The organism is Klebsiella spallanzanii, assembly GCF_902158555.1.
GTDB lineage: Bacteria > Pseudomonadota > Gammaproteobacteria > Enterobacterales > Enterobacteriaceae > Klebsiella > Klebsiella spallanzanii.
Map to the genome: position 1 here is coordinate 1 of NZ_CABGGS010000012.1, position 57,671 is coordinate 57,671.

The 57,671-nt window shown below is 56.1% G+C and carries 49 protein-coding genes, 4 tRNA genes and 1 pseudogene (1 of these 54 running past the window's edge); 17 read left to right on the forward strand and 37 right to left on the reverse strand.

Features of this window, described 5'->3' with window-relative positions; genetic code table 11:
- Nucleotides 1-91 precede the first annotated feature (91 nt).
- The 6 genes from FN082_RS11185 to metE all read right to left on the reverse strand — a co-directional run bounded on the left by FN082_RS11185 (nt 92) and on the right by metE (nt 9,082).
- Complete coding sequence (locus FN082_RS11185; RefSeq protein ID WP_142463032.1) at nt 92-1,174, reverse strand: LacI family DNA-binding transcriptional regulator; 1,083 nt, start codon at nt 1,172-1,174, stop codon at nt 92-94.
- Between the two features lie 123 nt (nt 1,175-1,297).
- Nucleotides 1,298-2,596 carry an anaerobic sulfatase maturase gene (locus FN082_RS11190; protein WP_142981581.1) on the reverse strand — a complete coding sequence of 433 codons (1,299 nt, stop codon included), beginning with the start codon at nt 2,594-2,596 and terminating at the stop codon, nt 1,298-1,300.
- 40 nt (nt 2,597-2,636) lie between these two features.
- Entirely contained in the window at nt 2,637-3,359 is a 723-nt protein-coding gene (locus FN082_RS11195) for a GntR family transcriptional regulator (protein ID WP_139537396.1), read from the reverse strand.
- A gap of 43 nt (nt 3,360-3,402) precedes the next feature.
- On the reverse strand, nt 3,403-5,148 hold the full coding sequence (locus FN082_RS11200) for a sulfatase (protein ID WP_142981582.1): 1,746 nt from the start codon (nt 5,146-5,148) through the stop codon (nt 3,403-3,405).
- Nucleotides 5,149-5,170: 22 nt separating this feature from the next.
- A complete protein-coding gene (locus FN082_RS11205) occupies nt 5,171-6,586 on the reverse strand; it encodes a PTS transporter subunit EIIC (RefSeq protein ID WP_142981583.1) in 1,416 nt (471 codons plus the stop codon).
- Nucleotides 6,587-6,820: 234 nt separating this feature from the next.
- Nucleotides 6,821-9,082, reverse strand: coding sequence for a 5-methyltetrahydropteroyltriglutamate--homocysteine S-methyltransferase (gene metE / locus FN082_RS11210; RefSeq protein WP_142981584.1), 2,262 nt, complete (start codon nt 9,080-9,082; stop codon nt 6,821-6,823).
- A 117-nt stretch (nt 9,083-9,199) separates the two neighbouring features.
- On the opposite strand from metE, the gene metR reads away from it, so the two are divergent.
- The gene (gene metR, locus FN082_RS11215; protein WP_139537394.1) at nt 9,200-10,156 is read left to right on the forward strand and encodes an HTH-type transcriptional regulator MetR; all 957 of its coding nucleotides are present in this window, start codon (nt 9,200-9,202) and stop codon (nt 10,154-10,156) included.
- Here metR and FN082_RS11220 read toward each other — a convergent pair.
- From FN082_RS11220 to pldB, 3 genes are all read right to left on the reverse strand, one after another.
- Nucleotides 10,041-10,940, reverse strand: coding sequence for a carboxylate/amino acid/amine transporter (locus FN082_RS11220; RefSeq protein ID WP_142981585.1), 900 nt, complete (start codon nt 10,938-10,940; stop codon nt 10,041-10,043). The genes metR and FN082_RS11220 overlap by 116 nt on opposite strands.
- Nucleotides 10,941-11,028: 88 nt before the next feature.
- Nucleotides 11,029-11,829, reverse strand: coding sequence for a sugar/pyridoxal phosphate phosphatase YigL (gene yigL / locus FN082_RS11225; protein WP_139537392.1), 801 nt, complete (start codon nt 11,827-11,829; stop codon nt 11,029-11,031).
- A gap of 43 nt (nt 11,830-11,872) precedes the next feature.
- A complete protein-coding gene (gene pldB / locus FN082_RS11230) occupies nt 11,873-12,865 on the reverse strand; it encodes a lysophospholipase L2 (RefSeq protein WP_142981586.1) in 993 nt (330 codons plus the stop codon).
- 109 nt (nt 12,866-12,974) lie between these two features.
- Between pldB and rhtB the strand changes: the two genes are divergently transcribed.
- Together rhtB and FN082_RS11240 are read left to right on the forward strand one after the other, a co-directional pair.
- Entirely contained in the window at nt 12,975-13,595 is a 621-nt protein-coding gene (gene rhtB, locus FN082_RS11235; RefSeq protein WP_139537390.1) for a homoserine/homoserine lactone efflux protein, read from the forward strand.
- A gap of 161 nt (nt 13,596-13,756) precedes the next feature.
- A pseudogene (locus FN082_RS11240) lies at nt 13,757-14,630 on the forward strand (Rpn family recombination-promoting nuclease/putative transposase).
- 42 nt (nt 14,631-14,672) lie between these two features.
- Here the strand turns inward: FN082_RS11240 and rhtC are convergent.
- The 3 genes from rhtC to pldA form a co-directional block, all read right to left on the reverse strand.
- Nucleotides 14,673-15,293, reverse strand: coding sequence for a threonine export protein RhtC (gene rhtC, locus FN082_RS11245; RefSeq protein WP_142981587.1), 621 nt, complete (start codon nt 15,291-15,293; stop codon nt 14,673-14,675).
- 61 nt (nt 15,294-15,354) lie between these two features.
- Complete coding sequence (gene recQ, locus FN082_RS11250) at nt 15,355-17,181, reverse strand: ATP-dependent DNA helicase RecQ (protein ID WP_142981588.1); 1,827 nt, start codon at nt 17,179-17,181, stop codon at nt 15,355-15,357.
- A gap of 67 nt (nt 17,182-17,248) precedes the next feature.
- A complete protein-coding gene (pldA, locus tag FN082_RS11255; protein WP_139537388.1) occupies nt 17,249-18,121 on the reverse strand; it encodes a phospholipase A in 873 nt (290 codons plus the stop codon).
- Nucleotides 18,122-18,275: 154 nt separating this feature from the next.
- Between pldA and yigI the strand changes: the two genes are divergently transcribed.
- Nucleotides 18,276-18,740, forward strand: a complete 465-nt coding sequence (gene yigI / locus FN082_RS11260; RefSeq protein ID WP_004097567.1) for an acyl-CoA thioesterase YigI — start codon at nt 18,276-18,278, stop codon at nt 18,738-18,740.
- A 49-nt stretch (nt 18,741-18,789) separates the two neighbouring features.
- Complete coding sequence (gene rarD, locus FN082_RS11265) at nt 18,790-19,683, forward strand: EamA family transporter RarD (protein WP_139537387.1); 894 nt, start codon at nt 18,790-18,792, stop codon at nt 19,681-19,683.
- Nucleotides 19,684-19,710: 27 nt separating this feature from the next.
- On the opposite strand, the gene corA is transcribed toward rarD, so the two are convergent.
- The 8 genes from corA to lptM all read right to left on the reverse strand — a co-directional run bounded on the left by corA (nt 19,711) and on the right by lptM (nt 26,629).
- Nucleotides 19,711-20,661, reverse strand: coding sequence for a magnesium/cobalt transporter CorA (gene corA / locus FN082_RS11270; RefSeq protein WP_139537386.1), 951 nt, complete (start codon nt 20,659-20,661; stop codon nt 19,711-19,713).
- 150 nt (nt 20,662-20,811) lie between these two features.
- Nucleotides 20,812-20,868: a YsgD/CorL family protein gene (gene ysgD, locus FN082_RS30475; protein WP_350494802.1), complete on the reverse strand. Its 57-nt coding sequence runs from the start codon at nt 20,866-20,868 to the stop codon at nt 20,812-20,814.
- A 148-nt stretch (nt 20,869-21,016) separates the two neighbouring features.
- Nucleotides 21,017-23,179, reverse strand: a complete 2,163-nt coding sequence (uvrD, locus tag FN082_RS11275) for a DNA helicase II (RefSeq protein ID WP_142463020.1) — start codon at nt 23,177-23,179, stop codon at nt 21,017-21,019.
- Nucleotides 23,180-23,256: 77 nt separating this feature from the next.
- Nucleotides 23,257-23,973 carry a 5-amino-6-(5-phospho-D-ribitylamino)uracil phosphatase YigB gene (gene yigB / locus FN082_RS11280; RefSeq protein WP_139537384.1) on the reverse strand — a complete coding sequence of 239 codons (717 nt, stop codon included), beginning with the start codon at nt 23,971-23,973 and terminating at the stop codon, nt 23,257-23,259.
- Complete coding sequence (xerC, locus tag FN082_RS11285) at nt 23,973-24,875, reverse strand: tyrosine recombinase XerC (protein ID WP_139537383.1); 903 nt, start codon at nt 24,873-24,875, stop codon at nt 23,973-23,975. Before xerC ends, yigB begins: the two co-directional genes overlap by 1 nt.
- Nucleotides 24,872-25,579, reverse strand: coding sequence for a DUF484 domain-containing protein (locus FN082_RS11290; protein WP_139537382.1), 708 nt, complete (start codon nt 25,577-25,579; stop codon nt 24,872-24,874). The genes xerC and FN082_RS11290 overlap by 4 nt, the downstream gene beginning before the upstream one ends.
- Nucleotides 25,576-26,400, reverse strand: a complete 825-nt coding sequence (gene dapF, locus FN082_RS11295; protein WP_139537381.1) for a diaminopimelate epimerase — start codon at nt 26,398-26,400, stop codon at nt 25,576-25,578. Before dapF ends, FN082_RS11290 begins: the two co-directional genes overlap by 4 nt.
- 25 nt (nt 26,401-26,425) lie before the next feature.
- A complete protein-coding gene (gene lptM / locus FN082_RS11300) occupies nt 26,426-26,629 on the reverse strand; it encodes an LPS translocon maturation chaperone LptM (RefSeq protein ID WP_142463019.1) in 204 nt (67 codons plus the stop codon).
- A gap of 183 nt (nt 26,630-26,812) precedes the next feature.
- On the opposite strand from lptM, the gene FN082_RS11305 reads away from it, so the two are divergent.
- From FN082_RS11305 to FN082_RS11315, 3 genes are read left to right on the forward strand one after another with little or no spacing between them, the layout of a single operon-like run.
- Nucleotides 26,813-28,300, forward strand: a complete 1,488-nt coding sequence (locus FN082_RS11305) for a DKNYY family protein (protein ID WP_407929260.1) — start codon at nt 26,813-26,815, stop codon at nt 28,298-28,300.
- Between the two features lie 4 nt (nt 28,301-28,304).
- On the forward strand, nt 28,305-29,564 hold the full coding sequence (locus FN082_RS11310) for a DKNYY family protein (RefSeq protein WP_142981590.1): 1,260 nt from the start codon (nt 28,305-28,307) through the stop codon (nt 29,562-29,564).
- The gene (locus FN082_RS11315; RefSeq protein WP_142981591.1) at nt 29,542-30,135 is read left to right on the forward strand and encodes a hypothetical protein; all 594 of its coding nucleotides are present in this window, start codon (nt 29,542-29,544) and stop codon (nt 30,133-30,135) included. Before FN082_RS11310 ends, FN082_RS11315 begins: the two co-directional genes overlap by 23 nt.
- A 117-nt stretch (nt 30,136-30,252) precedes the next feature.
- On the opposite strand, the gene pdxR is transcribed toward FN082_RS11315, so the two are convergent.
- Nucleotides 30,253-31,713 carry a MocR-like pyridoxine biosynthesis transcription factor PdxR gene (gene pdxR / locus FN082_RS11320; RefSeq protein WP_139537375.1) on the reverse strand — a complete coding sequence of 487 codons (1,461 nt, stop codon included), beginning with the start codon at nt 31,711-31,713 and terminating at the stop codon, nt 30,253-30,255.
- A gap of 132 nt (nt 31,714-31,845) precedes the next feature.
- Between pdxR and FN082_RS11325 the strand changes: the two genes are divergently transcribed.
- From FN082_RS11325 to cyaY, 5 genes are all read left to right on the forward strand, one after another.
- Nucleotides 31,846-33,492, forward strand: coding sequence for an amidohydrolase (locus tag FN082_RS11325; protein ID WP_142981592.1), 1,647 nt, complete (start codon nt 31,846-31,848; stop codon nt 33,490-33,492).
- Between the two features lie 78 nt (nt 33,493-33,570).
- Entirely contained in the window at nt 33,571-35,247 is a 1,677-nt protein-coding gene (locus FN082_RS11330; RefSeq protein WP_142981593.1) for an MFS transporter, read from the forward strand.
- A gap of 86 nt (nt 35,248-35,333) precedes the next feature.
- Nucleotides 35,334-35,645 (forward strand): MFS transporter, encoded by a 312-nt coding sequence (locus FN082_RS30180; protein WP_235892123.1) that lies wholly within the window; start codon nt 35,334-35,336, stop codon nt 35,643-35,645.
- A gap of 9 nt (nt 35,646-35,654) precedes the next feature.
- Complete coding sequence (locus tag FN082_RS11335) at nt 35,655-36,917, forward strand: MFS transporter (protein ID WP_268887525.1); 1,263 nt, start codon at nt 35,655-35,657, stop codon at nt 36,915-36,917.
- Nucleotides 36,918-36,961: 44 nt separating this feature from the next.
- Complete coding sequence (gene cyaY, locus FN082_RS11340; protein WP_139537372.1) at nt 36,962-37,282, forward strand: iron donor protein CyaY; 321 nt, start codon at nt 36,962-36,964, stop codon at nt 37,280-37,282.
- Between the two features lie 150 nt (nt 37,283-37,432).
- Here cyaY and cyaA read toward each other — a convergent pair whose 3' ends face one another.
- Nucleotides 37,433-39,979, reverse strand: coding sequence for a class I adenylate cyclase (cyaA, locus tag FN082_RS11345; protein WP_139537371.1), 2,547 nt, complete (start codon nt 39,977-39,979; stop codon nt 37,433-37,435).
- 347 nt (nt 39,980-40,326) lie between these two features.
- Here cyaA and hemC point away from each other — a divergent pair, with 347 nt between their 5' ends.
- From hemC to hemY, 4 genes are read left to right on the forward strand one after another with little or no spacing between them, the layout of a single operon-like run.
- On the forward strand, nt 40,327-41,268 hold the full coding sequence (gene hemC, locus FN082_RS11350) for a hydroxymethylbilane synthase (protein WP_142463014.1): 942 nt from the start codon (nt 40,327-40,329) through the stop codon (nt 41,266-41,268).
- Nucleotides 41,265-42,005, forward strand: coding sequence for a uroporphyrinogen-III synthase (gene hemD / locus FN082_RS11355; protein ID WP_139537369.1), 741 nt, complete (start codon nt 41,265-41,267; stop codon nt 42,003-42,005). The genes hemC and hemD overlap by 4 nt, the downstream gene beginning before the upstream one ends.
- A 21-nt stretch (nt 42,006-42,026) precedes the next feature.
- A complete protein-coding gene (hemX, locus tag FN082_RS11360) occupies nt 42,027-43,223 on the forward strand; it encodes a uroporphyrinogen-III C-methyltransferase (RefSeq protein WP_139537368.1) in 1,197 nt (398 codons plus the stop codon).
- A gap of 3 nt (nt 43,224-43,226) precedes the next feature.
- Nucleotides 43,227-44,423 (forward strand): protoheme IX biogenesis protein HemY, encoded by a 1,197-nt coding sequence (gene hemY / locus FN082_RS11365; RefSeq protein ID WP_142981594.1) that lies wholly within the window; start codon nt 43,227-43,229, stop codon nt 44,421-44,423.
- Nucleotides 44,424-45,008: 585 nt separating this feature from the next.
- Here hemY and FN082_RS11370 read toward each other — a convergent pair.
- The 15 genes from FN082_RS11370 to wecB all read right to left on the reverse strand — a co-directional run.
- A tRNA-Pro gene (locus FN082_RS11370) sits at nt 45,009-45,085 on the reverse strand.
- A 45-nt stretch (nt 45,086-45,130) separates the two neighbouring features.
- Nucleotides 45,131-45,217 (reverse strand) — tRNA-Leu (locus FN082_RS11375).
- A gap of 22 nt (nt 45,218-45,239) precedes the next feature.
- Nucleotides 45,240-45,315, reverse strand: a tRNA-His gene (locus FN082_RS11380).
- Nucleotides 45,316-45,371: 56 nt separating this feature from the next.
- Nucleotides 45,372-45,448, reverse strand: a tRNA-Arg gene (locus tag FN082_RS11385).
- 102 nt (nt 45,449-45,550) lie between these two features.
- On the reverse strand, nt 45,551-46,936 hold the full coding sequence (gene thrP / locus FN082_RS11390; RefSeq protein ID WP_139537366.1) for a bifunctional threonine/serine APC transporter ThrP: 1,386 nt from the start codon (nt 46,934-46,936) through the stop codon (nt 45,551-45,553).
- Nucleotides 46,937-47,177: 241 nt separating this feature from the next.
- A complete protein-coding gene (gene wecG / locus FN082_RS11395; protein WP_142981595.1) occupies nt 47,178-47,918 on the reverse strand; it encodes a lipopolysaccharide N-acetylmannosaminouronosyltransferase in 741 nt (246 codons plus the stop codon).
- 11 nt (nt 47,919-47,929) lie between these two features.
- On the reverse strand, nt 47,930-49,276 hold the full coding sequence (gene wzyE, locus FN082_RS11400; protein ID WP_139537364.1) for an ECA oligosaccharide polymerase: 1,347 nt from the start codon (nt 49,274-49,276) through the stop codon (nt 47,930-47,932).
- Complete coding sequence (locus FN082_RS11405) at nt 49,273-50,352, reverse strand: TDP-N-acetylfucosamine:lipid II N-acetylfucosaminyltransferase (RefSeq protein WP_142981596.1); 1,080 nt, start codon at nt 50,350-50,352, stop codon at nt 49,273-49,275. Before FN082_RS11405 ends, wzyE begins: the two co-directional genes overlap by 4 nt.
- Nucleotides 50,349-51,599 (reverse strand): lipid III flippase WzxE, encoded by a 1,251-nt coding sequence (gene wzxE / locus FN082_RS11410; protein WP_139537362.1) that lies wholly within the window; start codon nt 51,597-51,599, stop codon nt 50,349-50,351. The genes FN082_RS11405 and wzxE overlap by 4 nt, the downstream gene beginning before the upstream one ends.
- A gap of 1 nt (nt 51,600) precedes the next feature.
- On the reverse strand, nt 51,601-52,731 hold the full coding sequence (rffA, locus tag FN082_RS11415) for a dTDP-4-amino-4,6-dideoxygalactose transaminase (protein WP_139537428.1): 1,131 nt from the start codon (nt 52,729-52,731) through the stop codon (nt 51,601-51,603).
- A gap of 4 nt (nt 52,732-52,735) precedes the next feature.
- Nucleotides 52,736-53,410 carry a dTDP-4-amino-4,6-dideoxy-D-galactose acyltransferase gene (gene rffC, locus FN082_RS11420; protein ID WP_139537361.1) on the reverse strand — a complete coding sequence of 225 codons (675 nt, stop codon included), beginning with the start codon at nt 53,408-53,410 and terminating at the stop codon, nt 52,736-52,738.
- The gene (rfbA, locus tag FN082_RS11425) at nt 53,388-54,269 is read right to left on the reverse strand and encodes a glucose-1-phosphate thymidylyltransferase RfbA (RefSeq protein ID WP_139537360.1); all 882 of its coding nucleotides are present in this window, start codon (nt 54,267-54,269) and stop codon (nt 53,388-53,390) included. The genes rffC and rfbA overlap by 23 nt, the downstream gene beginning before the upstream one ends.
- A gap of 17 nt (nt 54,270-54,286) precedes the next feature.
- Entirely contained in the window at nt 54,287-55,354 is a 1,068-nt protein-coding gene (gene rffG / locus FN082_RS11430; RefSeq protein WP_142465195.1) for a dTDP-glucose 4,6-dehydratase, read from the reverse strand.
- Nucleotides 55,351-56,613: a UDP-N-acetyl-D-mannosamine dehydrogenase gene (gene wecC / locus FN082_RS11435; protein WP_139537358.1), complete on the reverse strand. Its 1,263-nt coding sequence runs from the start codon at nt 56,611-56,613 to the stop codon at nt 55,351-55,353. Before wecC ends, rffG begins: the two co-directional genes overlap by 4 nt.
- Nucleotides 56,610-57,671: the 3' portion of a non-hydrolyzing UDP-N-acetylglucosamine 2-epimerase gene (gene wecB, locus FN082_RS11440; RefSeq protein ID WP_139537357.1), read on the reverse strand. Its footprint extends 69 nt past the window's final position; only the last 1,062 of its 1,131 coding nucleotides appear in the window; the start codon falls outside the window, past its right edge — the gene reads right to left on this strand; it ends in the stop codon at nt 56,610-56,612. The genes wecC and wecB overlap by 4 nt, the downstream gene beginning before the upstream one ends.

Below are 57,671 nucleotides of genomic sequence, written 5' to 3' on the forward strand. Positions count from 1 at the left end.
CTCACAATTTAAATCAAAATAGAGGTATAACGTTATCTCTGTAAAGGATGAGATGAGCAATGAGTGAACTCACTCACACAATTTCACCCGTTCATATTTTGGGCGATAGCTGGGAAATCTGACGTGCGAGCTGGATGAGTGAATCAGCGAGGACCTCAGGGGAGGTCGTGTGGTTGTTGGGAGGCTGAACGGTCTTACGTTGAATCAATGACACGGGCAGTAGCTGGTTGTTAGTCGCGGGTTCTCCGCCAGAGAGTTGCAGGAGTTTGTCTACACTCGTTTTGCCGAGCAGCGAAAAATCCTGTCTGATGGTGGTCAGCGGCGGAATATAGCAGGCGCTATCCTCAGTATCGTCATAACCAATAACGGAAATGTCGCTTGCCACGCGTAGACCAAATTCGCTAATCGCCCGCATCGCGCCCAGAGCCATCTGATCGTTAGCCACCAAAATAGCGGTAGGAATCGTCCCGTCATTAAGCATTTGCAGGGTTTGCTGAAAACCGGACATCGCACCCCAGTCGCCTTCTGTTTCAGCAATCGGCTGTAGCTGGTAGTGCGCCAGATATTTATGCCAGCCTGCGAGTCTCAGCCGCGCGGAAACCGAAGAATGCGGCCCGGCCAGTAGCGCAATGCGCTGATGCCCATGCTCTACCAGATGTTCAACACCCAGACGCGCGCCGTCATCGTGAGAAAAAATAATGCTGTTAATGGGGGACTGGTCGGAAACGTCGAGAAAGAGTACCGGCACGTTGCCGCAGCTTGCCGCCACCGCAATAGCGTCGTTTTCATCGAGCGGATAGTTAACGATCAAACCGGTTACCCGTTGCGTCAGCAGGTTATGTACCGCCGCTTTGCAGGCTTCAACACCGTTGCGCTCCACCATGGCTATCACGACGCTGGCGCCTGACTTATCAGCGCGAGATTTAATGGCCGCGACAATCTGTGACGGCGCATGCAGCGCGAGGTTGGCAGTCGCTACGCCAATAAGCGGCGTCTGTTTTCCCGCCAGCTGCTGCGCAACGCGATTGGGAATGTAATTCAGCTCCGCCATCGCGGCTTCAACTTTTTCACGGGTTTTGGCGGAAACATGGTCAGCCTGATTCACCACACGGGAAACGGTCTGGTAGGAGACCCCCGCGTGATCTGCGACATCGTATAGCGTTACCTGTTTCACATTCATCACCCTGATTTTACTGTTGTCTGCACGCTATGATGCCATACTCCACCAGGCTTTCACTATGTCGCAGGCGAGTGAATTGCATGGTACATAGGGGTTTCTATAGACCTTCTGGCAACCTCAATGCTGCGCTCCGCAGCATTTTTTATATTTACGCCCGCTGCCGCACGGACAAGGGTCGTTGCGGGTAGCCGATTTCGGCTGCTGTTGCTGCGCCTCTTGCGCCAGCCATTGCATAATCGCCGGAAGCGGATAGCCATTGTCCAGAAGCTGCCGCCAGACGTTCATATAAGGCGTCACGTGCTTGAAAAAGTGCTTATAGCCCGTACACAGGTAATTGTGGCCGGGGCGACCGCTCGGGGAAACGGCGAAGCGATGTTTCGGACAACCGCCGTGGCAAACAAAACGAAACTCGCAGCTGCGGCAATCCGCCGTCAGCGTCTCTTTTTTGGCCTGACCAAAGGTGATGGCCTGTTCGCTATTGTTTAGCTCACGAATGCTCTGCTGGTGAATATTGCCCAGCTTATGCTCCGGGTAGACATAGTGATCGCAGTTATACAGATCGCCGTTCGATTCCAGCGCAAAAGCGTGGCCGCAGGTTTCGGAATGCACGCACAGTACCGGCGGCTGACCGGTCCACGCCGCCAGGGCAACGTCAAACATCTGCACGTAGACGCTATCGACGTCGCGGCGCACCCAGATATCAAAAATTTGGTTGAGAAACTCGCCAAACTGCCAGGAGGGCACCGTCCAGGGCGCAAGCCGCGCTGCGCTCTCTCCAGGCAGTACCAGCTGTAGCGGCGACGAGGCGTCGCTGCTCATCCGTTCGACCAGCGGAATAAACTGCATATAGCGCGAACCCGCCGCCAGCAGGAAATCATACACTTCGCGGGCGTGTTCAACGTTATGCTTGCCGACAACGGTCAGAGTATTGAACTCGACGTTATGCGCCTTCAGCAGCGCCATTGCCGCCACGACCTTATCGTGGGTTCCCTTTCCGGCGCGGTTGACGCGGTACTGGTTATGCAGATGCGCCGGGCCGTCTATCGACAAGCCCACCAGAAAACGCTGCTCGGCAAAAAATTGCGCCCACTCATCATCCACCAGCACGCCGTTGGTTTGCAGGGCATGATCGATCTTTTTGCCGTTGGCGTATTTCTCACAAAGCTCAACGACGCGGCGAAAGAACGCCAGCCCCATCATCGTCGGTTCGCCGCCCTGCCAGGCAAAGGTCACTGCATCACCAGACTGCGCTTCGATATGCTGGCGAATATAGTTTTCCAGCGTCTCGTCGGACATGCGCCAGTTTTTATTACGCTCGGGGTAAAGCGCTTCTTTTTCCAGATAAAAGCAGTAGGTGCAATCGATGTTACACACCGATCCGCTCGGTTTTGCCATCACGTGGCAGCCATTGATCATGCTGATTTTCCCTGATTCGATGGCCCGGTAAACCTTGCCATTAACTGTTCTCGACAATGTACTGATAGCAGCTGGCGATATGGCGAGCGATGGTGTATTCCACCAGCTCGCCGCGATCGTTAAAGCCCTGACGGGTCTTCACCAGCAGCGGTTCGCCTGCAGCAACCTGCAAAATATCGCAGTCCTGCTCCGTGGGCAGTTCGGCGGTAATGGTATCTTTATAGCCGTCGATATTCTCACCGCGCTGTTCCAGGGCGCTGTACAAACCTTCTTTAAACGCCTCTAGCGTCAGCTCACCCAGACGCGGCGTTAGCCAGATGTAGTTTACCTGCGCGGGGAGTTCATTTTGCCGATAAATCGTGCGGGTGAGACGCTGAATTTTCTGCTCCGCCGGGAGAGCGAACGCCTGCGCCACTTCCGGCGGCGGCAAGAGTTGCTCGAGTGTCAGATTATGTCGCGAAATAGAGTGCTGCTGCTGACCGTCGACCAGCCGGATGCGGGTCTTTACTCCCTGTTTCTCGGAGGTGCTGATGACCATCGTGCCGATACCGGCCTGGCGTTTTACCAGCCCTTTGGCAGCCAGTTCGGCCAGCGCGCGCCGCGCCGTAATGCGGCTGACGCCAAAAAGCTCTTCAAACTCGGCTTCGGTAGGCAGGACATCATTCTTTTTGTAGGCCCCGGTTCTTAGCTTTTCCAGCAAGATGTCGTATAGCTGAGCGTATAAAGGTTTTGCGCCGCGAGAATAATCCAGTTCTTCTTTCATTAACTTCGCACTCCTGTTCCCCGGCCGTAGCCGGGGGTACCCCTTAATCAAGTCGCATTTCTAACGCCATCTTATAGTACACGCTCTGATGCTGCTCCTGCGGAACCTCATTCTGCACGAAAGCCCACAAATTTTCCCGATCCCAGGCGGGCTCGCTGGCGGCCCGCAGCTTGTCAGCCAAAATAGTCTGTCCGCTACCTTCCAGATGCTGCAACAGCGCAAACAGGCCGTAGCGCACCTGCGGCGCAAAGGCAGCCAGCTCCGGCAGCAGATGCGGATCCAGCCCCAGCAGCGGACTTTGCGCATCATCCAGGCCATAGCGCGCGTACAGCTCAGCGGGCGCATCGTTTTCCTGCATCATGCGAATCATCTGCTCCACTAACCGCCGCGCGACCTGTTCATCACGGCACTGGGTTTGCTGCGTCGGGTCAGCCGCCAAATCATACAGGCGATGGCCAAAGCGATCGGCACCGCGGGTCATCACTGACTCTGCGGGGATTTTCATCACCGGGCAGCCTTTGGTAAAGCGAAACGGCGGATGCAGCGTCGTTTCGCGCAGCTCCTGCGGCGTAAAACGGCGATTAATGCGCGTCGGCATCAGGGTGTATTCGTACAGGCCATCGATGCCTTGTTCAACGGGCGAGCGCATATAAACATAGCGACCATCGGTAATATTGATATGGCAGCCGTGATAGCCAAACAGCGCATAGTCGCGCACTGGCGTATCGTCGCGCAGCGCGGGCAGCAGCGACACGCCCTGCATATCCGCCGGTTTATCCAGACCGAAGCAGTCCAGCAGCGTCGCCGGGATATCAATTGTTTGCGCCAGCGCCTGGCGGGATTCGCCCGCACCGCCGTACTGCGGGTGCCAGATAAATAAAGGAATATTCGCCACTTCGTTATACAGCGGCATAATATTTTTCCCCCACCACTCATGCTCGCCAAGCAGAAAACCGTGGTCGGTGTTGACAATCAACATCGTGTCGCGCCACAGATCGTAACGATCCATATAGTCCAGCACCTTGCCAACATACGCATCAACCATGGTCAGCAGCGCCATATAGTACTTCTGGATCAGGCTTTTGCGTTCGGCGGTTTCGGTGACGAAGTAGTACGGCGGCCAGCCGTCGAACTGCGCGGGATCGTCGATGCCGTACATCTTCAGGTACTTTTCCGGCACGAAGAACGGTTCATGCGGATCGAAACACTCCAGTTGTAAAAACCAGTTGTCGCTGGCGTGGTTGGTATCGATGAACTCCAGCCCTTTGCCGATCGTCCGCGCCAGATGGTGATCTTCTTCGTTGTGCATAAACTGCACGTTGATCTGATGCTGAACCCGGCTGGCGATCCGCCGCTGTTTGATCTCCTCCGGCTCGCCGGATTCGTAGCGATATTCAGGCTTATCCACCACCCCTTTCCAGGCATCGCCCTCCTGTCCGCGCACAAATTCGTAGGTACTGTAGCGCGAATGATAGGTCGCCCCGCCGTCGCGCCAGTAGTGCTTGTGGTCCGTCACCAGATGGGTGTGAATGCCGTTCTTCTTCAGCAGCTCCGGAACCGAATCATCGAACGGCTCGATTGGCGACCAGCCGCGGTGTAAAAAATTATAGCGTCCGGTATGCAGCTCCCGGCGGGCGGGCATACAGGGCATGCTGCCAACGTAGCCGTTATCGAAACGGACCGTGCGCTCCTTCAGCCGCTGAAAATTCGGCGTGATCGCCTTGTCGCTACCGTAGGCCGACAGCAGGCGCTTATTCAGCGAATCAAACATCAACATAATCGCTTTCATGCTTTACTCCTTAATTCTTCCTTCACGCCGTTTCTTTATCGTAACCGCGCATTTTGCCAACGATATAGGTCAGCACGAAGGCTGCGGCGCAGCCGGTTAACCAGGAAATGATGTACTGCAAATATTTACCGTCGGCGATAAGCGGCAGCGCGGAGAGCCCGGCTGCGCCGACACCGTTGGTCGAGACGCCCAGCAGCACCACCATCATTCCGCCAAAGCCTGCGCCGATAGAGCCGGTAATAAAGGCAAATCCGGCCGGGATATTGACGCCGAAGATGGTCGGTTCGCCCACCGCCAGGATGGAAGTCGGGATCGCCCCTTTGGCGATTTTCTTCATCATCGGGTCGCGGGTCAGCAGCAGTACCGCCGTCGCCGCGCCGACCATTCCGGCGTTGGACATAATCTGGATGGCGAACAGCGGCGCGTGGCCGGTGGCGTTGATCATCTCAAGGTGAATAGGAAACAAGCCGTGGTGCAGGCCGAGCGAAATCAGGAACGGGAACAGCGCCGAGAGCACAAAGCCCGCTGCGATGCCGCCGGTAGAAAGCAGGCCGTTCAGCCCGTGCAGAATGCCGTTAGAAACCACGCCCGCCACGGGCATAATCACCAGCAGCAGCGCCGCCGCCATCACCACCAGCACAATAGTCGGCGTCACCACCACATCCACAATATCCGGCACAAAGCGCCGAACCTGTTTTTCCAGCAGGCACATTAGCCATGCGCAGAGAATGACGCCAATCAGCCCGCCCTGCCCCGGGATCAGCCCCAGCGCGGTAATCTGCGGCACAATAGTGATCGCCCCCAGCAGGCCACCCATCACCGCGTTGCCGTCAAACTCCTTCGCCGCCGTCACCCCGGTATAGATAGCGAGGAAACCGAACAGCGCCTTCGAGACGATATCGAGAAACTGGCTCACACCCAGCATGTGCCGCTGGTCGAGTACTACCTGAGTCGGCGACAGATCCCCCAGCGCCGCCACATGATGCGCCAGCGCCCAGGAAGCAGCGGAGTTCACCAGCACGTTGTTAATGCCCATCAAGATACCGGCGGCAATCAATGACGGCAGGATCGGCACAAAGATATTGGCGATATGTTTGAGAATGACTTTGGTACGGGTCTGTTTTTTCGCTTTCTCCCGCGCAAGCTTTGCTTTTTGCTCGACAGCGCTCAAGGGTGTGTCACTTGCGGGCAGGCCCTTAAGCAGATCGTTAATCACGTTTGCGACCTTTGACGATTTACCCGGCCCGACGATCACCTGCAGGGTGTCGTCCTCCACCACGCCGAGTACGCCTTCAATACTTTTGAGCGCGGCGATATCGACCTGTGATTGCTCACCGATGGTCATCCGCACACGGGTCATACAGTTGGTAACATGCAGCAAATTAGATAAGCCGCCACAGTGCTTCACAATCGCGTTGCCCACCTGGTTGTAGTCCATACAGAGGTTCCTTTATTATTTTGGTGGTAATTGTTATAACAATATAATGTTATCATGTTTGTGAAGGCGATCATAAAGGCGGATTAACGATCGTTTTTGGCGGGGGAATAATGAGAACAGGAGGCCGAAGCCTCCCACAGTTTGATTTATAGCGTGTGCCGCATTTTGTCGGGTGGCGGCTAGCGCCTTTTACCCGACGGGTTCACCATCGTCTGCGAGCCGGGTAATTCTGCATTATCCCTGGCGCAGGTTCTGCGCGGCTTTGACCATGTTAGCCAGCGCGGCACGGGTTTCCGGCCAGCCGCGGGTTTTCAGGCCGCAGTCCGGGTTCACCCACAGGCGCTCTGCCGGGATACGCTGCGCAGCCTTCTTCAGCAGGGCTTCGATCCACTCCACGCTTGGGACGTTCGGCGAGTGAATATCGTAGACGCCCGGCCCGATTTCGTTCGGATAGTCGAACTCTTCGAACGACTCCAGCAGCTCCATATCAGAACGCGAGGTTTCGATAGTGATCACGTCGGCATCCAGCGCGGCAATGGAATCCATAATGTCGTTAAACTCGCAATAACACATATGGGTGTGGATCTGGGTGTCATCTTTCGCCACCGCCGCGTTGATGCGGAAAGCCTCCACGCCCCATGCCAGGTAGGCATCCCAGTCGCTGCGCTTCAGCGGCAGACCTTCGCGCAGCGCCGGTTCGTCAATCTGGATAATACCGATCCCGGCGGCTTCCAGGTCTGCAACCTCATCACGCAGCGCCAGCGCAATCTGCTTCGCGATGGTTTCACGGGTCACGTCTTCGCGCGGGAATGACCAGCAGAGAATGGTCACCGGACCGGTCAGCATCCCTTTTACCGGCTTGTCGGTCAGCGACTGGGCGTATTTTGCCCACTCAACGGTGATCGCTTGCGGGCGGCTAACATCACCAATTACTACCGGCGGTTTAACGCAGCGGGAGCCGTAGCTCTGCACCCAGCCGTTCTGGGTAAAGATAAAACCGTCCAGGTGTTCACCGAAATATTCCACCATGTCGTTACGCTCGGCTTCACCGTGCACTAGAACATCCAGCCCCAGCCGCTCCTGCTCCACAATCGCCTGTTTGATGTGCTCTGCTATGCCGGTACGATAGTTATTCGCATCGAGATTGCCCTTTTTGAAGTCCAGACGCAGGCCGCGAATTTCCGTGGTTTGCGGGAAAGAGCCGATGGTGGTGGTCGGCCAGGCCGGGAGCTTAAAGCGCGCCCGCTGCGCTTCGGCACGCACTTCATAGACGCTCGCGCGCTGGCTGTCCTCGTCGGTAATCGCCGCCAGGCGTTTTTCGACCGCCGCGTTATGCACGCGAGTCGAGTGGCGACGTGCCTGAATCGGCGCGCTCCAATCGTTAATCGCTACAGTATCACCGCTGTTCAGCGCATCACGCAGCAGCGCCAGCTCGGCGCATTTTTGCAAGGCGAAGGCAAACCAGCTCTTCACTTCCGCATCCAGACGAGTCTCCACGCTCAGGTCGATCGGGCTGTGCAGCAGGGAGCAGGAAGAAGCCACCCACAGATCGCGTTTACCGACGATGTCTTTAATCTGCGCGTATTTCTCGGTGAGATCGGCGCGCCAGACGTTGCGGCCATTGATCAGCCCCGCAGAGAGCAGCCAGTCGGCAGGCAGACGTTGATGCAGCTCTTCCACGTCATCTTTACCGTGAACAAAATCAACGTGCAGGCCCTGTACCGGCAGCGCGGTGATGGTCTCAAGGTTCGCCGTAATGCCTTCAAAATAGGTGGTCAGCAGCAGCTTAACCTGACCGGTGAGTGCGTCATATGCCGGTTGGAAGGCATCCAACCACGCCTGCGGCAGTTCGAGCACCAGCGCAGGTTCATCAATCTGTACCCACTCAATGCCGCGTTTTGCCAGCTCAGCCAGCACCTGCTGGTAGACCGGCAGAATATCGTTCAGCAAGCTCAGACGGTCGAACGGCTCGCCTTTCACCTTACCGAGCCACAGGTAAGTAACCGGCCCCAGCAGAACGGGTTTGACCTTGTGGCCCAGCGCCAGCGCTTCGTCCACTTCATCCAACAATTGAGTCCAGGTCAGTTTGAACTGCTGGCCCTTCACGAATTCCGGCACCATGTAGTGGTAGTTGGTGTTAAACCATTTGGTCATTTCCGCTGCGGCAGCCGGTTCACCGGTCGGTGCGCGACCTCGGCCAATGCGGAACAGAGTATCGATATCGACGGAACCGTCTTTGTTCTGATGACGAGCCGGCACGTTGCCGAGCAGCAGGCTGGTGGTCAGAACATGGTCGTACCAGGCGAAATCACCCACCGGCAGCAGATCAACGCCTGCCTGCTTCTGCTGATCCCAATGGCGAGCACGCAGCTCACGCCCAACCGCCAGCAGTTCTTCACGGGAGCTATTGCCCGCCCAGTAGCTCTCTTGCGCTTTTTTCAGCTCGCGACGCAGGCCAACGCGAGGGAAACCGAGGGTGTGATTCAGGATTGTCATGTTATGCCCCTTATGGAATTTTTTGTATTTAGCCATCCAGATGTTTACACATCCATAATTGGCAGTTACTGTATATTCCTCAAGCGCAAATTATTCATGCCGAAGTGAAGGACTTTCATGATCGAAATTAAACACCTGAAAACGCTCCAGGCGTTGCGGAACAGCGGTTCTCTGGCAGGCGCGGCAGCGGCCCTGCACCAGACGCAATCCGCCTTGTCCCACCAGTTCAGCGATCTGGAACAGCGCCTTGGCTTCCGTCTGTTTGTGCGTAAAAGCCAGCCGCTGCGCTTTACCCCGCAGGGGGAGATCCTGTTGCAGTTGGCAAACCAAGTGCTGCCGCAAATCAGCCGCGCCTTGCAGGACTGCAATGAGCCGCAGCAAACCCGTCTGCGTATCGCCATCGAATGCCATAGCTGTATTCAATGGCTCACCCCGGCGCTGGAAAATTTCCGCGCCCGCTGGCCGCATGTGGAAGTGGATTTTCAGTCCGGCGTCACCTTTGACCCACAGCCGGGGTTGCAGCAGGGCGAGCTGGATCTGGTGATGACCTCTGATATTCTGCCGCGCAGCGGTCTGCACTATTCGCCGATGTTTGATTTTGAAGTACGTCTGGTGATGGCGCCGGATCATCCGTTGGCGGCAAAAACGCGGATTGCGCCTGAGGATTTAGCCACCGAGCTGCTGCTGATTTACCCGGTGCAGCGCGCGCGCCTGGATATCTGGCGTCACTTTTTACAGCCAGCAGGGATCAGCCCGCAGCTGAAGAGCGTCGACAATACGTTACTGTTAATTCAGATGGTAGCCGCACGGATGGGGATCGCAGCCCTGCCGCACTGGGTAGTAGAAAACGTTGAACGCCAGGGCCTGGTCGTGACCAAAACCCTGGGCGAGGGACTGTGGAGCCGACTGTACGCCGCAGTGCGCGATGGCGAGCAACGCCAGCCGGCCACCGAGGCGTTTATTCGCTCAGCGCGGAACCACGCTTGCGACCACTTACCGTTTGTGCGGAGTGCGGAGCGACCCAGCGCCGATGGACCCACAGCGAAGCCAGGATCACCAGAGCTCCAACAATAAAGCTCGGCCAGCGGGGCTGCTCCTGCCAGATAGCAAGGTTCACCAGCAGCCCGGCAGGCACATGCATATTGTTCATAATGCCAAGCGTACCGGCATCCACCTGGGTGGCACCGTAATTCCACATAAAGTAGCCAATACCCGATGCCGCCACGCCAAGAAAGACCAGAATGCCCCATTGTAGCGACGTTTCCGGCATTTTCTGCGCGTTACCCATCAGAGTCCAGGCAACTACCGCCACCAGAAATGCCCCGACGTAGAACCAGGCGAAGGCGTTATGCTGCGGCATCGGGCGCGTTTCCATCAGGCGCTTATAGCCCACCATGCCGATAGCGAAGCTGATATTAGAGAGCTGCACCAGGATTAAACCGGTCCAGAAATGGTTGGTCACCTGGTCATAACGGATAATTCCCGCGCCGATCACCGCCAGCAACGCGCTGCAGGCGTAGCCCCAGCGCAGACGTCTTCGGCTCATCAAATCATAAATCAGCGTGATATAGAGCGGCGTCAGGACGGTAAACAGCAGAAGTTCGGATACCGTCAGGTAGAGATAAGCCTGGAAACTCAGCATGTACATGATGCCAAGCTGCATCGCCCCCACCAGCATATACAGGCCAATAGTGGTCAGGCTTTGCCCACGGGTACGCAGGAAGGGCAAAAACACCAGCGCCGCCAGGCCAACGCGCGCCAGTACTGCGAAATAGCTATCGACGTGACCGGCCAGGTATTCGCCATACAGGCTAAAGGAAAAGGCCCACAGAATGGTGGTAATAATCAGTAGCGCCACAATGAATGTCTCGTAGAGTAAAGAACACTCATTGTAGCGAAGAGGTCAGTTGACAACTGCTCACTTATAGAGCAATCGTCAATCTTTTTTAATCAAGATAGAGTTTACGCAGATAGTGCGGAACGGCGTCATCAGCGTTGCTGCCGATCACGTCCAGCTCCGGATGCAGGTCCTTCAGACGCTGGTGCGCATTGGCCATAATGCAGCCCTTGCCCGCCATCGACAGCATTTCCGCATCGTTCATGCCGTCGCCGAAGGCGATGCACTCTTTCAGGCTATAGCCGAGCATTTTCGCCACCGCCTCCAGCGCATGCCCCTTCGACACGCCGCCCGCCATCACTTCCAGGCAGGTCACGGTAGAGAAGCTCACGTTCACGCGGTCGCCCCAGCGAGCATTGATCGCCTGCTCCAGCGGCAGCAGATGCTCATGCTTATCGCAGGTGAAAAAGACTTTGCTGATCCCTTCCGGGTCCAGCTCGCCCGGCTCGTACAGCTTGTAGTTAAACACTGCCTCTTTGAAGAAGCGCATCTCTTCCGGACGGTGGCGGTTCATAAACCACTCATCCTCACGATAAACGTTGGTCACAATCGCCGGATCGTTTCGCATCATCTCGAACAGGTCAGCGGCGATATCGCGATCAAGGTTATGAGCGAAGATCTGCTTCCCGTCGCTATCATGTACGCGGGCGCCGTTAGAGGTGATCATGTAGGATTTAATGCCGAGATTATCGCGAATTTGCCCAACATCGATGTAGTGGCGGCCGGTCGCGAACACGAAATTGATACCGCGTGCGGTAAGCAGCTTCAGCGTCTCTTTGGCGTAAGGGGTTAAGCAGTGATCGGGGGAAAGCAGCGTGCCATCTAAGTCAGACGCAACAACCTGGTACATAAAAATTTTAACCTCTAAGCAGGGCGACGAGCGTTTCGCCGGATTAATTGTGTCGACCAAAAAAATCGACGATAGCATTCAGCGCGACCGAGCGCATGGCGTCCTTTTCAAAAAGGATCTCATGGTATGCCCCTTCTATGACAAACGGCTTATTCCCCTCACAGGGGTGACCGCCAGCGGCGCGAAGTTCACAGTAGCGATCGTGCATACGGTTATCGACCACTCGCTCTTCTTCCGCCTGGAGCAATAACGTTGGCGTGACGTCTTTTTCCGCGCCAGCCAGCACCTCTTCACCCGCAAGGATACCCTCGCGTACCCAGTGAAACGTCGGGCCACCGACCCGCAGCTGGGGTTCATCAGCGTAAAAACGCAGGTTGCGACGATAGCGCTGACGGCTGTGCGTCAGTAAGTTGACCGCAAAAGGCAACGCCCGCCAGCGGCCGGTTCCGAGGGCGTACTCTTCACGAATGCGCTGATGGCCCTCAGCCCAATCGAGAATATGGCGCACCATCCAGTCAGGCAGGCGCATGACAATGCCGAACATTGGCGCACAGAGCACTATTGCGTCGCAATGCTGGCGGTGGCGCTGTAAAAAAAGCGTCGCGATTGCACCGCCCATTGAGTGGGCCAGTATAAACCGTTTTCGCCAGTGCCCGGGCACCACTTCCTGCTGCCAGAAAGCGGCAAGATCGTCGACGTAATCGCTGAAATTAACAACGTGACCACGGTGGGTATCGGAAAGCATTCGCCCCGAGCGCCCCTGACCGCGATGATCGATAATCATCACATCAAAGCCGCTACGGAAAAGATCGTAAGCCAGTTCGGCGTACTTCACGTAGCTTTCAATACGGCCCGGACAGATAACAATCACCCGGTCATTACTTTTGGCGCAGAAGCGAACAAAGCGCACCGGAACATTATCCACGCCCGTAAATTCCGCTTCTTCCCGCTGATGCCAGAAATCGGTCAACGGCCCCATGGTAAAGGCCGCAAACGCGTTTTCTCGTGTTTCCCAGTCCTTTTGCTGCAAAAACATCGGGCTTACACCCCTGATAACCGCTGAAAATCGTTTTTTTGCCGTGCATCACACAATGCTTACACAATAGCGTATTGTGGCATAAAAACAGACAATCAGGGAGTTTCTCATGACGTTCGAGTGGTGGTTTGCCTATTTGCTGACATCAATTATTCTCAGCTTGTCGCCGGGTTCCGGGGCGATAAATACGATGACCACCTCAATCAACCACGGCTATCGCGGTGCCGCCGCATCAATCGCCGGACTACAGGCCGGGCTGGGCATTCATATCGTGCTGGTCGGCGTCGGTTTGGGTACGTTATTTTCCCGCTCGCTGTTAGCCTTTGAAATCCTCAAATGGGCGGGAGCCGCCTATCTTATCTGGCTCGGGATTCAGCAATGGCGGGCCGCGGGTTCAATCGATCTCAATACCCTGGCGAAAGTGCAGACTCGCGGAAAGCTCTTTAAACGCGCGGTGTTTGTTAACCTGACCAATCCGAAAAGCATCGTGTTTCTTGCCGCCCTATTCCCGCAGTTTATCGTGCCCAATCAGCCTCAGGTGATGCAGTACCTCGTGCTCGGCGTCACCACCATCGTGGTCGATATTATTGTGATGATTGGCTATGCCACGCTGGCGCAGCGCATCGCGGCGTGGATTAAGGGGCCGAAACAGATGAAGGCGCTGAACAAGGTGTTTGGCTCGCTGTTTATGCTGGTCGGCGCTCTGCTGGCTTCGGCTCGTCACGCCTGATGAATGGAAGCACGCTCGCAATTTGAGGTTCACCTTGTGGACGCAGCAACATCGTCATTCGAGGGCGCACGCAAAGAGAGAAGATAATTCTTTTGCGTACTGTCGACTCCGCAGCGCCAATGACAGAATGCCGCCTGATGCTCTTATTCATGGACGAAACAATGGCGGAAGCGGCAACTCCACATGATGCGGTATTCAGAACCTTTCTCTCCCGCGTGGAAACCGCGCGGGACTTTATTGAGATCCACCTGCCGCCCTCGTTAATTCAGATTTGCAAACTGGATACGCTGCGCCTGGAATCAGGGAGCTTTATTGAAGACGACCTGCGGCCTTATTACAGCGACATACTCTACTCCCTGGAGACCACCAGCGGTCAGGGCTACGTGCATGTCCTGATTGAACACCAAAGCTCGCCCGATAAACTGATGGCGTTTCGCTTGATGCGTTACGCCATCGCCGCCATGCAGAGGCATCTCGATACTCTTTTATCAGGGACGGCGAAGCCCTTACCCCTGGTCCCTGAATTGGCTGGAAAGCTTTGCCGATCCGGATACTGCGCGTCAGCTTTACGCCAATGCCTTTCCGCTGGTGGATATCACCGTTATCCCCGATGACGAAATCATGCAGCACCGCAGCATGGCGGCCCTGACGCTGGTGCAAAAGCATATTCGCCAGCGCGAGATGGCTGAGCTTCTGGACAAGCTCACCAGCCTGTTGATGCTCGAACAGATGAGCAGACAACAAGTTACCGTACTGATAAAATATATGACCCAGGCGGGAGAAGAGCAGGACGTTCGGCCGCTATTATATGAGCTGGCACAGCGGGTGCCGCAGCATGGAGAAGTACTGATGACTCTGGCAGAAAAGTGGCTCGAGGAAGGTATGCAGAAGGGCATAAAGGAAGGCATAAAAAACGGCAAACGCGCCGCCTTTATGGAAGTCGCAAAAGCAATGCTCAACCGGGGCATCGATGATACTGCGGTGATGGAAATGACCGGTCTCACACCTGACGATTTGCAGCAGCTCCGTCATTAATACCCGGCCCGCCCGTAAACCCTTGGACGGGCCCCGGGATACTTAGCGCGAAATAATCAAATGAATACCAAAACCGGCGAATAGCGTACCGGCAACGCCGTCGATCCACTTCGCCATCAGCTGATAGCCGCGGCGCATACCCGGAAGAGCAAACAGGCTGGCAACCACCGTAAACCAGGCCAGCGTCTCCAGTACGATCAGCAGGAAAATGCCCCAGCGCGCGCTGGCGGTAACGTCGTCGCCAACAAACAGAGAGAACACAGAACCGAAGTAAATAATCGCTTTCGGGTTCGCCAGGTTGGTGAGTAGCCCCTTCAGGAAACTGCGACCGCTACGCGCCAGTTCAACCTGTGGCTCCGCCGCCGCTACGTCGCTTTTCTTCAGCGCGCCGCGCAGCATTTGAAAGCCCATCCAGCACAGATACAGCCCGCCGCCGACCATGATAATGGTGTGCAGCCAGGCCATTTTCTCGATAATCAGGTTCAGGCCGAGCAGCGCCACGCCCGCCCACACCATCACGCCGCAGGTGATCCCCAGGACGCCCATCATCGCCTCTTTGCGGGAGCGGCTAACGGCGGTCTGTGAAACAAAGAAAAAGTCCGGGCCAGGACTCATCAGCGCAATGATATGCACCAGCGCCACGGTGAAGAAGAGCGTCAACATGATTAACTCGCAGGAAAATAGTAAGGACGAAAACTATATTTGCACTTTTTCGGCTGGCTGACTACTCATCATCACCATCCACGTGCGCGCGGATCAGAGCCATAAACTCTTTACCAAAACGCTCGAGCTTACGCGTGCCGACGCCGTTAACGCTCAGCATCTCTCCAGCGCTTAGCGGCGTTTGTTCGGCCATTTCGATCAGCGTCGCATCGTTAAATACCACGTAGGGTGGGATGTTTTCTTCGTCGGCGATCGCCTTACGCAATTTGCGCAGCTTAGCGAACAGCTTGCGATCGTAATTGCCGCCAAAAGATTTCTGCATCGCCTTCGGCTTCAGCGCCACAATACGCGGCACGGCAAGCTGTAACGCCACGTCGCCGCGCAGAACCGGGCGGGCGGCTTCGGTAAGCTGTAGCGCGGAGTGCTGGGCAATATTCTGCGCAACCAGCCCTAAATGAATAAGCTGACGGATAACGCTGACCCAGTGCTCGTGGCTCTGTTCGCGCCCAATACCGTAGACCGGCAGCTTATCGTGCCCCATATCGCGAATACGCTGGTTATTAGCGCCGCGCAGCACTTCCACCACGTAGCCCATACCAAAACGCTGATTGACGCGGTAAATCGTCGACAGCGCCTTCCGCGCGTCCATTAAGCCATCATACTGTTTCGGCGGGTCAAGGCAGATGTCACAGTTACCGCACGGCTCCTGACGCCCTTCGCCAAAGTAGTTGAGCAGCACCAGGCGGCGGCAGGTTTGCGCTTCGGCAAACGCCCCCATTGCGTTGAGCTTATGACGTTCAATATCCTGCAATGGCCCGGCGGGTTTCTCTTCAAGACAGCGTCTGAGCCACGCCATATCCGCCGGATCGTAAAACAGCATCGCCTCCGCAGGCAGGCCATCTCGCCCGGCGCGCCCGGTTTCCTGATAGTAGGATTCAATATTACGCGGGATGTCGAAATGCACCACAAAACGGACGTTCGGTTTGTTGATGCCCATGCCAAAGGCCACCGTCGCCACCACAATTTGCAGGTCGTCGCGCTGAAATTTCTCCTGCACATCGGCGCGAATATCGTTTTCCAGGCCAGCGTGATAGGCCGCCGCGCTGATACCACGGCTTTGCAGGCGCGCGGCGGTATCTTCCACTTTCGACCGGCTATTGCAGTAGATAATGCCCGACTTACCGCGCTGATCCTGCACATAACGCATCAGCTGATCCAGCGGCTTAAATTTCTCCATCAACATATAGCGGATGTTGGGTCGGTCAAAGCTGCTTACCTGAATAAGCGGGTCGTCGAGCCCCAGCAGACGGACAATATCGCGACGGGTGGTATCATCGGCGGTGGCGGTAAGCGCCATAAACGGAATCTGCGGTATCCGCTGGCGCAGCTGCCCTAGCGCGGCGTATTCCGGGCGGAAATCGTGGCCCCACTGGGAAATGCAGTGCGCTTCATCCACCGCCACCATCGCCAGATTCCAGTGCGTGAGATGCTCAAGGAAGTTATCCAGCATCAGGCGTTCCGGGGCAATATACAGCAGCCGGATTTGCCCGCTGCGGCAGCCGGCCATCACGTCCTGCTGCTGCTCGCGGCTCTGCGTCGAGTTCAGGCACGCCGCCGCCACGCCGTTGGCCAGCAGTTGATCGACCTGGTCCTTCATCAAGGAGATAAGCGGCGATACCACGACGGTCAGGCCACCCAGCACCAGCGCCGGAACCTGATAACACAACGACTTGCCGCCCCCGGTCGGCATCACCACCAGGCAATCACGCCCGGCCAGCGCCGTGTCGATAATGGTTTCCTGGCCCGGGCGAAACTGCTGGTAGCCGAAGGTTTCTTGTAAAACCTGCTTAGCCAGCGATTCCTGATTTAATACTTCCGCCTGCGCCACGTTGACCCCATATGCCTGAAAAGAAAACAGGCGCTATTTTCAGCGCCTGAGAGCCAGAGTGCAACGATTAAAACAGATCGTTGAGCATCAGCCCGACGCCAACGCGGGTCTGATTGAAGTTATAATCGATGAGCGACTCGCCATAACCGCTATAGACCTGAGTATAGACGCGCACGTGTTTGGTTATCGGATAGCTCACCCCAAGCTCCGCGCCGCCGTAGCCGGTATTCCAGTTATATTGCCCCTGAGCGCTGAGAATCGCCTCGCCCAGTTGATAACCCACTTTCAGGCGATAGTAGCCCATATATTTGGTGATATCCGGGTTATCGTTGGTGCTGCCAATCACGTACCAGGGCTTCACTTCCACCAGCCAGTTACCATTTTGCGCCATCAGCCGGGTATAAAGACGGTTCCAGCTGCGGGACGTGGGATCGGAACGGCCGTTAGAGTCGTGGTTATAGCCCATTTCAACATCGCGCAGCGTCCAGCCGGCGAACGAGTAATCGGTAGCAAAGCCAAGGAACAGTTGCGGCTCATAGTTGGTTTCGCGAAACGGCGCGGACTCTTTACTGTTGGAGAGCTGCCACCAGGATTTTTGCGTATAAGAAGCGCCCAGCAGCGAGTTATCGCCAAGGATCCCCCGCCACAGAGGAAACGCCAGGCTAAGCTGAAACTTCACTTCATCTTTACGCGCATTCTCGGCCCAGTCGTAGCTGCGAATCGCTTCTTTATTGAGATCGCTGGTCCACGTATAGAGCAGATAGTTGCTCTCATAGGGATACAGCAGGAACGGATTATCATGGTCCTGTAACAGGTTGGCGATAATGCTTCCGCGAACGGCCGGAGTGTCGTGAACCTGTTGACTAACGAGCGCGTCCTGCGCCAGAACGCCAGCCGGAAGCGCAGCAAGCGCCAGCAGGCAGGCCAAAGAGATACGCATTACTGTTCTCCTGGATGGATAATTATTATTTCTGTTTAACCCAGCCAGCATTCTACCTATTTATGCGTCTTCTGACCTGTTATCCGTTCTTAAAGTAGAAATCAATATTTTAGAAGCATAAAATCAACATTTCATTAACCTATGGAATGTTGTTATGTCAGAACTGACCGCCGCCGCCGCTCTTAAGCTGGTGGGAGAAATCTTCGTCTACCATATGCCTTTTAATCGTGCCTTAGGGCTGGAGCTGGAGCGCTATGAAAAAGAGTTCGCCCAGCTTAGCTTCAACAACCAGCCGATGATGGTTGGCAACTGGGCGCAAAGCATTTTACATGGTGGAGTGATTGCCTCTGCGCTGGACGTCGCCGCAGGTCTGGTATGCGTCGGCAGCACGCTGACTCGCCACGACACCATCAATGAAGAAGAACTGCGCCAGCGCCTGTCGCGAATGGGTACCATCGATCTGCGCGTCGACTACCTGCGTCCGGGCCGCGGGGAACGCTTCACCGCCACCAGCAGCCTGCTGCGCGCCGGTAACAAAGTCGCGGTGGCCCGCGTCGAGCTGCATAACGAGGAGCAGGTTTATATCGCCAGCGCCACGGCGACGTATATGGTGGGTTGATTGCCATAAATCGAGTAACATCACTCTCTTTGGCAATGGATTTGTACCGATGGATGCTAAACAAACGCGGGTAGGGATTTTGCTGGCCCTGGCCGCCTATTTTATCTGGGGTATCGCGCCAGCATACTTCAAGCTTATCTACTATGTTCCCGCCGATGAAATTCTGACTCACCGCGTGATCTGGTCCTTCTTCTTTATGGTGGCGCTGGTCAGCGTCAGCCGTCAGTGGCAGCAGGTCAAAAGACTGCTCAAAACGCCGAAAAAGGTGTTCCTGCTGGCGCTGTCTGCCGTGCTGGTAGGCGGCAACTGGCTGCTGTTTATCTGGGCGGTAAATAACCACCATATGCTGGAAGCCAGCCTGGGGTATTTTATTAACCCACTGGTGAATATTCTGTTAGGGATGATCTTCCTCGGGGAGCGCTTTCGCCGGATGCAGTGGCTGGCAGTAATGCTGGCGGCCTGCGGCGTTCTGGTGCAGTTGTGGACCTTCGGCTCGCTGCCGATCATCGCGCTGGGCCTGGCGTTCAGCTTTGCGTTCTACGGCCTGCTGCGTAAAAAGATCGCCGTCGATGCGCAAACCGGCATGCTGTTTGAAACACTGTGGCTGCTGCCGGTCGCTGCGATTTATCTGTTCGGCATCGCCGATAGCCCAACCAGCCATATGGGTCAGAACCCATGGTCGCTGAACCTGCTGCTGATGGCGGCGGGCGTGGTGACCACCATCCCGCTGCTGTGCTTTACCGGTGCGGCAACGCGTCTGCGCCTTTCTACGCTGGGCTTTTTCCAGTATATCGGCCCAACGCTGATGTTCCTGCTGGCGGTAACGTTCTACGGCGAAGTGCCGGGCGCGGATAAGATGGTGACCTTCGCCTTTATCTGGGTGGCACTGGCGATTTTCGTGATGGATGCAATTTACACAATACGCAGAACGCGCAGGGCATAACGAAAAAAGGAGCCGAAGCTCCTTTTTTTACAGCCAGTTTTTACGCTTAAAGTACAGATACGGCGCCAGACCGGCGAGCATCATAAAGACAATCGCGCCGGGATAGCCGAAGCTCCAGTGCAGCTCGGGCATAAATTCGAAGTTCATCCCATAGCTGGAAGCCACCAGCGTCGGCGGCAGAAAGACCACGGAAACCACCGAGAAGATCTTGATGATGCGGTTCTGCTCGATGTTGATAAAGCCCATCGCCGCCTGCATCAGGAAGTTGACCTTCTGAAACAATGATTCGTTATGCGGCAGCAGGGATTCGATATCGCGCAGGATCTCACGCGCCTGCTCCAGCTGGCCCGCAGGCAAACGAGCCTTACGCACGAGGAAGTTGAGCGCGCGCTGGGTATCCATCAGACACAGGCGAACTTTCCAGCCGATATCTTCCTGCTCCGCCAGCGTAGAGAGCGCCTCGTCGTAATCATCGCCCTGACGGCCTTCCATAATCACCCGGCTGAGCTTTTCCAGGTCGCTATAGATGTTTTCAATTTCATCCGCCAGTTGCTCGATTTTGGTTTCGAACAGGTCGAGCAGCAGCTCGTAGGCATTACCGTCAACCATCGACTGGTTACGAACGCGCATACGATACAGGCGGAAAGCGGGCAGCTCCCGCTCGCGCAGGGTGAACAGACGCCCTTCACGGATAGTAAACGCCACGGTAGAGTTACCGGCGTGATCCTCTGCATCTTCAAAAAAGAAAAATGAGTGGATATGTAGGCCGTCTTCGTCCTCAAAGAAACGCGCTGACGCTTCGATGTCTTCCAGTTCCGGGCGCGTCGCCAGGTTCTGGCCCAATTCCGTTTGCACGCGGCTTCGTTCATCGTCGTCAGGCTCGACCAGATCGACCCACACCGAACTGGCGAGGTGCTTGATCTCATCGGCTTCCAGGCGCGTTAAACGATTGTTTTCCAGTTGAAATGCGCTCAGCATGACCGGGACTCCCAATGCAAAAAAATTATCGGACAGTTCGGTGGGCACACAGAAACAATTTGGGTTTCAGACCATTAAGCCTGACTCAGAGCGACGGGAATAGAACGAGTCGCCGACAACCGCTAAGGCTATCAGCATAAGAGGATAGCCTTAGGAGTTGTTCCTGATGGACAGGAAATTGAGCCAGCATCTACTGGGTGTGTCCAAGGCGAATGTCCTCTTAGCGTAATCGTGCGCGCATGTTACGCCAGCGCAAAAACGGCGTCAACACGCAACGGAACGCTAAAGAGCAAATCAAGCTCCTTAACGTATAAAGGTAGCAGAATATTACAAAATAATGATATTTTTCTTAATGTTACACTGTTTCCAGCCGGGCATAAGCGGCAACCAGCCATTTGATCCCCTGCCCCTGAAACGCAACCTGCAGGCGACTATGCTCGCCGCTGCCTTCAAGGTTCACGATAGTGCCTTCGCCAAACTTGGCATGGCGCACGCGCTGGCCCAGCTTATAGCCGGTATCGTTTTCCGCCATCGGCGTCCCCATGCGCTGATGGCTCACCGGACGACTCACCGTTGCGCGCAGCCGCACCTCTTCTACGCAGGATTCCGGCAGCTCGCCGATAAAGCGCGACGGGCGGTGATAAACCTCTTTGCCATACAGGCGTCGGGTTTCCGCGTAGGTCAGGGTCAGTTTTTGCATCGCACGAGTCACGCCAACGTAGGCCAGGCGGCGCTCCTCTTCCAGACGCCCACCCTCATCGAGCGCCATCTGGCTCGGGAACATCCCCTCTTCCACGCCGACGATAAACACCTGCGGGAACTCCAGCCCTTTCGCTGAGTGCAGGGTCATCAGCTGTACCGCATCCTGCCAGGTGTCCGCCTGCCCTTCGCCCGCTTCCAGCGCAGCGTGGGAAAGGAACGCCTGTAGCGGCATCAGGTCTTCATCTTCTTCGTTGTAGCTAAACTGGCGCGTTGCCGTCACCAGTTCCTCTAAGTTTTCGATGCGGGTCTGGCCTTTCTCGCCTTTCTCCTGCTCGTACATCATGCGCAGACCGGAGTCTTTAATCACCCGGTCGGTCTGCACGTGCAGCGGCATATCGGCGGTCTCTTGGGCCATCGCGTCAATCAGCTCCATAAAGCGCTGTAAGGCGCTGGCCGCGCGCCCGGCGAGAACTTTATCTTTTAACAGCTCGCGGCAAGCCTGCCACAGGGTCATCTGGCGGTCGCGTGAAGTCTGGCGCACCACATCAAGAGTGCGATCGCCAATACCGCGCGTTGGGGTATTCACCACGCGCTCAAACGCCGCGTCGTCGTTACGGTTGGCGATCAGGCGCAGGTAGGAGAGCGCATCTTTGATCTCCTGGCGTTCAAAGAAGCGCATGCCGCCATAAATACGGTACGGCATGCTGGCCTGCAGCAACGCCTCTTCCAGCACGCGCGATTGGGCGTTGCTGCGATAGAGGATCGCGCACTGCTCCAGCGCCCCGCCGTTCTCCTGCCAGGTTTTAATACGGTTAACAACAAAGCGCGCTTCATCAAGATCGTTAAACGCGCAGTAGAGCGAAATCGGCTCGCCGTCGGCGCCGTCGGTCCACAGCTTTTTGCCCAGACGCCCGCTGTTGTTCTCAATCAGGGCGTTCGCCGCGCTGAGGATATTGCTGGTCGAACGATAGTTCTGCTCAAGACGGATGGTTTCTGCGCCAGGGAAGTCGTTGAGAAAGCGCTGGATATTTTCCACCTGCGCGCCGCGCCAGCCGTAAATGGACTGATCGTCATCGCCGACGATCATTACCTTGCCGGTATCGCCCGCCAGCAGGCGGATCCACGCGTACTGAATGTTGTTGGTATCCTGGAATTCGTCCACCAGGATATTGGTAAAACGCTCGCGGTAGTGCTGCAGAATATGCGGTTTGTTGAGCCACAGCTCGTGCGCGCGCAGCAGCAGCTCGGCGAAGTCCACCAGCCCTGCGCGATCGCAGGCTTCCTGATAGGCCTGGTACACCTTCTGCCAGGTCTGCTCAACCGGGTTGCCGTAGCTCTGAATATGGTGCGGACGCAGCCCTTCATCTTTCTGGCTGTTGATGTACCACATGGCCTGACGCGGCGGCCACTGCTTCTCATCCAGATTCATCGCCTTAATCAGGCGCTTCAGCAGACGCAGCTGGTCTTCGCTGTCGAGGATCTGGAAATCCTGCGGCAGGTTGGCGTCAAGGTGATGAGCGCGCAGCAGGCGGTGCGCCAGCCCGTGGAAGGTGCCGACCCACATACCGCCCTGGGTGGTGCCCATCAGTTGACCAATACGATGGCGCATTTCCGCCGCCGCTTTGTTGGTAAAGGTCACCGCCATAATGGAGTAAGGGGAACAGTTCTCCACGCTCAGCAGCCAGGCGATGCGATGTACCAGTACGCGCGTCTTACCGCTGCCCGCTCCAGCCAGAACCAGCATGTTAGTACGTGATGCCGCAACGGCTTCACGCTGTTTGTCATTGAGGCTGTCGAGCAGGTAAGAAACGTCCATTGGCACCGCCGGAAATGAGGCGCCCGGCAACGTTACATTCACCGGGCTACTGTTAATTTATACAGAACTACTGACGATTATATCAGCGAGGTCAGAGATGCCAACCGTGAAATTTCGATGTGCGGCAGTAGACGGCTGTCGGTGGTGTGCATCAGGTCTGCCAACTGCGGTTTGATCCAGCAAGCCTGCATGCCGCAGCGAATGGAGCCCGCCACATCGGTGGTCAGATCGTCACCGACGTGCAGAATCTGGCCCAGCGGCAGCTCCAGTCGTTCTGCAGCCAGGTGATACATATCGGCAAAGGGTTTCGAGCGCCCGTCCGGACCCGCGCGCAGCACAAAGCGGAAGTAGTCGCTCAGGCCAAAAAGCTCCGGCTGGGCATTGCCATTGGTAATCGCCACCAGCGGCCATTTTTCGGCGAGTTTCGCCAGCGTATCGTGCGTCTCTTGCGGAATGTCGATCAGACTGCGCCAGTGGGCGAAGTTAGCCATCGCTTCGTCTGCCCCCGTCTTCGCCTGCGCCGCAGAAAGCCCGGCGTTGATCATCCCAAGCTCCAGCGCGCGGCGGCGCCACTCGGTGACATCGTGGTAAATATCCGGTTCCGACACCAACAGCGTCTGGCGCAGTTGGTTCAGCTCGCTGGCATCAAATTGGCTCAGCGAAGGATGATAGCTGCGCACAAAGCTCAGCGACTCATGCAGCGTCCGGTCAATCACCGGGCGGTTGTCATAAAGGGTATCGTCCAGGTCAAACGTCAGTGCTGAAATCTGGCCCAGAGGTCGGTAAAAACGCATTATTTCCCCCGTTTGGCGCGCGGATGCGCCGCATCGTACACCGAAGCAAGGTGTTGAAAATCAAGATGGGTATAAATTTGAGTGGTGGAGAGGTTGGCATGGCCCAGCAGCTCTTGTACCCCGCGCAGATCGCCGCTCGACTCCAGCATATGGGTCGCAAAGGAGTGGCGCAGCTTATGCGGATGTACATGGCTATTGAGGCCTTGCTTAATGCCCCATTCGGCAAAGCGCTTTTGTACATTACGCGCTGAAATTCGCTTGCCCAACTTAGACAGAAAGAGCGCATCATCATCGGTACCAAAAAGACCGCGCAGGTCGAGCCAGTGCTCAATCCATAACACTGCGTTACGGCCAATAGGCAGGCGGCGCTCTTTGCTGCCTTTGCCCATCACCCACACCTCGCCGGACTCCAGATCAAGGTGCTTAATGTTGAGGTTTACGAGTTCTGATAGACGCAGGCCCGCACCGTACATCACTTCCAGCATCGCCCTGTCGCGTACCGCCAGCGGATCGTTCAGATCGATATCGAGCAGCCGATTAACGTCGTCGACATCAATATTTTTCGGTAAATGGCGTGGTATTTTCGGTGCCGAAATCCCCTTCGCCGGGTTGGCCGTGAGTTCGCCCTGACTCACCAGCCAGTCAAAGAAGCTACGTAATGCCGAGAGGCGTAAAGCCAGGCTGGCTGGCCCCAGCCCCTGACGACGGCTGCGCACCGCCAGGCTACGGACCTGGGCGGCATCGCACTGCTGCCAGCGTTTAAGCCCACCGTTTTCCGCCAACGCGATAAGCGTTTCCAGCTGGCGACGGTAGTTCAGCAGCGTTATCGGACTTAGCTGACGCTCGACGCCGAGATAGCGTAAAAAGCGTTCTACGGGAGCAAGCAGAGGTGAGTCGGTCATGCGCGCTCAATCCAGCGCTCCAGCAATCCGGGGAGCATTGAAGCAATCTCCTGCAACAGCTGCGTTCCCTGCCCTTGCTGATAATGTTGGGGATCGCGACTGCTGAAGAACATGACGCCGGGAGCATCATCGCCGCCGAGCAGCGACATTGCGACCGAACCGATGGCTTTCGCTTCCGGCAGCGCGACCAGCAGTTCCGGGCCGTTTAATGAGCCAAGATAATGGCGTTGCTGTCCAAGACGCTGAATGCGGATAGGTTCAAACGCCTGCCGACTCAGCGCCAGATGAGTGAATTTGGAGGGCGCGCCGAGCCGCCAACAGTCAGGAAACAGGCGCACCGTCGCCCCCGCCAGCCCCAGCTCACGCGCCCAACGATGAAAGCGATTCAGCATTTCATCGAGGCTATCAGCCGACGCCAGCCGCGTTTGCAGATGAAACAAACGCTGAAACAGGCTTTCGTTCGCCGTTGCCTGCTCCATCAGCAGCGTCATGTTCTCTTCCAGCACGTTGATATGATTCCGCGCCCGCGCCATGTGCCATTCCACCAGCGATACCGAACCACGCACCGGATGCGGAACCGACATGTGTTCCACCAGAGCCGCATTACGAATAAAGAATTCAGGATGTTGCAACAGATAGTCCACCACTGCGCGATCGTTCAGCTCGCTGGCGAGTTCCTGCTGTTCTTCCCCGACTTGTTTCATAAATGAATAAATCCGTCATAGACATGTGCCGCCGGGCCAGTCATATACAACGGTTGGCCCGGGCCTTTCCAGGCGATATCAAGACGCCCGCCGGGTAATTCCACGCGGACCTCTTCGCCCAGTAATCCCTGCTGGATACCGACAGCCGCCGCCGCACAGGCGCCGCTTCCGCAGGCCTGCGTTTCGCCCGCGCCGCGTTCATACACGCGCAGACGAATATGGGAACGGCTGACCACCTGCATAAAGCCAATGTTCGCCCGCTCCGGGAAGCGCTCGTGGTTTTCCATCACCGGGCCGAGCGATTCCACCAGCGCGGTTTCCACATCATCAACCTGAATGACGCAGTGCGGGTTGCCCATCGACACCACGCCGCACAATACTGTCTGTTCGGCGGCGCGCATGATATAGGTCTTTTCCGCTTTGTTAGCGCGGAACGGTACCTGCGACGGCTCGAAGTTCGGCTCGCCCATATTCACGCGCACCAGATCGTCTTCCGTTACGCTTAATACCATACGACCATTCGATGTGCTCACGCGGATATCACGCTTGTTGGTCAGACCTTTCAGGCGCACAAAGCGGGCGAAACAGCGCGCGCCGTTGCCGCACTGTGCCACTTCGCTGCCGTCGGCGTTGAAGATGCGATAGTGGAAATCAAGCTCGGGATCGTAAGGCGGCTCAACCACCAGCAGCTGATCGAAGCCCACGCCAAGATGCCTGTCCGCCAGACGGCGAATCAGCTCCGGTGAGAAAAAAACATTCTGTGTTACCGCGTCAACGACCATAAAGTCGTTGCCAAGGCCATGCATTTTAGAGAACTGCATCTTCTACTCCAGCTACGCGGAACTGTCAGTAATTCACCTGGGTCGGGCCACCGCTATCGCCGCGATCGTTACGATCCGGCGTAGAGCTCTGAACACCGCTATCAACCGGTTTAGTCGGCGGAGGCGCCGTTTTATCCGCTGGCGGGAAATAAAGCGGCCCTTTCAGGCCACAGCCAGTAAGGCTGAAGACCGCTAATAAAACGGCAAGCGTTGGGAAAACGTTTTTCATGGATAGTTGCCCGTGATTCATTCTTTCTGCTTTCTATCATCGCAGGAGAAGACGTAAAAGCAAGCGTTTAGGGCAGCTTTATGAAATCTGAAAAGCGGCCTCCCGCCAAGGTTAACGCACTAAAACGTTGCCAGGTATGCTCTAGTGATTCATTAACCTTTATGTTGTCAGGATGACCAGGTGATGAAGAAAAAGCTGCTTTGCGTACTTGTCGGGACGTTAGCAATACCGACCGCGTGGGGGTGTCGCGTAAGCCCCATATATAATGCGTACCAGAAACAGGGCCGCGATGTGGTTTATGTGAGTGGGGTAAACTATCAAGATTCAGTCACCCTCACTCATCTACCCGAAGTCAACTTCAGCAAACTACGACTTCTACGCGATCCAGCGCGCCCTGAGGAGTGGCGTTATAATGAAGAACCGCCGGAGTCTGATTATATCTACGAAGGCGTAAACTCCACGAAGCTCACCACCGCTTATTATTCTGATGGCCGCTATGTGATATGGGCCGGAGAGATTGTACGCAACCCTCCCGGTACGCCCGCCGTAGATATCGCTACGTTCCGCATTTTTGGCCGTTTCGCCGCCGATAAACACAGTCTTTATTTCGATGGCAAACGCACCGAAGCAAATCAGGGCGTGGATATGGCAACCTTAGCAGCGGTGCCATTTGGTGAGCCGTGGTATAACTCTAACGGCCCGGGTTCCGCAACCGTTTTACGCGACCAACACCATCTTTACCTGCGCGGGCATCGGGCGGATAACCCCGACAGCTTTCGCGTTCTGGCGCAAAAACCCTGGGATCAGCGGGGGATGTTTTATTCTATCAACGCCTGCGCAGACGTACCTATCGGCCCGTGGGACACGCTGGCGCGCACCACAACGCAGGTGATCATCAATGGCCTGGCGCTGGACGCCGACCCTGACTCTTTTACCGTTGTACGCTGGATCCCCGGCACCCTGCTCATCTATCGCGATAAAAACGGCGTCAGGCGCATCAGCCTGGATCTGAAGGACAAAAGCGCCGGGACGCCGAATCACGCGCTGGGCAGCAAAGACTGTTCAGCCACCTTTAATATGCTCGAAGATAAGGTCACGTGGCGCAAAACGTGGCAAGGGGAAGATTGTGAGGTCGAAACCCTCCCGGGCCTCGATCCAGAACAGTTTCATCCGCTTAACAACAGCGTGGCGCAGTATCAGGACCGCCTGTACTCGGTAAAAACGTCGGAATTCGGCGAAGATTATCTGGAAGTTATCACGCTGGACGACCCGAATCTGGTGATCAACAAACGCTTTAGCGCCGATAAGCATCATGGATATTTGCTGACCACCAAAGAGGAGCTGGAGGTCTTTGATTCCGCCGGGCCACTGGTGCTTTTAGGTGCACGTATTCCAGATGAATGGGAAGCGCATACCGAAGACAGTCAATACCGCCCCAACTGGTTTGCCCGCGACGATCGCTATGTTTACGTCTTCACCGGCGCACAGCTCTACCGCTATAAAACGGCCTGGCCGCACTATGCACATGTTACAGGCCAGCGGGATAAAGGCGGTTACGGCTTTACCTATTCCAGAATCGGCGGCACGCTGGTGACGCTGGAAGGCTATTACTATCAGGATCAGTTTGCCCCACGGAAAAATAAGTCACCGGGACAAGAAACCCAAGGATGATGTAATGCACATAAAATTCACGCTGCTAACCACTTCGCTCTTCCTGCTTATACCGCAGGCGCAGGCCACCACCTGGAGCTATAGCCCGGCCTCATGGAGTGAAAATGCGCCAGAAATCTTAGTCTACAGGAAGAGCATCGACGACGAACAAGCACGTTTCGACGGCATTAAATATGATGATCTGCGCCGGGCGGTGGATTTAAACGGCAAGCAAGAAAAGTACTTTTACAGCGATCGTTCTACCGAAGATGATGAATTTTTTTACTGGGTGACCGATGGCCGTACGATGCTCTGGCGCGGGCAGCGGGTAATGAATCCGCCCACAACGCCCACCATCGATATCGCCAGCTTTCGCGCCTACGACCGCTTTGCCGTAGATAAATACAGCATTTATTTCAACGGCAAGCGGGTCGCCAGCAATCTCGGTAGCTCACACGTTGATCTTACAACGCTCAGAATGAACGCCGGCAGAAACGCCACCACGCTGGCGGATAACAACACCCTCTATCTGAAGGGGCAGCCGCAGGGCTTTGGCTCCGCGCATAACGTCGAATGGCTGGGAGAGAAAAGCTGGGATGCGTGCGGCCAGATCGCTGCGAATCTGGAAAACAAACCCTCTGATATCCTTATCCGCTTCGCTAACCACATTTACCTGAATGGCGAACCGCTTAGCGCCGACGCGAATAGTTTTCAGGTCGTGCGCTGGATACCCAATTCGCTGCTGATTTATCGCGATAAAAACGGTACTACCCGCCATATCTTTGGCGGCAGGAAAGGTAAAACCGTCGATTGCGAAGGGCCTTTTATCGTCGGCGAAACCGACGTGCGGTGGCAAAAAACGGGCAGAAGCGAGGAACAGGCGGAGGTTTTACCCGGCGTTGACCCGGAGCATTTTCGTTTACTCACCGATAACGTCGCGCAATATCGCGACCGCCTGTACGTGGATAAACTGTCGTTCTTCGGTGAAAAACAGCTGGAGATCGTGACGCTGGACACGCCGGATCTGGTGATTAATAGCCGACTCAGCGCGGGGAAAAGCCACGGCTATTTTATTCGCCAGTTCGGGGATGTTCAGGTATTTACCCCCGCCGGAACGCTGCATATTCGCAGCGACGAGCCGGATTATGACGATCGCTACGTGTACACCTGGAGCCGTAGTCAGCTTTATCGCCATGCCAGCGGTTGCCCACAGGAGTCCAGATTTGACACAGACGCAGAGGGAGATTCAAAGCTCACTCTCGTTGACCAGTGTCTTAAAAATTAGCGATGGTCAACAAATCCTGTGGGCGGGTAAAAAAGTTATCGATGCGGACGTTGCCAGCTTCCCGCCAACGGCCGCTTCGCCGCCGATAAACTCAACCTCTACTTTGACGGCGCGCGTACCGACGATAACCCCGCAGATAATCCGCTGGATATGGCGACGCTGGATGTCCGGTTCATTGCTGATTTATATCGTGAAAGACCGCGATTTGCTCGACCAGCGCCTGAGTATTATAAAAATTGCCGACCCGGAGTTAGAGCTGGATATCGGGATTAACGTTACCGATAGCAATCGTGCTTACGTAATTAGCGAGGGTAACGTTCGGACCGTCCGGACCGCTGGCAAGATGGTGCGCATAAAACAGCCCGACGGTGACTTTTCACCGCTATTCGCTCATGACGATCGCTATGTCTATGCATTCCTGGAAGGCGATATGTGGCGCTATAAAACGGCGCGGCCTGAAGCAGCATATATAGATGATTTTGACGATTTGATTATTGATGAAGGTAAATATCGTCTCTACGGCGCCGAAAGCAAATTCATCCCTCACGGCACAGCGGAGAAAAAGAGATGATGGGTTTTCCCGGTGGCGCGGGCCGGGCTACGGGTTCACCGCCGTCTGCGAAGCGGTAGCCCGGACAGATGCGCAGCATCGCCTCCGGGAACCAGCGCGCAACGCCGCTTCCAGGACTTACCCCCAGCATTTTTTTAGCACCTGTATCGACTGCACAATATCCGCCTCCATAACCCCAGCAAATCCCAGCACGATACCGTAATGGTGGCGGCTTTCCGGCGTGTCGGGGATCCACAGCGCGCTCAGCGGCGTAATCTCAACCCCAGCCGCCTGAGCCTGGCTCACAAGGCGACTTTCCGTTTCAGCATCATCCAGCGTAATCGCCGCATGTAGCCCCGACGCCACCTCCGGCATTACCCCGATATGGCTCAGATGCTGATTCCATTCCGCCAGCAGCAAATCGCGGCGGCGTTTGCTGATCCTGCGCATCCGCCGGATATGGGGCTGAAAATGACCTTCCGAAATAAAGCTCGCCATCACCTGCTGATCGTTCATCGGCGGCTGGCGAGTCGAGAGCGTGCGCAGCAGGTTCAGCGGCTCCACCAGCTGCTGCGGAACCACCATATAGCCCAGACGCAGCGCGGGATACATCACCTTTGAAAACGAGCCGATATAGATAACCCGGTGGCGGTTATCCAGCGCGGCGAGCGGCATCAGCGGCGTGCCGTTATAGCGGTACTCGCCGTCATAATCATCTTCTATAATCCACGCCTGCTGCTTTCTGGCCCATTCCAGCAGCGCCATCCGTCGCGACAGCGACAGCGTCGCCCCCGTCGGGTACTGGCACGATGGGCTGACGTAGATCATTCGGGCATCGGGATGATCGGCCAGCTGCGCCGTCTGAAGCCCCTCGTCATCGACATTAATCGCTTTAATATTCAACCCCAGACAAGAAAAGACCCCCGCCGCCGCCCAGTGGCAGGGGTTTTCCATAATAACCTCCTGCCCTACGTGCAGCAGCAGGGCGGTACAGAGCATAATCGCCTGCTGCGCGCCGAGAGTAATAATGACCTGAGCCGGATCGCACTTCAGCCCGCGCGAGGTGTGCAGATAGCTGGCAATCAGCTCCCGTAGCTGGAGATCTCCCGCCGGCACGCCGTAGCCCATCTGCGCGATGGGCCGACGCCGCCAGAAACGGTTCTGTAGCCGCGACCAGGTTTCAAACGGGAAGTGGTCCACCGCGGGCATCCCGATACGAAACGCTTTCGGCGGGCCATCATGGACAAAATGGCGGTTAAACCGCGCCGTCAGCGGAAAACGTAAATCTACGCGCAAAGCGGGAATTTCCGGTACCTCCGGCCCCTCCTCTGCCTCCTGCCCCCGATAGCGAATATAGGTACCATCTCCCTGCCGGGTCTCAATCAAATCGTCGGCATATAAACGTTCGTAGACCGATACCACCGTATTACGCGAAACGCCCAGTAGCCGCGCCAGCTCACGCGTGGCAGGTAGCTTCGCGCCGTGAAGGCCTGGCGTGCTCACCATCTTCTCTCTCAGCGCCTGATAGAGCTGCTCGCTGCGTCTACGCCCGGCATCCAGCTTAATCCCGGTTAAATCAAAAGGCAGAGTGACCGGCAAATTGGCACCTTAATCTCGTAGGTTTTTGGCACTGTTATACATCCAATATGACTATTAGCATAGATGTATTAATACTCATGATGAATGTTATGCCTTTCATCACCTTCTGAACCCTGAAAGATCGAGCCTATTATGTCAGCATCAGAAATCACGATTTTTGCCGCTAAAAAAATTATTACTATGTGCCCGAACCGCCCGGAAACGACCCACGTTGCGGTCCGCGGCGACCGTATTTTAGGCACCGGTACGCTTGAAGAACTCTCCGGTTTTGGCGAATACCAGCTCGACAATACCTTTGCCGATAAAGTGCTGATGCCGGGCCTGATTGAAGCCCATTCACACGTCACCGGCGGCGGCATGTGGCAGTTCCCTTATGTGGGCTACTACGACCGCCCGGACCATACCGGTAAGGTCTGGAAAGGCTGCCGCTCCTTTGATGACGTCGTCAGCGCGCTGCAGGCCGTTGAACGTGAGATGACCGATCCGCACGCGCCGCTTATCGCCTGGGGCGTTGACCCGATTTATTTCGGCAGCGAAAAGCTGGGCCGCGAGCATCTGGACCGCGTATCCACCACCCGTCCGGTCGCCGTTATCCATATGAGCATCCATCTGATGGGCGCCAACACCGCCGCGCTGCACGATTGCGGGATTTTTGACGATTGCCAGATTGAAGGGGTGGTGAAAAACGCCGACGGTACGCTGCACGGCGAACTGGTGGAGTTCGCCGCCATGGGGCCAATCCTGAACAAATATGGCTTCTGGGACGAACTGACTACCGAAATCGCCATCGCCAATTTCGGCCAGGAAGCGTTCCGCGCGGGCTGCACCAGCGCCGCCGATATGGGCCTGACCGATTTCAGCAACCCGGAACTGATGACCAACTACATCCGTATGACTCGCGAAGAAGACTTCCCGATCCGTCTGCTGGTGGCCTACGGCCCTCCGTTCGTCAAAAAACCGTTCCAGGAAGCACTGGATTTCGCGCCGGACGTGATGCGCCACGGTCACGAAAAAATGCACTTCGGCCCGATGAAAATCTTCCTCGACGGCTCTATCCAGGGCGGTTCCGGGCGTATGCTGGAGCCATTCTACTATCTGGACGGCCACAACGGCGCGTGGAACGCCACCCCGGAAGAGGTGGAGCAGCAGGTCTACGACATTATGTCCCGCGGCTATCAGGTTCACTGCCACTGTAACGGCGATGAAGCCTCGGAAGCGTTTATTAAAGCCGTCGAGAAAACCCTGAATCGCATTCCGGCGGTTAACCACCGCGCGGTGATGCAGCACGCGCAGATGCTGCGTGAAGATCAGTTCAAGCGCATCAAAGAGATCGGCATGTGCGTCAACTTCTTCAGCAACCACGTCTACTACTGGGGCGATCAGCACTACAGCAAAACCATGGGCCCGGAGCGCGCGATGCGCATGGACGCCTGCGGCAGCGCGGTGCGTCACGGTATTCCTTTCGCCTTCCACAGCGACTGCGGCATCACCCCCATCAACCCGCTGTTCACCGGCTGGTGCGCGGTTAACCGCCTGACGGCTTCCGGGCGCGTGCTGGGCGAAGCGGAGAAAATCACCGTCGATCAAGCGCTGTACGCGATGACCCTCGGCGCGGCGTGGACCATGAAGATGGACCACCTGATCGGCAGCATCGAATGTGGCAAATACGCCGACTTCACCGTGCTGGAAGACGATCCGCAGGCCATCGAGCCTATCCAGCTTAAAGACGTGAAGGTCTGGGGCACCGTGCTGGGCGGTAAGAAACAGCAAATCCAGTAACCCTTTTGCGAACGTGACCCACCCGACGCCAGCGTCGGGTGGATAGCTATTGTCTGAAATTAACCACAGAACACAGTTATGACAAAGAAATCCGTTAATTACTCTGCGGGAGCATCGCATAATGCCTCCGCTGACACCGCCATGAAGTGGCTGCCGCTGCTGGTGCTGTGTCTTGCCCAGCTCTCAACGTCCGGCGATAACGCCACCCTGAGTATCGCCACCGGCGCGCTGGTCAGCGACCTGCACGCGTCGATGGATCTCATCAGCATCGCCAACGCCATGTACTCGCTGGCCGCAGGTTCCCTGATGGTCGCCGCCGGGATGGCCGGGCTTATCGTCGGCTGGAAAAAAACCTTCCGCATCGGCTGCGCGCTGCTGTTCCTTGCCGAACTGACCGCGTATTTCTCGCCGAACATGCTGGTCTTCACCTACGGCGCCCGCCTGCTTTCCGGCATCGGCGGAAGCTTTATGATCCCTTCGGTACTGGGGCTTATCGCCAGTAACTACAAAGGCCGCCAGCAGGCGATCGCCTTTGGCGCTATCGGCGCAGCAAGCGGGGTTTCCTTCGCCGCCGGGCCGTTGATTTGCGGCCTGCTGGTTGACCATCTCGGCTGGCGCGCGGCCTTTGCCGCCATCGCCTGCCTGTGTATCGTGATCTTCAGCGGCTCCTTCCTGGTGCCGACGCCGGCCAAACCAGAACGCAAAGTGGTGTTCGATCTGCCGGGCGTGGTCCTGACCGTTATTGGCCTGTTCAGCGTGATCCTCGGCTTCCTGAAGGTATCGAGCTGGGGTCTGTTCACGCCGTTCAACGCGCCGTTCACCGTGATGGGCCTCAGCCCGGCGCCGTTCCTGGTGCTGTTTGGCCTGATCGTGCTGGCGATTATGCTCAAGTGGGAGCACCATCGCGAAGCCACCACCGGCAGCGCGCTGATCCCGCTATCGTTCCTCGCGACGCCGCAGGTGCGTAACGGTCTATATCTGACGGCGTTTATCTTCCTCGCCTACGGTTCCGGCATTTTCGTCACCGTGAGCTTTGTGCAGGTTGTCGCCGGACTGAACGGTATCGAAACCGGCCTGCTGATCCTGCCGTTTGCGCTGGGCGTGGTGGTCTGCTCGCTGGGCCTGCCGATCGTCTGGAAAAATGCGAACCCGAAACGGATGTGCCAGAGCGCGCTGTTAATCGGCACATTAGGCTCCGTCCTGTGCATCTTCGGCTTTGGTCCGTCCGATTTCAGCATGATCGTACCGGTAGGGATGTGTCTGATTGGCGTCAGCATGGGTATCGTTTCCGCCTACTCCAGCTATATTGTAACCAGCGCCCTGCCGGCGCGGGATGCGCAGCAGTCCGGCGGCGTCCAGGCGACATCGCGTAACGTCGGCCAGGCGATCGGCGTGGCGGTCTGCGGCATGGTGATGCTGACGGCAATCACCATGACGGTACAGGATATGGCGAGCCATGACGCTTCGCTGAGCCAGGATACGCAGCAGAAAGTGGCGAATATTTCCGTCATCCCTTACCTCAGCGATACTGGCTTCTCGAAGCTGATGCTGGACCAGGGCGTTAACCAGAAAGATGTGACGGAGTTGAACCAGGTGTACAAAACCGCTCGTCTGAAAGCCACGCGGGCGGGTATGGTGGCGACCGCGGTCATGACGCTGCTGTTTTTATTCGGGACACGCAATCTTCCTGTCCGCGCCAAAGGTTCCGATGACGCCGCAGGAGAAGAACCGCGTGCTAAGAAGTCTAAAATCTGAGTTAAGACTTAAAAATAACTAACAACAACGCGCCCCTCCCGCGAGGAAGGGCGCGTTTTTTCGTTTCTATTAAGAAGGAACAATCTGTGACCAATAACCCTACACCTAAAAACTGGTTACCTTTGATTGTCTTGTGTTGCGCACAATTTCTGGCCTCCGCCGACAACGTGACGTTAAGCATTGCGACGCAGGCGCTCATGAACGACCTGCACGCTACGCTTGGGCAGATTAGTACAGCGAATACCATGTACCCGCTGATCGCGGGCACGTTTATGGTCGCAGGTGGAATGCTGGGGTGCATCTGGGGCTGGCGGATGCTGTTTCGCATTGGCTGCCTGATTTTTATCCTCGCCGAAGCCTGCGCCTTTTTTTCGCCCTCCATCACCGTCTTCACCTAGGGCGCCCGTCTGGCCGCCGGGATTGGCGGCAGCCTGATGATCCCCGCTGTGTTCGGACTGATCTCCGCGCTGTATCAGCAGCGACGACGAGTCGCCGCTTTTGGCGCGCTTGGCGCCTCCAGCGGCATATCGTTCGCCTGTGGGCCAATTTTATGCGGATATTTGCTGGACCACACGGGCTGGCGCATCGCCTTTGCCTCGCTGGGTCTGCTGGCGCTGCTTATCCTGCTCTGTTCTGCCATCATCCCTGCAGCAGAAAAAAAACGCACATCAATTCCGTTCGATACTCCGGGTTTTCTGTTAGGTACTCTCGGGCTGTTTCTGACTATTTTCGGCATTCTACGCATCCCCGTCTGGGGGCTGATTATGCCTTTTAACGCCGACACCACCTTTCTCGGCCTGAGCCCCGCGCCTTTTGTCACCCTCTCCGGCCTTATCGTGCTGCTGGCGATGTTGCGCTGGGAACGCCACTTTGAAGCCCGCACCGGCTACGCGCTGCTTCCCGCCGTCTTCCTCCATACCCGCCTGGTACGCCACGGACTCTGCCTCACCGGATGGATCTTCTTCGCCTACAGCTCCGCCATTTTCACCGTGGTCAGCTTTGCGCAGATCGTCAAAAACTTATCGGCAATGGAAACCGGAATGCTGATATTGCCGTTCGCAATTTGCCTGTCCGCCTGCTCGCTGGGGTTGCCGCTGTGTATCCACCAACGCAATCCCCGCCGCCAGTGCCAGATGGGGCTACTCGCGGGGATGGTCGGCGCGCTCGCCGCAGCCGCGGCGCTGCACGTGAGCGGCTTCAATCACTGGCTGATGGCATCGGGACTGTGTCTGATCGGCGCGGGTATGGGGACGATAGCCGCCAATGCCCCGGTTCTGGTCACCACCGGCGCCGGAAACCAGCACGCGGAACAGTCCGGCGGCGTTCAGGCCGCTTCGCGCGATATCGGACAGGCGTTGGGAATGGCGCTCATCAGTACGGTGATGCTGACGTTCTTAACTTTTTCGATGAAATATCAGGTTCAACACGACCTGGCGATCGGGCAATCCGCCAGGCAGATAATCGAGCATCTGGCTTTTGTCCCCTGGATTAGCGATCGTGCCTTTCATCAGTTTATCCAGACGCAAAACCTGGCGACCGACGATCTCTTTGGCATCCTGCGGCATTATCAGCAGAGCCGGATGCAGAGCACGCGCTATGGGCTGCTGGCAATGGTGGTCATCACCCTGGTGCTGCTTATCCGCCTGCGCAATCTGCCGAAGTCAGCGTAGATTGCGCTATACTGCCGCCACTATCAAAAAAGCGGGACAAAACCATGAACGACAGTGAATTCCATCGCCTGGCCGATACCCTGTGGATGACCATCGAAGAACGTCTGGATGACTGGGACGGCGACAGCGATATCGACTGTGAAATCAACGGCGGCGTGCTGACCATCAGCTTTGAAAACGGCAGCAAAATTATTATCAACCGTCAGGAGCCGCTGCATCAGGTGTGGCTGGCAACAAAACAAGGCGGCTACCATTTCGACTTAAAAGGCGATGAGTGGGTTTGCGACCGTAGCGGTGAAACCTTCTGGGATCTGCTGGAACAGGCGGCAACGAATCAGGCCGGTGAAGAAGTGAGTTTTCGCTAAGGTAGCAAACTTCGATTTTCCCCGGAGGCGCTGCTAACGCATCTGTCCGGGCTACACGATACCGCACGTACTCGTAGCCCGGGCAAGCGAAGCGCCCTCGGGAAGTTCACCGGCACCAGATTTCAGACCGGTCACTCCCCCGCATCAGGTTCAGGAATAGTGCTGCAGCATCGGCGATGTTGCAGAATCCTGGCCTGCCGAAATGGCGGCTGCAATCACCTGGCTGCGGAAGGGAATCACCTGCTCCCGCCCGTCGACATCAACAATCTGATAGAACTGCGGCAGGTTAAAGTTGATAAAGCTGGAACCGTAGGTAAAGCGATCGTGCGATGATGAATAGAAGCGGCTGACATCACGCACCAGCTCCTCTTTGCTACCTTCGCAGTGGTGATACACCTCGGCGCGGTTGCTCTCATCAAGGATATAGATGTTAAAACCGTTGTCGTTATCCGCATCTTCAAAGAAGAACTGAATAATCCCTTCGCTGGCAAAGCCATCCACCACCTGCGGCAGCCTGACCTGGTTGGTTTCCACCTGTACCGACAGGCCGTGCAGTTTGTTATGCGAAATCGCGCCATAGAATTCGATGGCGTTTTCCAGCTTCTGCACCGAGACGTTAAGACGCTCGAAGAACAGCCCCCAGGTTTGCCCGGAAACGCGCAACGCTTTAAAACGCCCGGTATCCTGGCGGGTACTGGAAAGACGCAGTTCAACGCATTCAGATACCAGTTGCTGCACGCGAGTACGTATAAGGCCGCGCAAATGCTGGCTATAGCAGAACACTTCCACGCTATCCGGCGGCGCGGCGTCCTGATGCATCTTGCCGAGAATGGTTTTCAGCGCTTCGATCATCGCCTGCTCGCCGTTGAAGTGCAGCGTACGCACTTCGTTCCACGAGTTGCGATACAGCAGATCAACGCTGCCAATCAGGCATTTTTGCTCTTCACCAAAGCTGAAAACGTCCAGCTTGCGGAAGTCAAAATGCACCACCTGATTGCGGAAGGCCGCCGTCGGGTCATATTCCAGGTTTACGATGATCGCCAGATGGCGAATTTCGCACGGGCTATACAGCGCTTTAGGCGTCGGAGACGGCAGGCGCAGCGGGAAGTGGTGCGATACGTCGGCGACCATTTCCTGCAATTTAGCCAGATCGACAATGCCGTTGCCCTTAATAAACAGGCGAGTTCGTGACGTCAGCAGGCCGTTAAACCAGGCCCAGGCCACCAGCTTATTAAGATAACGGTTATATTCCAGCGGCTGATGACTGATGATCGACTCCATATCCGGCGCACGGTTATAAACATACCAACCGGTACGGTTGGCACGGCCCGGCGGCACATGGATAAAGGTCAGATTCGGCTCAGACAGATCCGGAGAAATTTGCGGGTTCACCAGGGTGACTTTCCCCGGCAGCGCTTCAAATGCGGCGTACAGCTTACGCGTCAGCACGCCAATATCCTGCGGACTGGCGGAAACGCTCAGGTTATTGCGGCGCGCGAAGCGAATCAGGTTACGATAGCTCTGCATCATCGCATCAAGCAGCTCGTTGTGCGCTTTACGGACTTCGTCAATCTTCCAGTTGGCCCGGTTGTCGAGCATCATCAGACGCTTTTCATCCCAGCCCCACTCTTTTACCAGGTGACTGACCACTTCGCGACGCCAGCCAACGCAGGCGCGCTCGCGGCTGAGCTTTTCACAGACTTTTAAATAGAAACATCGACGCACCAGATCGAGACGCGTTTCGTCTTCAATGGCCTGCAGATAGAGCGTCACGCGCTCCAGCATCATGCAGTAAGGATCGAGACCGAACGAGACAATTTCACCGTCATGCAGACGCTGTTTGATATCTTTCGCCAGCAGACGGTTGTTGGGATACTCCCAGGAGTAGGCTTCCAGCAGCAGCGTCTTCAGCACCGCCTTATAGGGTGAGTCGATACTTTTATAGAGCTGCCACAGGCTGGCGCCGAAGTACTCTTCTGCCGACAGAGAACTGAGCCCGCCAAGATCCAGCCATTCGTTCGGCGTCAGCACGCCCTGCGCGTAGAGGCTCATGACGTAATCGTCGTAATGCTCCTCTTCTTCGCACGGCACCATGTTCCACAGAATACGTTTCCCAGCCAGACGCACCGCAGTACGGTAAAACTCATCCAGCAGCAGGATATGCTGAGTGGAACCGCAATCTTCGCCGCCGAGACTGCCGCTTTCATTATGACGGAAGCGGTTTTCGTCGATCAGGAAGAAGCTGACTTCAACGCCGAGCGATGCCGCCCAGCTTTCCAGCAGGCTGCATTTACGCTGCAACAGCTGACGCTCTTCGGTATCCAGCCAGGACTGATGGCAAACCCAGATATCAAGGTCGGAAGAGCAGCTTTGGCCAACGGAAGAAGTACTGCCCATAGAATAAAGGCCGGTAATCGGCAGCTCGCCTTTCGGCGGCTCCTGGGTCAGCATTCCACGGTGGAGTTCGAGTTCGTCAAGGTAGTGACGTTGGGTTTCATCAGGCGTGTAGAGGCAAATGCCGCGGGGAACGTTACCGTCAAGGTAACCCGGCATCAGCGGGTGATGATAATGTAGTAATGTCGGCAGTAGACTGTAAACCTGCTGGAAAGCGGGTCCCATTGCAGCAAGGGCGCGATCCACGCGCAATTGGTTGATGGCATCCAGTCTCTGTTTCAGTGTCTCAATATAGAGGTACAAGACATATCGCCTGATGTTCAAAAACCCGACGTACAATAGTACGGAGAGTTTCAGTATTTCAACAAAAACCGTCACCATTCGTCGTCGGTGTGGTTGTGATGAACTGCTGACTGACAAATGGTTTAAAACGTGATCAATCTAACACCTTGCGGATTGACCGTAAAGAAAGATGCGCTACATACAAGTGTAGCACCCTTTACTATGTGTAAATTCTTCACTACGTTTGCGGCAACCCGCAAACGCATGAAAGGCTAAAAAAGATAGCCGCGACCCTTATCCCCACAAAACTAACATCCCTAAGACAACAATGTTAGGATGGTTAGTGGTCGACTATGACGGTAACAAGCATGTTAGACAAAGTTTTGAGAATTGCCACACGGCAAAGCCCGCTTGCGCTATGGCAGGCACATTATGTGAAAGAGCGTCTGGAGTCCTGTCATCCGGGGCTTTCTGTTGAACTGGTGCCGATGGTCACCCGCGGCGACGTGATCCTTGATACTCCCCTTGCAAAAGTGGGCGGTAAGGGTCTGTTTGTCAAAGAGCTGGAGCTGGCCATGCTGGATGGTCGCGCCGATATCGCCGTCCATTCCATGAAAGACGTGCCGGTGGAATTTCCCGAAGGCCTGGGGTTGGTCACCATTTGCGAACGTGAAGACCCGCGCGATGCCTTCGTCTCAAATCACTATGCTTCCATTGATGAACTGCCACACGGCAGTATCGTTGGCACGTCAAGTTTACGTCGCCAGTGCCAGCTAGCCGCCGATCGTCCGGATCTGGTGATCCGCTCTCTGCGCGGTAACGTTGGCACACGTCTGAGCAAGCTCGATAACGGCGAGTATGACGCCATTATTCTTGCAGCAGCAGGGCTCAAACGCCTGAATCTGGAAACGCGTATTCGTCAACCGCTAACGCCGGAACAATCCCTGCCCGCCGTCGGCCAGGGCGCCGTTGGCATCGAATGCCGCCTGGACGATGAGTGGACGAAAGCTTTGCTTGCACCGCTGAACCATACGGAAACGGCCATACGCGTACGCGCCGAACGAGCGATGAACACCAGGCTTGAAGGCGGGTGCCAGGTGCCTATCGGCAGCTATGCCGAACTGATCGACGGTGAGCTATGGCTGCGCGCGCTGGTTGGCGCGCCGGATGGCTCGCAAATGGTGCGCGGCGAGCGGCGTGGTCGCCCGGAAGATGCCGAAACGCTCGGCGTCTCCCTCGCCGAAGAACTTCTGGATAACGGTGCTCGCGACATTCTCGCCGTCGTCTATGCGGGAGAAGCCCCGCAATGAGTATCCTGGTCACCCGTCCGCTGCCGCAAGGCGAAGAGTTAGTCAGCCGCCTGCGCGCGCTGGGACGCGTGGCCTGGAGCTTTCCGCTCATTGAATTTACTCCGGGCCGTCAGCTTCAGGAGCTGGGCGGTCAGTTAGCAGGCCTCAAGGCGGGTGATTTACTCTTCGCGCTATCGCAGCACGCCGTTGAGTTTGCCCACGCTCGCCTCCAGCAACAACGGCTGCGCTGGCCCTCTGCACCTGATTATTTTGCGATTGGCCGCACTACTGCGCTGGCCCTACACAAAGTCAGCAGTCATGATGTTCGCTATCCGTTAGATCGGGAAATCAGCGAAGTCTTGCTACAATTACCTGAATTACAAAACATTGCGGGGAAAAAGGCGCTCATCCTGCGCGGTAACGGTGGGCGAGAATTACTCGGTGACACGCTCCGTGAACGCGGTGCCGATGTCACTTTTTGTGAATGTTATCAACGTAGTGCAAGGCACTATGATGGCGCAGAAGAAGCAATGCGCTGGCAGTCTCGTGGGGTTTCGACGCTGGTGATTACCAGCGGCGAGATGCTGCAACAGCTCTGGACGTTAATACCGCAGTGGTACCGCGAACGTTGGCTCCTTAACTGTCGCATTTTAGTTGTCAGTGAGCGTCTGGCCGAACAGGCCAGGGCATTGGGCTGGCAGGATATCCAGGTTGCCGATAGCGCCGACAACGATGCGCTGCTACGCGCATTACAATAACTCTCAACATTGGAAGCCATAATGACGGAACAACAGAATCAATCCGCCGTGGTTGAAGAGACCAGGGAGGCCGTGGAAAAGACACCACAGCCAGAAAAGAATAATGTAGAAAAGAAAAACGGCGGCAGTAAAACCAGCCTCGCCCTGAGCGCAATAGCCATTGCTATCGCCCTCGCTGCTGGCGTAGGTCTTTACGGCCTCACGAAAACTCAGGCAACCCGTCAGAGCGAAACCAGCGCCGAGCTATCCAGCCAGATCGCCACGCTGCAAAAGGCGCAGGAAAGCCAAAAAAGCGAACTCGAAGGCATCATTAAACAGCAGACCGACCAGTTGACGGAAGCAAAGCATCAGCAGGATGCGCTTGCGAAGAAGCTGGATGAAGTGCAGGAAAAAGTTGCGGTCATTTCCGGTAGCGATGCCAAAACCTGGCTACTCGCACAAGCTGATTTTCTGGTGAAGCTGGCCGGGCGTAAGCTGTGGAGCGACCAGGACGTGACGACCGCCGCCGCGCTGCTGAAAAGCGCTGACGCCAGCCTCGCCGATATGAACGACCCAAGCCTGATTAGCGCTCGCCGCGCCATCACCGACGATATCGCTTCGCTTTCCGCCGTGAGTCAGGTGGACTATGACGGCATCATCCTGAAAGTGAACCAGCTTGCCAATCAGATCGATAATTTACGCCTGGCGGACAATAACGATGATGACTCCCCGATGGATTCCGATAGCGATGAGCTATCCAGCTCCATTAAGGAGTGGCGGGTTAACCTGCAAAAAAGCTGGCAGAACTTTATGGACAGCTTTATTACCGTTCGCCGCCGTGACGAAACAGCGGTTCCGTTGCTGGCGCCAAACCAGGATGTCTACCTGCGTGAGAACATTCGCTCACGTCTGCTAGTCGCGGCGCAGGCAGTTCCGCGCCATCAGGAAGAGACTTACAAGCAAGCGCTGGATAACGTCTCCACCTGGGTTCGCGCCTACTACGATACTGACGATGCCACTACCAAAGCCTTCCTTGAGGATGTGGATAAACTCAGTCAGCAAAGTATCACCATGAACGTACCTGACAGCCTGCAGAGCCAGGCGCTGCTTGAGAAACTCATGCAGACCCGAGTGCGTAATCTGATGGCGCAACCGGCTGAAACACAGACCAGCGCTCCGGCGCCTGCTGTTCCTGCGCCTGTAGCCCCCGCGCCAGCAACTGCGCCACAAGGAGAGTAACGCATGTTGAAAATTCTCTTACTCTTCGCGCTGCTGATTGCCGGGATCGTTGTCGGCCCGATGATCGCCGGTCATCAAGGCTACGTTCTGATCCAGACCGATAACTACAACATTGAAACCAGCGTCACCGGATTAGCGATCATCATGATCCTCACTATGGTGGTGCTGTTTGCCATTGAATGGCTGCTGCGGCGCATTTTCCGTACCGGCGCGCATACTCGCGGCTGGTTCGTGGGCCGCAAGCGCCGTCGCGCTCGTAAGCAGACCGAGCAGGCGCTGCTGAAGCTGGCGGAAGGCGACTATCAGCAGGTTGAGAAGCTGATGGCGAAAAATGCCGATCACGCGGAGCAGCCAGTGGTGAATTACCTGCTGGCGGCGGAAGCGGCCCAGCAGCGTGGTGATGAAGCCCGCGCTAACCAGCATCTGGAGCGCGCGACCGAACTGGCCGGTGACGATCTGATCCCGGTCGAAATCACTCGCGTACGCCTGCAGCTGGCGCGTAATGAAAACCATGCTGCCCGCCACGGTATCGATAAGCTGCTGGAGATCACTCCGCGCCATCCGGAGGTTCTGCGCCTTGCCGAGCAGGCCTATATCCGTACCGGGGCCTGGAATTCACTGCTGGATATCATCCCATCAATGGCGAAAGCCAACGTCAGCGATGAAGAGCATCGCGCTGAGCTGGAACAGCTGGCGTGGATTGGACTGATGGATAAAGCGCTGGCCGACGGCGGCAGCGAAGGGTTGCGTGACTGGTGGAAAAACCAAAGCCGTAAAACTCGTAGCCACGTGGCGCTACAGGTGGCCATGGCAAATCGCCTTATCGAAAGCGACGACCATGATACCGCCCAGCAGATTATTATTGATGGTCTGAAAAAGCACTACGACGACCGTCTGGTGCTGCCGATTCCGCGGCTGAAAACCAATAATCCAGAGCAATTGGAGAAGGTGCTGCGCCAGCAACTCAAAACGGTCGGTGACCGCCCGCTGCTGTGGAGCACGCTGGGACAGTCGTTAATGCGTCACGGCGAGTGGCAGGAGGCCAGCATCGCGTTCCGCGCCGCGCTCAAGCAGCGTCCGGATGCGTTTGATTACGCGTGGCTAGCCGATACCCTCGATCGTCTGAATCAACCGGAAGAAGCGGCAACCATGCGCCGTGACGGCCTGCTGTTGACCCTGCAAAACAATCCACAGCAGTAAGCACGATCTTCACTATCGCCTCCACTGGGGGCGATAGCACTCCCCTTCTGCAAATGCTTCATGCTCCCAAATAAAAAAACGCCTGCTCTGAAACCAGGGCAGGCGTTAAAACAGGTCTGTTTGACAACAAATTGGGTGCTTCACTCAACGTAGTGTCCATGGTGTTTGATGAGGCTATATGCTTCATCCTTCACGCTGTCTCTTCGTTGGCTGCACACACTCACCCCTGTCACTTACCTTTGTAAGCTCCTGGGGATTCCCGTGCTGGCCGTCTCGACACATCATGAATGATTTAGCATATAAAATGCGACATCTGTCAGTGGACGATAAGCACCGTAAAACGGCTCTGCATCATTCCTGAGTTTATGAGGCACGAAGGCGAACATAAGAGATGGAATGAGCATCTACCCGTTTATTATCGCACAGGATCTGTAGAAAATGCATCTATCCGTACAAGGAATTGGGAGTATTCTGGGCAATAAATCGCATCACAATTAGCGAGATATTTTTAGCGATATCATGGGGATAAAAGATATTTATGCAGAATCAGAAAACAAAAAACCCCGCCGAAGCGGGGTTCAAAATTGGTCGGCGAGAGAGGATTCGAACCTCCGACCCACTGGTCCCAAACCAGTTGCGCTACCAAGCTGCGCTACTCGCCGATGTACTGCTTTTTTGAATTTTTAGTTCAATTCTTTATAAAGTCGTGGTGCGAGGGGGGGGACTTGAACCCCCACGTCCGTAAGAACACTAACACCTGAAGCTAGCGCGTCTACCAATTCCGCCACCTTCGCAATATCACAACTTTCTAAATAATGGGGTGGCTAATGGGATTCGAACCCACGACAACTGGAATCACAATCCAGGGCTCTACCAACTGAGCTATAGCCACCACTACAAATCTTTTTACGCGGTCTTAAAACCACCGCAGCTCCAGCACCGGGTAAATGGTGCGCCCGACAGGATTCGAACCTGAGACCTCTGCCTCCGGAGGGCAGCGCTCTATCCAGCTGAGCTACGGGCGCTTAGCGCCGTTGCGGGGTCGGATATTACGGACTTCCTACCCCGCTGTCTAGTGCCTTTTTAAAGAAAATTACCGTTTGCTCATGCTTTGTGCATTTTGTCGCTTATTCCGCCACATTATCCACATTTCCGCGTCGACCAAGGCCAAAAACCTTATAAATGAGCGTGACAGCCGCCAGGAAAATAATCCCGACGAAGAGCGACATGCGGGTATCGTCGTTAAAACCCATGCCTACCAGCACGCAAATCAGGAACGCCATCGTTAAATAGTTAGCCCACGGGAACAGCAGCGAGCGGAAAGGATGGCTGGTCATTGCTTCTTTGTGTACAAGACGAAAACGCAGCTGGCTAATCAGAATCACAAACCACGGCACCATGCCCGGTAGTACGCTGGCGCTGTAGACGTAGACGAAAACCCGTTGTGGATTGGGGATAATGTAGTTCAGGCACGAACCAATCAGTAGAATCAGGATCGACAGGGCCACGCCAACCGACGGCACGCCGTTGCGCGAGACTTTGGCGATCGCCGCAGGAAGCTGACGGTTTCTTGCCAACGCGTAGAGCATACGTCCGCAGCTGTACATTCCGCTGTTACAACCGGAAAGTGCCGCCGTCAGCACCACAAAGTTAATAATGCCCGCCGCCGCAGTAATGCCTATTTTGGCAAAGGTCAGGACGAACGGGCTGCCGTTGGAGCCAATCTGATCCCACGGGAAAATAGTGACGATAACGAAAATCGCCCCCACATAGAAAATCAGGATTCGCCACAGCACTTTACCCACCGCGCTGCGCAGAGTGACCTGCGGGTTCTTCGCTTCACCGGCGGTGATACCGATAAGCTCAACGCCCTGATAGGACGCGACGACAATACACAGCGCCGTCAGGAAGCCTTTCCAACCGCCAGCAAAAAAGCCGCCATGCTCGGTCAGGTTACCAAAGCCAATGGAGTGTCCGCCGTTGCCAAAGCCAAAGAAAATAACGCCCAATCCAACCACGATCATCACGATAATGGTGGTGACTTTGATCATTGCAAACCAAAATTCAATTTCACCATATAGCCGTACCGCCGCCAGGTTTGCCAGCGCCACCAGCCCGACCGCAATCAGCGCCGGTATCCACTGCGCCATATCCGGGAACCAGAACTGCACATAGACCCCGATAGCCGTGATCTCCGATATCCCGACCGCCATCCACATAAACCAGTAGGACCAGGCGGTCAGATAGCCGAAAAACGGGCTCATATAGCGATGTGCGTAAACGGCGAATGAGCCGGTTACCGGTTCGAGGAACAGCATTTCACCCATCGAACGCATGATAAAGAAGACAAAAAGCCCTGCGATAATATACGCCAACAGGACCGACGGACCGGCCCACTTCAGCGTACTTGCCGCTCCCATAAATAAACCCACGCCAATCGTGCCGCCAAGGGCGATTAGCTCAATATGTCGCGCCTCCAGTCCCCGCTGAAGTTCCGCTTTTTTCTCAGTCATATAGCCTCTTGTGTTTGCCCTGCTCCGGGTTTATTGCACCTCAAATGAAGGTGTATATATCCCGGTTATTTTTATGAATAAATAAAATGGAAAACCCTGCCTGCGCGACGGCAAAACCTGCCCGTCGCGTTTTAAGCATGCGAATGGTTAATGAATTTTACGGAAATGGCAAATAAAGTATCAGGCAGATGAATACATTACACAGAATATCCAGGTAAACCCGCCTGTTCGTAGTGGAATGTCAAAGCTTATCGGTGTAATACCAGCGTAAATAGCGCAGCAGACGCGCCTGCCTTTTTATCCGGCTCGGCTGCGACACCAGGCGATAAAACCACTCCAGCCCAAGGTCCTGCCAGAATTTCGGCGCCCGCTGAACGTGGCCGGTAAAGACATCGTAGGTCCCTCCCACGCCCATATACAGCGCCTGCGGATAAACTTTTCGGCAATCGCGCATCAGGATCTCCTGACGCGGCGAGCCCATCGCCACGGTGACAATCTTCGCCCCGCTATCGCGAATGCGCTCAAACAGCGCCTGACGCTGGTCAGCAGCGAAATAGCCGTCCTGGCTACCAACAATATTCACGTTCCAGCGCTGGCGAAGCTGTTGCTCCGTTTGCGCCAGCACCCCGGGCTTACCGCCAATCAGAAATACCGGCGTTCCCTGAGCGCCAGCACGCTCCATCAGCGCTTCCCATAAATCAGCCCCGGCGACGCGCGACACCTGCGCTTGAGGATATTTTTTACGTAATGAGCGCACCACGCTGATGCCATCGGCATATTTAAACTCCGCGGCTTCAATCAGCGCCCGAACCTCGGGGTTGTCTTCTACCGCCAGCATCTTCTCTGCATTAATTGCCACCAGCGTCCCCGTGCGGATCTCGCCTTCGGCATAGAGATAATCCAGAGCATGTTGCATATCGCGCCAACCAATGAGTTGCAACCCTCTCAGCAGGTACAACGGCGCGGATGTAGTCCCAGTCATGTACACCCTTATCAGACTTGAGGTTGCGTCAGCGGTTTAGCCCGCTTGTGAATCAGTCCCACGCTATCCAGGAACCAGTAGAGCAGTTTCGCCGCCAGCAAGCAGATCCCAAAGATGACGAGGAAAAACACCACGCGGGAGCCGAATGAATCCAGCCCTTCGCGCGCCAACACGATCATATTGAAGATAGCGCCGAAACAAAAACTGTGCAGGATCGCCGCTTTATAGCGGTTCGTCTCCCTGTTGCCCAGCTCGTACAGCCAGTCAAACCATTTAATGATTAGCCCAACCGCCACCGCACCCAGCGGTACGAACCAGACGCCGCCCATCACCACCAGTGAGCCAATCAGGGTCGGCGAAATCGCCAGGCCAGAATGGTTATTCAGCACTTCCCAGGTGAAATAGTTGGCGGTATTGAGCACCATTGTCGGGCGACCGTGCCATAGCCAGCTGGGAATAAAGACATAGAAATCCCGGATGATTGGCGCCAGCCCCTGGAACTCAATCTTGTCGTAGTTTTGCAGCAGCAGGGCCAGGTTTTCCCACGGCGAGAAGGTATCGCGGGTCAGATAAAGGAAAGTATAAAACGCTTCATCGCCGCTCACGTTCATGCCATAGCGTTTAAGCGCCAGCCAGAACATACCGACGATACCCAGCACGCCCGCCGCCGCCAGCATCCACAGGCTGATCCAGCCGCGAATAATGCCGATGAACAAAAAGATAGCAAAAGCGATGATAATGTTCGCCCGGGTGCCGCCGACGATAGCATAGGTCAGCAGGCCAAAGGCCACGGTGCTGACAAGGAAAAATATCCACGCCTTATAATCCTGACGCAGAAAATAGACCACCAGCATCGCCGGGATGAAGAAGTAGAAAAAGCGCTTGAGCGCCACGCCGGAAACTTCGCTGGAAAAGATCTGGCTATAGGAGTTGAGTCTGAATAACAGGAAGCCGTTGTGCGCAAAGAAAATCCCCACGCAAAGCAGCGCAATACCCAGCAAAATCAACCAGGTCAGGTGAGTTTCCACGCGGTTCATGGTGTACAGCGGGCGATGCTGATGCTCCCGACTCGCTGGGCGCAGTCGCGTTTTATAGGTGACGTAGTAAACCGCATAAAAACAGACCGAAACCAGCAGGGTTTGCAGCAGGATTTCCGGTGGGGCCACCGCCACGTCGAAACGGAACACCAGAATGCTGGTCAACGGGAAACCGAAGAAGAAGGTCAACAGAAACAGCAACGAGAAAAAGACGTTGAAATTAAACCGCACGCGGCGAAATTCAAAGTACGTGGTGGTGGCGATAAATAGCGTCGACAGCAGCCAGACCGCCAGCAGCCCGCTAAATTGCATTAATGTCATGCGTTCACCCCCGCGGCAACCCGCAACGCTCGTCGCCAGCCCGTCAGGTAATTCGGACGGAAGAAGGCAATCTGATTCTTATCCACACCGGCCAGCTGGCGCTGCGCTTTTCGCACCACGGCCGCGTCCAGCGTATCGCTGGTAAAGAGTACCGGAATATGCTGCTCCGACATATCCTGCCAGAAGGGATTCTCCCGGTTCAGAACGCAGGGGATCCCCGCCTGAATCAGCAGGCACAGCGTGCCGATACCCTGCTGGCGGGCAAACAAGAAGTAGCCAAGATCGCAGCGGCGCAATAGCGCAAGGTAGTCATCGAACGCCAGCTTGTCGCTCAGAACCTGAAGATGCTGCGGGCTAAACAGCGCCGCTCCGGCCTCGCGGACCTGGTTGATGTAATCACTATTATTGGCCGGGTAACCCATCGGCACAATCACGTTGACCGTATCACCAAACTGCTGATGAATCGCGCGCAGCGCCGCAATATGTTCATTGCTGCGGTCACCGGAATTCCCCACCAGGATAGTCAGCGTGTCGCCGCGCGGAGCGCTATCAGCAAGGGTATTCAGCGCCGGGTCCATTCGGGTTGGAAAATAGAGCAGTTCACCTGGGACACCCGAATGACGGGCGGAAAACCAGCTTAGATCGCCTCGGGTCGCAAACACGCGCCCTACCCGCCCCTGCGCCATGCGCCGCAGCGGATAAAACAGGCGGAACTTCAGGCTGGAGGAATTCTCATACAGATCCGCCCCCCAGATATGCCAGTTAAACTGCGTCGGGCGGATACCGCCGCTGAGCAACGCCAGCCACAAGCCGGTATTGAACTGACCATGAAAGAAAAAGCGCTGCTGCCGGTTCGCTTTTGCCAGCGCGATAACCGCCTGCGCCAGCGATTTTTTCCCAGGATAACAGCGGATGGAGAGCGCGGGATAGGCTTCGCGAATTCCTGTCGCATCACCGACGACCATAAAAGTACGAGCCTGCTCGTCATCGACGGCCAGCTCATCATTAAAGAACCGCAGAACGGTCTGGTTGTGGTGTGGGATATCCGATCCCAGTACATGTATTAGTGCTGTCATGCCCGTTTACGCCAAAGTAAAAACACGCCGCTACAGAGGGCGAAATAAACAATATAAGTAGCCATATACGCCTGCGCCGCGCCGATTGCGCCGTGCGCCGGAATAAGCCAGTGCGAAAATGCGGTCAACAGCGTGAACTGGCTGATTTCCGTCAGGATATAAAACCGCAGCGAGGCTTTGGCGATCACCAGATAGCCGTAAACATACGCCCCGACCTTCAGCACATCGCCCACAAGCTGCCAGGCGAAGAGATCGCGCATCGCCGTAAAGCGGTCGGAAAAAAGTAGCCAGATGGCGAAATCGCGCAGCAACCACACGGTTAAACTCGCTGCCGCCACCGCCGGAAGGACAAATTTCAGCGATTTGCCAATCTCACGGGTGATGTCCGCTTTGGCGGTCAGGCGAGAGAGCGTAGGCAGCAGGTACACGCTAAACGAAGCGGTAATAAACTGCAAATAGGCGTCGGAAATGCTGCTGACGCCTTGCCAGATCCCCACTGCTTCCCAGCCATAATGGGCCGCCAGCAGGTTACGCATCATCACGTAGGCGACCGGCAGCGTCACCGAGGTGATCAGCGCCATCAGGGTAAACTTCGACAGCTGACCCGCCAGGCCGTTATCCCAACGCGGACGCAGGGCGCTCAGCGGAATATTGCCGCGTCGCCACAGCACAATCGCGGCCGGAACCACCACCAGCGCAGGCACCAGCGCCAGACCGAGCAATGCCCCCTGATAGCCGCCGAAACGATAGCAGGCATAGTATGCCGCCACGCCAATCAGGCTCCCGGCGATCAGCGACAGCGCATTGCCCGCCGCATCGCGAAAACCTTTCATCAACGCTAACAGGAAGTTCGCCCAGGCAATACCCATCTGCACCAGCGCCACCAGGCGAACCAGATTCTGGTAATGCTGATGCCCAAACAGCCCCTGGCTTATCGGCGCTGCCGCCAGCAGGAATATCAGCGCCAGTAGGGTTGAGAAACCCAGAACCATCGCTGAAGAAGTGCCGACGACCTTGTTCAGTTGCTGACGATCGTCATGATGTTGGGCCACCAGCTTAGTGACGCCGTTAAAAATCCCGGCCCCCGCCAGTACGCCAAGTACGGTCACCAGTTGGCGGAAATTACCCGCCTGGCCCACTCCGGCAGGGCCGAACGACACCGCCAGCAGTTTAACCACCAACAGACCGGCACCAATCTTGACCAGCGTGGACGCCGCAGTCCACAGAGAAGCTTTAGCCAGCGACATATCAGGAGAAATAGCTCAGCAGCGAGTTAATCACCGTACGCTGGTTTACGTTCGACAGATTGTAAAATAACGGCAGGCGCAGCAGACGTTCGCTCTCCTGGGTGGTGTAACGATCCGTACCGTGGAATTCACCAAAGTTCTCCCCCGCCGGGCAGCTGTGCAGCGGGATATAGTGGAATACCGCCAGAATCTCCGCCTCTTTCAGCCAGGCTATCAGCTTGCTGCGATCGTCAATATCGCGCAGCTTGATATAGAACATATGCGCATTGTGTCCACAGTCGGCCGGAATCACAGGCAGGTCGATACGCCCGGCGCGCGCCAGCGGCAGCAGGGCATCGTAGTAGTTCTGCCATAATGCCAGGCGCTGCTGGTTAATTCGTTCTGCCGCTTCCAGCTGCGCCCACAGGTAGGCCGCCTGCAAATCAGACATCAGGTAGCTGGAACCAATATCGCGCCAGGTGTATTTATCCACCAGGCCACGGAAAAACTGGCTGCGGTTGGTGCCTTTTTCGCGAATGATCTCGGCGCGCTCCACCAGTTTGCTGTCGTTAATCAGCGTCGCGCCGCCTTCGCCGCCCGCGGTGTAGTTTTTGGTTTCATGGAAGCTGAAGCAGCCAATATGACCGATGGTGCCGAGCGCCCGGCCTTTGTACGTTGACATCACGCCCTGCGCGGCATCTTCCACCACAAACAGATTATGCTTGCTGGCAATGGCCATAATGGTGTCCATCTCGCAGGCCACGCCCGCATAATGGACCGGCACAATCGCGCGGGTTTTCTCGGTGATGGCCGTTTCAATCAGCGTTTCATCGATATTCATCGTATCGCGACGAATGTCGACGAAGACAATTTTCGCGCCGCGCAGCACAAAGGCGTTCGCGGTGGAGACGAAGGTATAGCTTGGCATTATCACTTCATCGCCCGGCTGGATATCCAGCAACAGCGCCGCCATTTCCAGTGACGCGGTACACGATGGCGTCAGCAGCGCTTTCGCCGTTCCAAAACGCTGTTCCATCCACTGCTGGCAGCGACGGGTAAAGCCGCCATCGCCGCACAGCTTGCCGCTACCCATTGCGGACTGCATATAATCAAGCTCGGTTCCCACCACCGGCGGCGCGTTAAATGGAATCATCATGTCACCTGTATAACCAGTACGCGGTGCTTTCCACATTCGCACCGCTAAGAATGTAACGTTTAAGCGCGGCGGTGTTGCCCATCTGGGTCGCCACCCGCAGTATCGTCAGCCCGCGCAGCGCGGCCCAATGTTGCGCCGCCTGCATTAATTCAGTTCCAGCGCCTCGCCCGGCCAACAGGCCAATCCTCGCCTCACGTTCGTTAAGCTGTCGAAGAGAGACAAACGCGCGGATATCGCCATCAGTCGCGCGAAAGATCAGGCACTGATGATCGAAGGTCCCTCGTACCGCATTTTCAATCCACTGAGCGTAGAAACGACCGCTGGCATCTGCGGCGTACCAGGGGGCGCGGAAACGGCTCTGGGCAAAGGCCAGCGCCGCCAGCTGGCGCAGTCGGGGAATATCCGCCTCGGTCGCCGGCTCGGCGCCAGTATCATCAGAAGCTGTAAGCGAAAGCGCAAGGTCAACCTCACCTTCCACCAGCCGGAAGCCTAATGCCTGTAACGCATCCAGACGGGCGGTATCATCTGCCGCCACTTTCGCCTGTACCCGCGACCATCCAGCCAGCGCCTGCGCCGTCAGCAGCGGCGCATCATCGCCAAAGCGCACGATGGCGCTATTGACGCCAAAGAAGCGGTTTTCCCACTCCAGAGGCTCAATACTGGCGCGGGCGGGCACGGAGCAGATCCAGTAAGTATTGGCCGTAGCCGGTTTTTTCCAGCCGTTTCGCCGCGCGCTTCACGCCGTCGTCGTCCAGCCAGCCGTTGCGCCAGGCGATCTCCTCGAGGCAGGCAATCTTGAAACCCTGACGCTTTTCCACCGTCTGCACAAACATGCTGGCTTCAATCAGGCTATCGTGCGTGCCGGTATCCAGCCAGGCAAAGCCTCGGCCAAGAAGCTCTACCGTCAGTGCGCCATCGTCAAGGTACATTTGATTGATGGAGGTAATTTCCAGCTCACCGCGCTCCGAGGGCTTAACCCGTTTCGCGTATTCCGCCACTTTACCGTCGTAGAAATAGAGGCCGGTCACCGCCCAGTTGGATTTGGGCCGTTTTGGCTTCTCTTCCAGCGAAATCGCGCGGAAATCGTCATCAAACTCCACCACGCCAAAACGTTCCGGGTCCATCACCTGATAGCCAAACACCGTTGCCCCGCTCGTGCGGGCCGCTACGCTACGCAGCTTCGGGCTAAAACCCTGACCGAAAAAGATGTTGTCGCCCAGCACCAGGCATGAGGGTTCGCCGTTGAGGAACTCCTCGCCGATGATAAACGCCTGCGCCAGCCCGTCCGGGCTTGGCTGGACGGCATAGTTTAACTGCACGCCAAACTCTGAGCCATCGCCCAGCAGGCGCTGGAAATCGCGCTGGTCGTCCGGCGTGGTGATAATCAACACTTCGCGGATCCCGGCCAGCATCAGCACCGAGAGCGGGTAGTAGATCATCGGCTTGTCATAGATGGGTAGCAGCTGCTTTGAGACGCCGCGCGTGATCGGATGCAGGCGTGTACCAGAGCCGCCTGCCAGAATAATACCTTTCATTTTACCCCCTCAAGCGCTCAGGCTTGCAGCCCCAGGCGTTCACCTTGATAACTGCCGTCCAGCACCTGCTGCCACCAGGATTCATTGGCCAGGTACCACTGAACGGTTTTGCGCATCCCGCTGGTAAACGTTTCGTCCGGCGTCCAGCCCAGCTCACGTTCAATTTTCGCCGCGTCAATGGCGTAGCGCAGGTCGTGTCCGGGACGGTCGGTAACAAAAGTAATAAGATCGCGATAATGCGCCAGACCGTCCGGTTTGCACGGCGCCAGCTCTTCCAGCAGATCGCAAATCGTTTCCACGACCTCAATATTCTTACGCTCGTTATGGCCGCCGATATTGTAAGTTTCGCCCGGCTCCCCGCTCGTTGCCACCCGATAGAGCGCCCTGGCGTGATCTTCAACGTACAGCCAGTCACGGATCTGTTGACCATTGCCGTAAACCGGCAGAGGTTTGCCCGCCAGCGCGTTGAGGATGGTCAGCGGAATGAGTTTTTCCGGGAAATGATACGGTCCGTAGTTATTCGAGCAGTTGGTGACCAGCGTCGGCAGGCCGTAGGTACGCTGCCAGGCGCGTACCAGATGATCGCTACTGGCTTTAGAGGCGGAATAAGGGCTGCTTGGCGCATAAGGCGTAGTTTCGGTAAAAAAATCGCCGCTATCATGCAAGTCGCCGTAGACCTCATCCGTTGAAATGTGATGAAAGCGAAAGGCCGATTTTGGATCATCCTTGAGCCCATTCCAGTAAGCCCGCGTCGCTTCCAGCAGCGTATAAGTGCCGACAATATTGGTTTCAATAAACGCCGCTGGACCATCGATTGAGCGGTCAACGTGGCTTTCGGCAGCCAGGTGCATCACGATATCCGGCTGATGATGGCTAAATACGCGATCCAGCTCCGCGCGATCGCAGATATCCACCTGCTCAAAGGCAAAGCGAGCATCCTGAGCAACAGGAGCCAGCGACATCAGATTCCCGGCGTAGGTTAGTTTATCAACCACGACCACATTATCGGCGGTCTCAGTGATAATTTCACGTACCACCGCCGAACCGATAAACCCGGCTCCGCCGGTGACCAGAATCGTTCTCACCGCCAGACCCCTTTGGTATCAACGATAAACTGCTGGCTAACGCTATCGCCGCTAATGGCTTTAAATTCATTATGATCGACCAACATCACCAGCACATCGGCGTTTGCCAGCGCCTCGTCCAGCGACGCCAGAGCGCACAAGCCGTCGAGCTTTTTCGGCAACTGATGAATATTCGGCTCAACAACCAGAGTTTCGCCGCCGTGCCAGCGGGCGATTTGCGCAGCAATGGCCATCGCCGGACTTTCGCGCAGGTCATCAATATTGGGCTTAAACGCGAGGCCAAAGCAGGCAATTTTCAGCTCGCTGGCACGTTTGTTGCTGACCGCGAGGCAGTCGGCGACCCGCGTTTTGACCTGATCGATAACCCATTCCGGCTTATGGTCGTTAACTTCACGCGCGGTGCGGATAAGACGCGCCTGCTGCGGGTTTTGTGCGACGATAAACCACGGGTCGACCGCGATACAGTGGCCGCCCACACCCGGACCAGGCTGCAGGATATTGACGCGCGGGTGGCGGTTTGCCAGGCGAATCAGTTCCCAGACGTTGATCCCCTGATCGGCGCAAATTAGCGAAAGTTCGTTAGCAAAAGCGATATTAACGTCGCGGAAACTGTTTTCCGTCAACTTGCACATCTCGGCGGTGCGCGAGTTGGTCACCACGCATTCGCCTTCAAGGAAAATTTTATACAGCTCGCTGGCGCGGGCGGAGCAAACCGGGGACATTCCACCGATCACGCGGTCGTTTTTAATCAGCTCAACCATGACCTGTCCCGGTAAAACACGTTCAGGACAGTAGGCGATATTGACGTCTGCCGCTTCGCCGACCTGCTGCGGGAAGCTCAGATCAGGGCGCATTTCCGCCAGCCAGCCCGCCATCTGCTCGGTTGAACCGACAGGCGAAGTGGACTCGAGGATAACCAGCGAGCCTTTCTTCAACGTCGGCGCAATAGATTTCGCCGCTGACTCGACAAAAACCATATCCGGCTCATGCAGGTCTTTAAACGGCGTCGGCACCGCAATCAGGTAAGCATCAGCTTCCACCGGCGCGGTGGTGGCGCTCAGATAGCCCTGCTCGACCGCCGTTTTGACGACGCTCGCCAGATCCGGCTCCACGATATGAATTTCACCACGGTTAATGGTCTCCACGGCGTGTTGATTAATATCAACGCCGACCACCCGCTTTTGCCGGGAGGCGAACGCGGCAGCGGTTGGCAGGCCAATATATCCAAGGCCAATCACTGAAATGGTAGAAAAGCTCATAGCGTTACCTGATTATTTTTAAGGGCAGACAAAATACGATGACACGCTTGTCCATCGCCATACGGGTTATGCGCCCGACTCATGGCCTGATACGCGGACTCATCTTGCAGCAGGCGCGTGACTTCATTAACGATACGCTGGCTGTCGGTACCTACCAGGCATACGGTGCCAGCGCTAACCGCTTCCGGACGCTCGGTCATTTCGCGCATCACCAGCACCGGCTTCCCGAGCGAAGGCGCTTCTTCCTGGATGCCGCCGGAGTCAGTCAGAATCAGCCACGCGCGATTCATCAGCCAGACGAACGGCAGATAATCCTGCGGCTCAATCAGTATGACGTTATCAACATGGCCAAGAATACGGTTAACCGGCTCGCTGACGTTCGGGTTCAGATGCACCGGATAGACAATCTGCACATCGGGATTGTTGGCAGCGATTTCCGCCAGCGCCTGGCAGATTTGCTCAAAGCCACGACCAAAGCTCTCCCGACGATGCCCGGTGACCAGAATCATCTTCTTGCCGTTGGCAAGGAACGGATAACGCTGGGTAAGTTCGTTGCGTAAGGATTCATCACTCAACGCCCGATCGCGCACCCAGAACAGCGCATCAATCACCGTGTTGCCGGTTATCGTAATTCGACCGTCAGCAATGTTTTCCCGCAGCAGGTTTTGCCGCGAAGTTTCCGTCGGCGCAAAATGGTACGTCGCCAGATGCCCGGTCAACGTCCGGTTGCCCTCTTCTGGCCACGGCGAACTCAGATCGCCAGTGCGCAGCCCGGCTTCCACGTGGCCTACCGGAATGCGCTGGTAGAAAGCAGCCAGACTCGCCGCCATCGTCGTCGTGGTATCGCCATGCACCAAAACCACGTCTGGCTTAAACGACTCCAGCACCGGCTTTAAGCCCTCCAGAATGCGACAGGTAATCTCCGTTAACCCCTGGCCCGGCTGCATAATGTTAAGGTCGTAGTCCGGAACAATAGAAAAAAGTTTCAACACCTGATCGAGCATCTCCCGATGCTGCGCGGTCACGCAAACTTTTGCCTCAAAATGAGGATCCTTTGC

Coding starts and splice junctions, on each gene's coding strand:
- hemC (WP_142463014.1), top strand. CDS start 40,327: ATGTTAGACAAAGTTTTGAGAATTGCCACACGGCAAAGCCCGCTTGCG.
- FN082_RS11305 (WP_407929260.1), top strand. CDS start 26,813: ATGAAGAAAAAGCTGCTTTGCGTACTTGTCGGGACGTTAGCAATACCG.
- pldA (WP_139537388.1), bottom strand. CDS start 18,121: ATGCGTATCTCTTTGGCCTGCCTGCTGGCGCTTGCTGCGCTTCCGGCT.
- rarD (WP_139537387.1), top strand. CDS start 18,790: ATGGATGCTAAACAAACGCGGGTAGGGATTTTGCTGGCCCTGGCCGCC.
- dapF (WP_139537381.1), bottom strand. CDS start 26,400: ATGCAGTTCTCTAAAATGCATGGCCTTGGCAACGACTTTATGGTCGTT.
- FN082_RS11200 (WP_142981582.1), bottom strand. CDS start 5,148: ATGAAAGCGATTATGTTGATGTTTGATTCGCTGAATAAGCGCCTGCTG.
- yigI (WP_004097567.1), top strand. CDS start 18,276: ATGTCAGAACTGACCGCCGCCGCCGCTCTTAAGCTGGTGGGAGAAATC.
- rfbA (WP_139537360.1), bottom strand. CDS start 54,269: ATGAAAGGTATTATTCTGGCAGGCGGCTCTGGTACACGCCTGCATCCG.
- FN082_RS11290 (WP_139537382.1), bottom strand. CDS start 25,579: ATGAAACAAGTCGGGGAAGAACAGCAGGAACTCGCCAGCGAGCTGAAC.
- rhtC (WP_142981587.1), bottom strand. CDS start 15,293: ATGTTGACGCTCTTCTTCACCGTGGCGCTGGTGCATATCATTGCGCTG.
- metR (WP_139537394.1), top strand. CDS start 9,200: ATGATCGAAATTAAACACCTGAAAACGCTCCAGGCGTTGCGGAACAGC.
- FN082_RS11405 (WP_142981596.1), bottom strand. CDS start 50,352: ATGACAGCACTAATACATGTACTGGGATCGGATATCCCACACCACAAC.
- metE (WP_142981584.1), bottom strand. CDS start 9,082: ATGACAATCCTGAATCACACCCTCGGTTTCCCTCGCGTTGGCCTGCGT.
- pldB (WP_142981586.1), bottom strand. CDS start 12,865: ATGTTTTTGCAGCAAAAGGACTGGGAAACACGAGAAAACGCGTTTGCG.
- rhtB (WP_139537390.1), top strand. CDS start 12,975: ATGACGTTCGAGTGGTGGTTTGCCTATTTGCTGACATCAATTATTCTC.
- hemX (WP_139537368.1), top strand. CDS start 42,027: ATGACGGAACAACAGAATCAATCCGCCGTGGTTGAAGAGACCAGGGAG.
- hemD (WP_139537369.1), top strand. CDS start 41,265: ATGAGTATCCTGGTCACCCGTCCGCTGCCGCAAGGCGAAGAGTTAGTC.
- wzyE (WP_139537364.1), bottom strand. CDS start 49,276: ATGACATTAATGCAATTTAGCGGGCTGCTGGCGGTCTGGCTGCTGTCG.
- FN082_RS11330 (WP_142981593.1), top strand. CDS start 33,571: ATGACAAAGAAATCCGTTAATTACTCTGCGGGAGCATCGCATAATGCC.
- corA (WP_139537386.1), bottom strand. CDS start 20,661: ATGCTGAGCGCATTTCAACTGGAAAACAATCGTTTAACGCGCCTGGAA.
- xerC (WP_139537383.1), bottom strand. CDS start 24,875: ATGACCGACTCACCTCTGCTTGCTCCCGTAGAACGCTTTTTACGCTAT.
- uvrD (WP_142463020.1), bottom strand. CDS start 23,179: ATGGACGTTTCTTACCTGCTCGACAGCCTCAATGACAAACAGCGTGAA.
- rffA (WP_139537428.1), bottom strand. CDS start 52,731: ATGATTCCATTTAACGCGCCGCCGGTGGTGGGAACCGAGCTTGATTAT.
- FN082_RS11310 (WP_142981590.1), top strand. CDS start 28,305: ATGCACATAAAATTCACGCTGCTAACCACTTCGCTCTTCCTGCTTATA.
- yigL (WP_139537392.1), bottom strand. CDS start 11,829: ATGTACCAGGTTGTTGCGTCTGACTTAGATGGCACGCTGCTTTCCCCC.
- FN082_RS11325 (WP_142981592.1), top strand. CDS start 31,846: ATGTCAGCATCAGAAATCACGATTTTTGCCGCTAAAAAAATTATTACT.
- thrP (WP_139537366.1), bottom strand. CDS start 46,936: ATGACTGAGAAAAAAGCGGAACTTCAGCGGGGACTGGAGGCGCGACAT.
- yigB (WP_139537384.1), bottom strand. CDS start 23,973: ATGCGTTTTTACCGACCTCTGGGCCAGATTTCAGCACTGACGTTTGAC.
- hemY (WP_142981594.1), top strand. CDS start 43,227: ATGTTGAAAATTCTCTTACTCTTCGCGCTGCTGATTGCCGGGATCGTT.
- FN082_RS11190 (WP_142981581.1), bottom strand. CDS start 2,596: ATGATCAATGGCTGCCACGTGATGGCAAAACCGAGCGGATCGGTGTGT.
- lptM (WP_142463019.1), bottom strand. CDS start 26,629: ATGAAAAACGTTTTCCCAACGCTTGCCGTTTTATTAGCGGTCTTCAGC.
- wecG (WP_142981595.1), bottom strand. CDS start 47,918: ATGACTGGGACTACATCCGCGCCGTTGTACCTGCTGAGAGGGTTGCAA.
- wecC (WP_139537358.1), bottom strand. CDS start 56,613: ATGAGCTTTTCTACCATTTCAGTGATTGGCCTTGGATATATTGGCCTG.
- cyaY (WP_139537372.1), top strand. CDS start 36,962: ATGAACGACAGTGAATTCCATCGCCTGGCCGATACCCTGTGGATGACC.
- wzxE (WP_139537362.1), bottom strand. CDS start 51,599: ATGTCGCTGGCTAAAGCTTCTCTGTGGACTGCGGCGTCCACGCTGGTC.
- FN082_RS11205 (WP_142981583.1), bottom strand. CDS start 6,586: ATGGACTACAACCAGGTGGGCAACGCGATTGTGAAGCACTGTGGCGGC.
- FN082_RS11195 (WP_139537396.1), bottom strand. CDS start 3,359: ATGAAAGAAGAACTGGATTATTCTCGCGGCGCAAAACCTTTATACGCT.